The organism is Aestuariivirga sp. (assembly GCF_041738905.1).
Classification (GTDB): Bacteria; Pseudomonadota; Alphaproteobacteria; order Rhizobiales; family Aestuariivirgaceae; genus Aestuariivirga.
Genome location: NZ_JBGSOZ010000036.1, coordinates 1 through 53182, shown reverse-complemented (window position 1 = coordinate 53182; position 53182 = coordinate 1). Strand labels below are relative to the sequence as shown.

Genomic DNA, 53182 nt, shown 5'->3' with positions numbered 1-53182 from the left:
GGTACTGCTTGCCGTCACCCTGTCGCGGCGCGGACTTTTCACATTGGACGAACGTTCGCGGCGGCGACTTCCGCGCATCGTGATGTCCAGCCTCCTGATGGGGGCCCTGCTTCTCAGTGGGGCATGGGTGCTGCAGGCGAATTACGTTCAGGGTGCGGGGTTCATGGCAGCGGCCTGGGGCCTGCTACTGCTCGTCACAGGAGGCGCTTTGAGCTATTTTGTCATTGCGCACGTATCCGGGGCCATGCGACTTGGCGAGATCAAGTCGATGCTGAAACGATAGGTCTTTGCCGCTAGAGTTGGCCCCATGACTGACAAGACACCAGAACAGGACGTCGCCTTCGGTTTCCGCCGGGTGGGCGAAGGCGAAAAGCAGGGACTCGTCAACGAGGTCTTTTCCAAGGTCGCGGAACGCTATGACCAGATGAACGACCTGATGTCGGCTGGCCTGCACCGGCTGTGGAAGGACGACTTCGTGGCGATGCTGAACCCGCCACGCGGACAGGCGCCGTTTCATCATCTCGATGTCGCGGGCGGAACGGGCGACGTGGCATTCCGGATCGTGCGTGCAGGCGGACCCAATGTGCGCGTCACCGTCGCCGACATTTCGCCAGATATGGTGGGCGAGGGCCGCAAGCGGGCGGAGGCCGATGGCCTTCTCGGGCGCTGTTCGTTCAGTGTCGGTAATGCCGAGGCGCTGGCGTTTCCAGACAAGAGTTTCGACGGCTATACCATCGCCTTCGGCATCCGCAACGTGACCCACATCGACAAGGCACTGGCCGAGGCCTATCGCGTGCTGAAGCCGGGCGGGCGTTTTCTTTGCCTCGAATTCTCGCAGGTCGACATTCCGCTGCTCGACAAGTTTTATGATTCCTATTCCTTCACGGTGATACCCGCCGTTGGAAAGGTCGTCACAGGTGACGGTCAGCCCTACCGCTATCTCGTCGAATCGATCCGAACCTTTCCGAAGCAGGATGACTTCAAGGCCATGATCGAGGCGGCGGGCTTTGCGAACGTCAGCTACCGCAACCTGACGGGCGGGGTGGTGGCCATCCATTCCGGCTGGCGCATCTGATGTTCTCCAGCCTTCGGCACAGTTTCAATCTGCTGCGCGCAGGCCGTACGCTTGCGGCCTACGACGCCTTGCTGACGCCGGAACAGCTGAAACAGTTGCCCTGGTCGGCCCGTCTCGGCCTTTCGCTTGCGAAGTTTGGTGCCTCGAAACCCTCTGCTGGAACCAGGAACGCCGTGGCCGCAGCGCTTTCGAGCCTCGGTCCCAGCTACATCAAGCTCGGACAGTTCCTTGCCACGCGGCCGGACCTGGTAGGGCCAAAGCGAGCCTTCGACCTCAAATCCCTGCAGGATCGGCTACCGCCGTTTCCAATCGAGGTGGCGATAGAGACGATTCGCGAAAACCTCGGCTCGACTGTCGAAGAACTGTTCACCAGCTTCGGCCCCCCGGTTGCCGCCGCTTCCATTGCACAGGTACACAAGGCAACAAGTCCGGATGGCCGGACGCTTGCGGTAAAGGTGTTGAGGCCGGGCGTGGGCAAGCGCTTTGCCTCTGATCTCGGCAGTTTCTATTTCGCCGCCCGGCTCATGGAGAAGTTCAGCGCGGAGGGGCGGCGGCTTCGACTGATCGCCGCCGTTCACATGCTCGAGCAATCCATGAAGCAGGAACTCGACCTGCGCATGGAGGCATCGGCACTCTCCGAGATGGCGGAGAACACGAAGAACGACCCGGGATTCCGGGTGCCCAAAGTGGACTGGCAACGCACCGCCAGGGATGTATTGACCACCGAGTGGATCGACGGGACGCCTATTTCCGACATCGACAGTCTGCGGGCACAAGGCTTCGACCTGAAGGCGTTGGGTGATACTGTCATCCAGAGTTTTCTTCGGCATGCCATCCGCGACGGATTCTTCCATGCCGACATGCATCAGGGAAACCTGTTCGTCGATTTCGACGGCCGCCTCGTCGCCGTGGACTTCGGTATCGTGGGACGGCTTGGACCCAAGGAAAGCATGTTCCTTGCTGAAATCCTCTACGGCTTCATCACCCGTGATTACCTGCGGGTGAGCCAGGTCCATTTCGAGGCGGGTTATGTTCCCCGTGATCAAGACCCCGCCATCTTCGCGCAGGCGCTGCGGGCGATCGGCGAGCCCATCATGGACCTTTCGGCGACTGATATTTCCATGGCCCGCCTTCTCACCCAGCTTTTCGAGGTGACGGCGCAGTTCAACATGCAGACCCAGCCGCAGCTTCTGTTGCTGCAGAAGACAATGGTGGTTGTGGAAGGTGTCGCGCGGACCCTCAACCCCCAACTCAACATGTGGGTGACGGCCGAGCCAGTGGTCCGCGGTTGGATCGAGCGCAAGCTGGGCCCCGCCGGGCGCCTTGAGGATGCCACTGGCTCACTCGGGCGCATTCTTGCTGGCCTGCCTAACGTGCTCGAGGACGCACGGCGCGGGGCGGAGATGCTGTCCGAGATGGCCAATTCTGGCGGCATTCGTCTGGATGCCGAAACCACTGAGCAGTTGGCCAAGGCCCAGAACCGTCACCAGCGCTGGACCCGATTCTGGCTGGCAATCGCTTCCCTTGCGCTGGTGGTGATCGCCGTCAGGCTGGTGACCTGAGGAGCGTTGGCAGCGCGTGGCGTTTGCTGGCATAATGTCTCCATGACATCGCTCGACGGAAAAACGGTTCTTCTCATCGTCGGTGGCGGAATCGCCGCCTACAAGACCCACGAATTGATCCGACTGCTGAAGACCCGCGGCTGCAGTGTGCGGGTGATCATGACGCGCGCGGCGGAAGAGTTCGTGACCCCGCTGTCGCTGGCAAGCCTTTCGGGTGACAAGGTCTTCACGGCCCTGTTCAGCTTGACCGATGAGGTAGAAATGGGCCATATCCAGCTTTCGCGGGCGGCGGACCTGCTCGTGGTAGCGCCCGCCACGGCCGACCTCATGGCGAAGATGGCGCATGGGCTGGCAGACGACCTCGCTTCGACGGCACTGCTTGCCACCGACAAGAAGGTGCTCATCGCCCCAGCCATGAATGTCCGCATGTGGCGCCACTCGGCCACGCAGCGCAATCTGGCGACCTTGAGGCGCGACGGGATTGCCGTGGTAGGGCCGAATGATGGCGAGATGGCCTGCGGCGAATTCGGACCGGGCCGCATGGCGGAGCCCGCCGAAATCGTCGATGCCATTGCTGGTCTGCTCAAACCGCCGACGCTTCCACTTGCTGGCAAGAAGGTTCTGATCACCGCAGGCCCAACGCGAGAGCCGATCGATCCCGTGAGGTTCATCTCCAATCATTCCTCCGGCAAGCAAGGCTATGCCATTGCAAGAGCGGCAGTGGCACTCGGGGCTGAAACCATACTGGTCTCCGGCCCTACCTCGTTGCCGATTCCGCCGGGCGTGCAGATGATGCCGGTGGAGACTGCGACTGAAATGCTGGAGACGTGTGAAGGCGAATTGCCTGCCGACATTGCGATCTTTGCCGCGGCGGTGGCGGATTGGCGCATCGCGCAGCACTCGGATGAAAAGATCAAGAAGGGTAAAGGCAATCCACCCACTCTCTCGCTTACGGAAAATCCCGATATCCTGAAGACCGTTGCCACCCGAAAGGCGGATCGGCCGCAGATCGTCGTCGGGTTTGCAGCCGAAACCGGGAATGTCATCAAGCACGCAGCCGACAAGCTGACACGCAAGGGCTGCGATCTGATCGTCGCCAATGATGTCAGTGCCGAGAGCGGCGTGTTCGGCGGCGACCACAACAAGGTTCATCTCGTCTCGTCCTCAGGCATCGAGAGCTGGCCCGACATGAGCAAGGATGACGTGGCTCACAAACTCATGGAGCACCTGACCGTCATGCTGCTTTCTTCTCAGGAGGCAGCACGGTGACCGGCGTGAAGATCAGAAGGCTTCCCCATGGCGATGGCTTGCCTTTGCCGGCTTATGAGACGGCTGGCGCTGCTGGGATGGACCTGCGTGCGGCTGAAGCCACCACACTAAAGCCAGGTGCGCGCTTCCTGATGCCGACGGGCATCTCGATCGCCCTGCCCTCAGGCTTCGAGGCCCAGGTTCGGCCGCGGTCCGGTCTTGCGGTCAAGTATGGGGTGACGGTGCTCAATGCGCCGGGCACTGTCGATTGTGATTATCGGGGCGAGATAAAAGTGCCGCTGATCAATCATGGTGACGCCGATTTCGTCATCGCGCGCGGTGACCGCATCGCCCAGATGGTGATCGCGCAAGTGACGCAGATTGACTGGCAGGAAGTGACTGCGCTCGATGACACTTCGCGGGGTGCCGGTGGTTTCGGGTCCTCGGGAACGCGTTGATGGCATTCTCCTCCGATGAGATCGATCGCTATGCCCGCCATTTGGTGCTCCACGAAGTCGGCGGACCGGGCCAGAACAAACTGAAGCAGTCTAAGGTGCTGGTTGTCGGGGCAGGCGGGCTTGGCGCGCCTGTTCTATACTATCTTGCTGCCGCTGGCGTCGGCACCATCGGCATCATCGATCACGACACAGTCAGCGTGTCGAACTTGCAGAGGCAGATCGTGCACACGACCGCGCGCGTCGGAGTGTCCAAGACTTCGAGTGCAAGGGAGACATTGCAGGGTCTCAACCCTCATGTTCATGTTGTTGAGCATAATCACCGGCTCACAGCGGAGAACGCGCTCGAAATCGTGAGCGGCTACGATGTGGTCGCCGATGGATGCGATAACTTTCCCACGCGTTTTCTCGTGAGCGATGCATGCTTCTTTGCGAGGAAGGTTCTTGTCTCGGCAGCCGTTGGGCAGTTCGACGGCCAGATATCGACTTTCAAGCCGCACGAGACATCGCCTGAAGGTACGCCGTGGCCCACCTATCGCTGCCTCATGGGTGAGATTCCTCTGCGCGGACTTTTTCCAGCCTGCGAGGAGGCGGGCGTGCTCGGTGCGTTGCCGGGCATATTAGGGTCGATGCAGGCGATGGAGGTCATCAAGGAAGTTCTTGGCATCGGTGACAGCCTTGCAGGCCGCTTGCTGATGTATGACGCTCTCGCCACCCGCTTCTACGAAACGCGGTTGTCCTGGAACCCGGACAATCCGATCAATGGCCGCAACGCCACGATCACGTCACTCGTGGCCGAGAACTACCTCGACCGCTGAAGTGGCGCTTACGAATTGCCGTTTTTCAAGTCCTCGGGGCGCGGCATCGAGATAATGTTGTAGCCAGAATCCACATAGTGGATTTCACCCGTCACACCACCTGACAAGGGCGACAGGAGATAGAGCCCCGCTCCGCCGACTTCATCGAGTGTGACGGTGCGGCGCAGAGGTGCGTGGTCCTGCTGATAGCTGAACATGGCGCGCGCATCGCCAATGCCAGCGCCTGCCAGCGTCCGCATGGGTCCGGCCGAGATGGCATTCACGCGGATGCCTTGCGGCCCATAGTCAGCGGCGAGGTAGCGGACGGAGGATTCAAGTGCCGCCTTGGCAACGCCCATGACATTGTAGTTCGGCATCACCCGCACCGAACCACCGTATGTGAGGGTCACGAGAGACCCGCCATTGGGCATGAGCTCGGCCGCGCGGCGCGCGATCTCGGTGAAGGAGAAACACGAGATCACCATGGTACGGGTGAAGTTGTCGCGCGTGGTGTTGGCGTACTTGCCCTTCAGCTCGTTCTTGTCGGAGAAGGCAATGGCATGGACAACGAAATCGATGCTGCCCCACTTGGTCTTGAGTGCGTCGAACACCGCATCGACCGTCGATACGTCCTCAACATCGCAGGGAAGAAGAACATCGGAACCGACGGACTCCGCCAACGGCTTCACACGACGGCCAAAAGCCTCACCCTGATAGGTGAAGGCCAGCTCCGCACCATGGCGGTGCAATTGCTGCGCGATGCCCCAGGCAATGGAGTGGTCATTCGCCACGCCCATGATCAGTCCGCGGCGGCCTGCCATCAATTTTTCTGTCATGATCAGCCGTTGTACCGCTGGAAGACGAGGGTTGCATTGGTGCCGCCGAAGCCGAAGCTGTTCGACATCGCGACATCGACCTTGGCATTGTCGATGCGCTTGCGGACGATGGGAATGTCGGCGAATTCCGGGTCGATCTCTTCGATGTTCGCACTCTCGCAGATGAAGTTGTTCTTCATCATGAGGATCGAGTAGATCGCCTCCTGGACACCCACTGCGCCCAGCGAATGGCCCGTGAGAGACTTGGTGCCTGAAATCGGCGGAATGTCGTTGCCGAAGACGGCGCGGATCGCCTCGATTTCTTTCTTGTCTCCGATGGGCGTCGAGGTCGCATGCGGGTTAATGTAGCTGATCTTTTCCTTAACACCCGCCATGGCCTGCCGCATGCAGCGGATTGCGCCCTCGCCCGAGGGCTGCACCATGTCGTAGCCGTCGGAGGTTGCGCCATAGCCGACGATCTCAGCGTAGATCCTGGCGCCACGCGCCTTCGCATGTTCGAGTTCTTCCAGGACCACGGTGCCGGCACCGCCAGCAATCACGAAGCCATCGCGGTTCTTGTCATAGGCACGCGATGCCTTGTGGGGCGTGTCGTTATACTTCGACGACATGGCACCCATCGCGTCAAACAGGACAGAAAGCGTCCAGTCCAGTTCCTCGCCGCCGCCCGCAAACATGATGTCCTGCTTACCCCACTGGATCAGCTCGGCTGCATTGCCGATGCAGTGCGATGAGGTGGCACATGCCGACGAGATCGAATAATTCACGCCGCGGATGCCAAAGGGTGTCGCAAGCGTTGCGGAGTTGGTGCTCGACATGGCGGCGGGAACGGCAAAGGGCCCCACACGCTTGGGACCTTTCTCGCGGGTTGTGTCGGCGGCCTGCACGATCGTGCGGGTGGACGGGCCGCCAGAGCCCATGATGATACCTGTGCGGTCGTTCTTGACGTCGTTCTCTTCGAGCCCCGAGTCCACGATCGCCTGCTGCATGGCCGCAAAGTTCCAGGCGGCACCATCTCCCATGAAGCGCCGCACCCGGCGGTCGACACTTTCGAGATCGAAGTTCGGTGCTCCATGGACCTGGCAGCGGAATCCCAGCTTCTCGTAGGAGTCCGCCTTCACGATGCCTGACCGGGCATCATGGAGCGAGTTCAGGACTTCCTGAACGTTGTTTCCGATGCTCGACACGATGCCGAGACCAGTGACGACCACACGCCGCATATTGTTTCCTTTCTCAGGCTGTCGGCTGGAACAGGCCGACCTTCATGTCAGTGACCTGATAGACCGTTTCGCCGTCAGCCTTCATAATTCCGTTAGAAACCGCGAGCTTGAGCTTGCGCAGGATGAGCCGGGTAATCTCCACTTCGTAGGTTACCTTCTTCACGGCAGGTGTCACCATACCCGTCAGCTTGACCTCGCCCACACCGATCGCACGGCCCTTTCCAGATTCGCCCAGCCAGCCGAGGAAGAAACCCGTCATCTGCCACAGTGCATCCAGGCCAAGACAGCCCGGCATGACGGGATCGCCCTGAAAGTGACACGGAAAAAACCACAGATCGGGCTTGATATCGAACTCAGCAACGACTTTTCCAAGACCAGCCGCTCCGCCATCCTTGGAAATCTCCGTAATTCGGTCGAACATCAGCATGGGGGGCAGAGGCAATTGTGCATTTCCAGGGCCAAAAAGTTCGCCGCGGCCACAGGCCAGCAGGTCTTCGTACCCATAGTGCGATTTCTGTCCGTTCATTCTGCCTTCAAACCCCATCTCATCCAGGCAATTGCCGGTTCTGCCGTTCCTATCACATGGGAATCGGGGGTCCAAGTAGGCTTTCAGGCTGGATTCAAGGCGTGTCAGCGCGCCGCATTAGGGTCCAGATTGCTTTGTTTAAGGGGTTTCGCGTATAAGGATTTCCCATGATGTTGTTGCATGACAAAGATTTGGTTGAACGTCTGAGGCTGGCGGGTCTTCGCCCGACCCGGCAGAGATTGTCCTTGGCCGCCATCCTGTTCGGTAATGGAGACCGTCATGTGAGCGCCGAATCGCTTCATCAGGAAGCGGTGGCCGCGCGGATCAATGTCTCGATCGCCACGGTCTACAACACGCTGAACCAGTTCAAGGCTGCCGGACTCTTGCGCGAAGTGGCGTTTGAAGGTGACCGGACGTTCTTCGATACCAACACGTCCAATCACTTCCACTATTATCTGGAGGAAACTGGTGGGTTGGTCGACATCGGAACACAGAATCTCGAAGTGAAGGGCCTGCCGGAACTTCCGCCCGGCACCGAAATCGACCGGATCGACATCATCGTTCGCTTGCGCAAATCGATTCCTTGAACAATCACGCCGCTTTTGGCTGGCCCGAAAGCAATCCAGCCTCCCACCCAAGTATGGCCTGCTTGCGCGTGAGCCCCCAATGGTAACCACAGAGCCCGCCCGACTTTCCCAGTACCCGGTGACAGGGCACCACAAACGAGATGGGATTCTTTCCCACGGCGGTGCCAACGGCCCGTGATGCTCTCGCATTGCCGATGTGAGAGGCAATGTCGGAATAGGTCGTTGCCCGGCCCATCGGGATCTTCAGAAGGGTCTGCCAGACCCGGGTTTCGAAATCCGATCCAATGAATACGATACGCAGGGGCTGTTCGGCTTGCCAACGTGTTTGATCAAATATTCTGGAGACGATCGGTGCGGTCACGGAAGCGTCGTTGACATATTCCGCGTCCGGCCAGCGCCGCCTCATGTCCTCGAAAGTCGCCTGTTCCTGTCCGGGATCGGCAAAAGCCAGTCCGCAGATGCCATACTCCGTCATCATCACAAGAACTTTGCCAAACGGACAGTCATGAAAAGCATGGCGGATGGTAAGGCCTTTGCCCTTGGCCTTGTATAGTCCAGGCGACATGCCTTCATGGGTGACGAAAAGGTCATGGAGCCGGCCCGGTCCCGACAGCCCTACTTCGTAGGCCGTGTCCAGGACACTGGCAGAGTCCCTCAACAGGTTGCGGGCGTGATCGATTGTAAGCGCCTGGACGAAGGCCTTCGGACTGAGCCCGGCCCAGCGTGTGAATAGCCGCTGCAGATGAGCTGCACTCAAGCCGTTCCGTTCCGCCAGGAGTTCGAGGGAGGGTTGCTCCCGCCAGTGCTCCCGCAGGAATTCGAGGTTTTGCCGCACGACCTCATAGTCGCGGGCCGCTTCGGTCATTGTGGATGTCTCGATCATGGCCTGAAGCTAATCGCTTCCAATACCGTTTCCCACCCGAAACCTGATCAGATACGCGGTATGGCCAGCGCCGCCTGAAGGGCAGTGGCGAGTGACTTCCGCTCTTCAGGCGCCAGGAAATCTCCTATGTCGACGCGCGTTTGTCCCGAGATCAAAGACAATCGTCCGATCAGCTCGCGCTCGCGGTCCTCTTCAAGTTCAACTCGCACCCAGCGGCGAACGAATCGTTGCTGTTCAGGCTCTCTCCTTGCTTGCAGGCGGTCGAGAACCAGTTCGCTCTCGGTAATGCTGATCCGCTCTAGCCGGCGGGCATCGGCGAAATTGGCCTTGAAGGCCCACCAGATGAGCGCGACGTCCAAGCCGGCAAACCCGGCAACCGGCCAGGCCCCGATGGCCATGAACAGTCCGCCGACGGCCAGATTGACGGCGGCGACGAGAACCATCACCGTCACGAACCCCTGTTTCGTGAGGCTCCGGTGGGGCGTCAGCGTTGCCTGCCAGGTTTTAGTATTGCCTCTGTCCATCGTGTTGCTCTACCCCTTAAGCGGCAAGGGAACATTGAATTCATGGCCAAAGCAAGCCGCCTCAAACCGCAAGAGATCGAGGAAATGTTCCGCCGGTTTCAGACCTCTAATCCTGAACCCAGGGGTGAGCTCCACTTCGTCAATCACTTTACACTCCTCGTTGCAGTCGTACTTTCGGCCCAGGCCACCGACGAAGGCGTCAACCGCGCGACGAAGCTCCTCTTTGCCATCGCCGACACTCCGGAAAGGATGGTTGCATTGGGTGAAGATACGGTCAGGGACTACATCAAGACCATCGGCCTGTTCCGCGGAAAGGCAAAGAACGTGATCGCCTTGTCGCAACAACTGATCGACAAGCACGGCGGCAAGGTGCCCGACGACCGCGAAGCGCTCGAGGCACTACCGGGCGTGGGACGGAAGACCGCCAATGTGGTGCTGAACATTGCCTTTGGACATCCGACGATTGCGGTAGATACCCATTTGTTCCGATTGGGAAATCGTACGGGCCTGGCGCCAGGAAAGACTCCTATCGAGGTCGAGGCCGGATTGCTCAAGACCGTGCCGAAAGCCTATACGCGTCACGCCCATCATTGGCTGATCCTGCACGGCCGGTATATCTGCAAGGCACGCAAGCCCGAGTGCTACCGCTGCCTCATTTCCGATCTCTGCCGGTTCATACCGAAGACGCCCGAACCGATTTGAACAGATGCGTGAAGTAGGATGTCGCATAAAGCGGCACCGCGAGATTGACGAAGGGCACCAGAGACAGGACAGCCGGCAGAAGCCCAGCCATGAAGATGGCAGGCCCGTTGTCCCTCCGCATGATTCGGGCCTCCTCGGCCGTCATGTGCCGCATAGCGACCATTTCGAAATATTCACGGCTGAGCAGATAGGCATTGGCCGCGACGAGGGCCACCGCCCCGATTCCAAAGAATACGACCGGCAAGACAGCGAGATTGACCAGCAGCACGACGAAAAAGAACTGAATGGCGGTCAGAATGGCCTTGCCAGCCGGAAGCGGCACGCCGCGCGGATCGCGCGGGTAGTGCTTGACCTCCACCTTCTCTGCGATACCGTCGAGAAACAGCCCTGCGAAGGCGGCCGCGACCGGAGCCATCAGGAAGAAGAAGGCCACAAGAAGTGCCGCGCCTGTGCCAAGTGCGAGTACCCAATCGGCCCATGGCCAGGAAAACTGTGTGAGTGTCGTCAGTATGACTTCAACGGCGATCAGCACAGCAATGAACAGGCCAATGGTCAGCCCGAGCGCCTTGAGCAGTACGGAGCGGAATTCAGGCGACAGCAGATCGCCCAGAGCCTTGAAGGCAGAGGTAAACATGGATGTCAGGTAATGAGGAATGCTTGCCAGCGCAAGAGAGCTTCGCTAGGGCGGAGGACAAGACAGCTGGAGAGCGGTTCATGAGCGGTTCCGAGTTTGATGTCCTCTGCATCGGCAATGCAATTGTCGACGTGATCGCACGGGTTGACGATACCTTTGTCGCCCGGCATGGACTGGTTAAGGGATCGATGAACCTGATCGATGAGGCCCGGGCAGAGCTGCTCTATGGCGACATGGGACAAGCCATCGAGATTTCGGGCGGTTCGGCCGGCAATACCGCTGCGGGCGTTGCCTCACTCGGCGGGAAAGCCGCCTATTTCGGCAAGGTGAAGGCAGATCAGCTCGGCGCCATCTTCCGGCATGACATGCGCGCGCAGGGCGTGAGTTTCGACACGCTGGCGGCAAGCGATGGTCCCGCCACCGCACGCTCTTTCATCCTGGTGACGCCCGATAGCGAGCGGACCATGAACACCTATCTCGGCGCCTGCGTGAATTTCACGACGGCGGACGTGGCGGAGAAGGTCGTGCAGAGTGCACAGGTCACCTACATGGAAGGCTATCTCTGGGATCGCCCGGAGGCCAAGGAAGCCTTCAAGCTTGCGGCAAGAATTGCGCGCGCCGCAGGCCGGAAGACGTCCATCACGCTATCAGATTCCTTCTGTGTCGAACGGCATCGAGAGAGCTTTCTTGATCTTATCCGCAATGACATCGATATCGTCTTCGCCAACGAATCCGAGATCAAGTCGCTCTACAAGACACAGAATTTCGATGGCGCGCTGCAAGCCATCGCCAAGGATTGTCCTATCGCGGTTCTCACGCGTTCGTCTGCCGGTTGCGTGGTGGTCAGAGGTTCAGACATTCACTCGGCACCGGCCTACCCCGTCAACAAGGTTGTGGATGTGACGGGCGCAGGCGACCTCTTTGCGGCGGGATTCCTCCACGGGTACACCCATGGCAAGACGCTGCCCGAATGCGCGCAGATCGGTGCAGTTGCCGCAGCCGAAGTCATCTCCCATGTCGGGGCGAGGCCAGAAATCAACCTTCAATCCCACGCCAAGGCGCTGGGAATTCTATAGTTTCCTCAGAAAGACGCTGCGGATGAAATGATCCGCTCCCTTGCGCAGGACGAGGTCTGCCCGCGGCCTCGTTGGGAGCACGTTTTCGCGCAGGTTCACAAAATTGATGGTTTCCCAGATGCGGGTGGCCGTCTCTCGCGATTCGCCGTCGGTGAGCGTTGAGTAGCGGTGGAAGTAGGACTTGGGATTTCTGAACGCGCTGTCGCGAAGCGTCAGGAAGCGTTCGATGTACCAATTCCGGAGGTCGCCCACATCCGCATCGATATAGATCGAGAAATCGAAGAAATCCGAGGTGTTTGGAATACCGCGGCCATCCCTTGGGGGGCGGCCTGTCTGCAACACGTTCAATCCTTCGACGATAAGAATGTCGGGCTGGTCGACGACCGCGCGTTCATCCTTCAGCACATCGTAGGTCAGATGAGAGTACAGGGGGGCGGTCACATTCCGTTTTCCTGCCTTGATGTCGGACAGGAAGCGCAGAATGGCGGGCAGGTCATAACTCTCCGGGAAACCCTTGCGCGTCATCAGCCCTTCGCGCTCAAGGATGGCATTGGGCAGCAGAAAACCGTCGGTCGTCACCAGGTCGACCTTCGGGTGCTTCGGCCATCTGGCGAGGAGACGCTGCAGGATACGGGCGGTGGTGCTCTTTCCGACCGCGACGCTCCCGGCCATACCGATCACGTAAGGCACCTTGCGCTCACTCAGGTGCAGGAAATTGTTGGTGGCGCGGAACAGCCCCTGGGTGGCAGCCACATAAAGGTTCAAAAGACGGGACAGCGGGAGATAGATGGTCTCGACTTCTGCAAGATCAATGCGATCATTGAGGCCGCGGAGTTCATCGAGATCCTGCTGGTTGAGCGTCATCGGCGTATCGGCGCGAAGCGCCGACCATTCATCGCGCGAGAAGCGGCGGAACGGTGAGACTTCCTTGACCAGTTCTTCCATGATCAGTCCTTGGGCCTTGAGGCCTTCTCGGCAATACCGCTCACGCCTTCGCGCTTTGCCAGTTCCGCCATGACATCGACAAGCCTTACGTCCGCGGCCTCAAGCAGAACTAGCAGGTGATAGAGCAGGTCCGCCGATTCCGACGCCAGATGCTGCGGGTTACCCTTGACAGAAGCGAGAGCCGTTTCCAGCGCTTCCTCGCCCAGTTTCTTGGCGCACTTCTCTACGCCCTGCGAAAGCAGTTTGGCAGTGTACGACGTGTCCGGTGACGCGCCCTTGCGGCTTGCCACCACGTCCGCAAGGCTGCCCAGAACTTCGAGCCGATGATCAGACATGACGTTCCCCTCCGCCTTTCACTAGCACAGGCGCATGGGGATGCCATTGGCCGAAAGGTGGCGCTTGGCTTCCGCGATGGAGTAGGTTCCAAAATGAAAGATCGATGCGGCGAGGACGGCGGCCGCATGGCCTTCCCGGATACCGTCGACCAGATGATCGAGGGTTCCAACGCCCCCTGAAGCAATAACAGGCACAGTGACGGCATCGGCGATGGCACGCGTCAATTCGATATCGAAACCTCGGCCAGTGCCGTCGCGGTCCATGGACGTCAGGAGGATTTCGCCTGCGCCAAGCGCCACGACCTCCTTTGCGAAGCTGACAGCATCGATGCCGGTCGGCTTGCGGCCGCCATGGGTGAAGATTTCCCATGTGCCTTGCCCTGTTGACTTAGCGTCGATGGCAACGACCACACACTGCGCCCCGAATTTCTCGGCGGCCTGACGGACGAAATCACGGTTGGCAACAGCAGCGGAGTTGATCGACACCTTGTCGGCGCCAGCCAGAAGCAGCTTGCGGATATCGTCAAGCGCGCGGACGCCGCCTCCGACAGTCAGCGGCATGAAACAGGCTTCCGCCGTGCGCTGGACTACATCGAAAATAATACCGCGGTTCTCGTGCGTCGCCGTAATATCGAGAAAGCAGAGCTCGTCGGCGCCTGCCGCATCATAGGCCTTGGCGATCTCGACCGGATCTCCGGCATCGCGGAGATCGACGAAGTTCACGCCCTTGACGACGCGGCCATCCTTGACATCAAGACAGGGAATGAGGCGGGCCTTCAGCATGGCGCGGCCTCTTCGAACAGACGAAGCGCCGTTGGAACGTTGATACGGCCATCATAAAGGGCACGCCCCGATATTGCGCCTTCAAGTATGCGGCAGTCGGGTTGGGTCAGCCGATGAATGTCATCCATCGAGGCAAGGCCGCCGCTCGCTATGACAGGTATGTCTACTGCATTGGCGAGCTCGAGTGTCGATTCGATATTGAGTCCCTTCAAAATGCCGTCGCGATCAATATCAGTAAAAATGATGGCTGAGACACCCACATCAGCGAAGCGGTTGGCCAGTTCAATCGCGGTCAGATCCGAGGTTTCAGCCCAGCCCTCAACCGCCACCCGCCCCGACTTCGCATCGATTCCTACCGCAACGCGGCCAGGAAAAAGCTTGCAGGCTTCGCGGACAAGCTCCGGATTTCTCAACGCGACCGTGCCGAGTATGACCCGCCGGATGCCTTTCGCGAGCCAAGACTCGACCTGATCCAGACTGCGGATGCCGCCGCCGAGTTGCACTGGAATGGAAACGGATTTCAGAATCGACTCGACAGCAGCCTCGTTGACTGGACGTCCTGCAAAAGCGCCGTTGAGGTCAACAAGATGCAGCCAGGAAAAACCCTGTGACTGGAAGGTTGCAGCCTGCGCTCCGGGATCATTGTTGAAGACAGTGGCCTGCTCCATATCTCCCAACTTGAGGCGCACGCATTGGCCGTCTTTCAGATCGATGGCTGGAAACAGGATCACGGGCGCCACCTTAGAAAATTGGAAATGAGGGACAGACCGAGGGTCTGGCTCTTTTCAGGATGAAATTGCGTCCCCGCCATGTTGTCGCGCCCAACCATGGCTGTCACAGCCATGCCATGGTCCGTCGTCGCAATCACGTCCGCCCGACTCCTGGCTTCCAGGTGAAACGAGTGGACGAAATAGGCGTGGAGTCCATTCTCGCCCAGTTTGATACCTTGGAGCAGCGCATGCGGCTGCAGCACATCGAGTGTATTCCACCCCATATGCGGAATCTTGAATGAAGGATCGCGTGGTGTGATTGGCTTCACGTCTCCTGGAATCCAGCCAAAGCCTTCGGTCACGTCATGCTCCAGCCCGCGTGTCGCCATGAGCTGCATGCCGACACAGATTCCGAGGAACGGCTTGGCGCGGATGATGACTTCCGATTCGAGCGTTTCCCACATGCCGGGAACGGCTTTCAGCCCCTCGCAGCAATCCTTGAAGGCCCCGACACCCGGCAGCACAATCCGGTCAGCCTTGCGAAGCGCTTCCGGGTCCGCCGTTACGAGAATTGGGGCATTGAGCCCGCTGTCATGCGAGGCCCGCTCGAAGGCCTTGGCGGCGGAATGCAGATTGCCGGAGCCATAGTCGATGATTGCAACGCTCATGGCCGTCTCAAACGTTGCCGAAGATGCCAAGGGTGTCGTGCGGCTGAGGCCGGTAGGTCGTCAGGACCGGAGCAGGCTGCACCGCCTGGCGCCGCTGGGAGAAATAATCCAGCTCTGCCGCCTCAAGGCTGGAAGCTTCCACGAGCCCGGCCTTGCGAAAGCCGGCACGCTCCAGTGACATGACCTTCAGCCTGCGGGCCTCGAATCCGAAGATGAGGGCGAGGCCGAATTCGGTTGCTGCCATGCTTGCCTCATTCAGTCCAAAGGCGCTGACGGAGACACTGAGTGCGACAAGGATGGCGAAGATGATGGCCGCCACGATCCACATGCGGTTCCAAAGCGCCCAGATCACGGTCAGCACCAGTGCTGCGCCCGAGAAGCCTTCCTTGACGAAAGCAACCCGGTCGACCCGGCCATCTGGCGCTTCGAGAACAGTGTAAAGCGCCATCAGCCCGCCAGCGATCCCTTGGTGGAGGGAATCCTGTCCTTTTGCCGGGGATCGATTTCCAGGGCTTCACGAAGGGCGCGCGCCAGTGCCTTGAAACACGACTCGGCGATGTGATGATTGTTGTCGGCGTAGAGCGTCTCGACATGCAGCGTCACGCCGGCATTCATGGCGAAGGCCTGAAACCACTCACGCACCAGTTCGGTGTCGAACGTCCCGATCTTCGGCGCGGTAAAATCCACCTTCCAGATGAGAAAGGGCCTGCCTGAAATGTCAATCGCAGCGCGGGTCAGCGTGCCATCCATCGGAAGATGCAGGCTTGCGTAGCGCCGGATTCCCTTGCGGTCGCCAAGCGCCTTGGCCACGGCCTGACCGATGGCGATGCCTGAATCCTCGACCGTGTGATGGTCATCGATGTGGAGGTCACCGTCGGCGCGGAGCGTGATGTCGATCAGCGAATGCCGGGACAATTGCTCCAGCATGTGATCGAGAAACCCGACGCCTGTCTTGACGTCAAACACACCCGTTCCATCGAGATCGACGGAAACGGAGAGCCGGGTTTCATTGGTCTTGCGATCGATCGAGGCCTTGCGCATCGAGGGGCTTCCGAAAGGTGAATGCCGCCGCCTCTTAGCAGATGCAAAAGGAAATGGCCAAGGGTGGCTTTTCTTTGAGCGCCGGGCGGCCTACATCTCAGCCATTGGCAGGAAAGGACTTTGCGTGGCAGAGGTTCAGACATGGCACGGGACGACCATTCTTTCGGTTCGCAAGAACGGCAAGGTGGTGATCGCCGGCGACGGACAGGTGAGCCTCGGCCAGACCATCATCAAGGGCAATGCCCGCAAGGTGAGGCCTCTGGGGGGCGGTCAGGTGATCGGCGGTTTCGCAGGCGCCACCGCCGATGCCATGACGCTGTTCGAGCGCCTTGAGGCCAAGCTGGAGCAGTATCCCAGCCAATTGACCCGCGCCTGCGTGGACATGGCAAAGGATTGGCGGACCGACCGCTATCTGCGGCGGCTCGAAGCGATGATGATCGTTGCGGATCGGTCAGTCACACTTGTGCTGACCGGCACAGGCGACGTTCTCGAACCTGAGAAGGGCATCATCGCCATTGGCTCAGGTGGCAATTATGCGCTGGCAGCGGCCAGAGCACTGGCCGACACCGACCTCGACGCGGAAGCGATCGCGCGGAAGGCCATGGGCATAGCTGCGGAAATCTGCGTCTACACCAACAACAACCTGACTGTAGAAAGCCTCGCATGACCGACTTCTCCCCACGCGAGATTGTATCCGAACTCGACCGCCACATCGTGGGCCAGACAGACGCCAAGCGCGCGGTCGCGATCGCGCTCCGCAACCGCTGGCGGCGCAAACAGCTCGAAGGGTCGCTCCGTGAAGAGGTGATGCCCAAGAACATCCTCATGATCGGCCCTACCGGCGTGGGAAAGACCGAAATTGCACGGAGGCTCGCAAAGCTGGCGAATGCGCCCTTCCTGAAGGTGGAAGCGACCAAGTTCACGGAAGTCGGCTATGTCGGCCGCGATGTGGACCAGATCGTACGTGATCTCGTCGAGTCCGGCATCGCGATGGTGAAGACGGCGCGGCGCAAGGATGTCGAAGCGCAGGCACAGCTCAATGCCGAGCGCCGCGTGGTCGAGGCCCTGGTCGGTGCGAACGCCTCGGAATCGACGCGCGAGGCATTTCGTAAAAAGCTGCGCTCGGGCGAGATGGACGACAAGGAAATTGAGATTCAGGTGGCGGATACCGGCGGAGCGGGAAGTTTCGAGATTCCGGGTATGGCCGGTTCGTCGGCGAGCGTCATCAATCTGTCCGACATGCTGGGCAAGGCCTTTGGCGGTCGGACCAAGTCGCGGCGCATGAGCGTGAAGGCCAGCCATGACGTGCTTATGGCGGAAGAATCGGACAAGCTTCTGGATCAGGACCAGATCGTTCAGGAGGCGATCGATGCCGTTCAGGAGAATGGCATTGTCTTCCTCGACGAAATCGACAAGATCTGCGCGCGCTCCGAGCGCCAAGGTGCCGACGTCAGCCGCGAGGGTGTGCAGCGCGACCTTCTGCCCTTGATCGAGGGTACGACTGTTTCGACCAAACACGGCGCTGTAAAGACCGACCACATCCTGTTTATCGCGTCGGGTGCCTTTCACATTGCCAAGCCTTCCGATCTTTTGCCGGAACTGCAGGGCCGGCTTCCGATCCGCGTCGAACTGAAGGCGCTCGACCGTGACGATTTGCAGCGCATTCTGACCGAACCGGAAGCCAGTCTCATCCGGCAGTACCGGGCCCTGCTTGCGACAGAGGGCGTCACGCTGGATTTCACCGAGGACGGCATCGCAGCTATCGCGGGAATTGCCGCCGACACCAATGCAAGCATCGAAAACATCGGGGCACGGCGCCTTCAGACAGTGATGGAACGGCTGCTGGACGAAGTGAGCTTTCTGGCACCCGACCGCTCAGGCGAAACGGTGGTGATCGACAAGTCCTACGTCGATTCCCATGTCGGCAATCTTGCGCGGAATGCCGATCTGTCGAAGTTCATCCTTTAGGTTTTTGCCTGCGACGGTTGAGTACCGCCACAAGTTCATCCAGCGTTGCAGCGTCCAGTTTGCCAATGTCATCGGCCAGCCGGTTCGCCAGCTCGGTCGCCCGCGGACTGAGACCAGCGGTATCGATGGTGATGCGGGGGTGGGAAATGCGGGCAAGCCTCACGACCTCCTCGGCATCGTCCCAGATGATGTTGAAGTAGGTCAGGATACGCTGGATCAGATGCCAGCCCGGACGGCCGCGCTTGCCATGCTCAAGAGCGGACAGATAGGCGGAAGAGACCCCGATCGCCTCGGCCATGTCCTTCAAGGTAACGCCACGCTCCATCCGGAGCTTGCGCATCCTGTCGCCGAAAGGCGTCATCGGTCGTCCCTGATCCGCCTGACGCGGACATAAAAGGCGCCGCCGCCGCCATGCTTGGGGTGGGCAGGCTGATACCCCGACACCACGCTGCGGAATTCCGATTCATGAAACCAGTCCGGAACCAGCCGACGAAGCCGACCGGCACGCTCGGGCGAATGAAAATGATCCGATCCGTGCAGGGTATGGCGCGAGTAGGGCGAGTCGCCCTTACCCGTGATCACCAGAACAGTACGCGATCCCATAGCCTGCGCTTCGCGGAGAAACTGCAGCAGATGAATGCGGGCCATTTCGATGCCGCTGCCGTGAAGGTCGAGGCGGCGTTCGATCTCCACCTGGCCACGGGTGAGTTTCTGTGTGGTGCGGCGGTCAAGGCCAGTGATCTGCGGCGGCGACTTGTGAAGCGGCGAAGGGACATGGACGTGCGGTGCAGAAACGTGCGGCGTTTGCGGAACCGGAGTTTGCCTCTTCTTGTCGACAGGAGTCATACCTGTGGACAGGGGAGAGGCCGCTCTCGAGGCGCGGTGACGCAATGGCTTGATGGTTTTGGCCGTTTCGAACCAGAGGTCGAAATCCGGAGGCTTCCTGCTCACGGCAGAAGTCCGAGGTCTTTGGCGACACTCGTGGGAAGCAGCACCGTCATGGTGCCGGGGCTCTTCATGTGACCCGCGCTGACCGCCGCCTTTTCTCCAAACCCCCAGAACACATCGCCGCGGGCAAGCCCGGTGATGGCGCTGCCTGTGTCCTGTGCGATGAGCAGATGCCGGAAGTTTCGAAGGATGGTGCCATCGCCTTCAGGAACGGACGTATCAAGCCATACCGGCGTACCAAAAGCCCATTGCGACCGGTCAATGGCCAGGCTCCGCATGGGAGTGAGTTGTACGTGTTGTGCGCCAAGCGCCCCCAGTTCCTGATTTTCAAGCTCAACTTCCCGGAAGAAGATGAAGGACCGGTTTTCCCACATCAGTTCACGGGCAGCCGCCGGGTTGTCCACCATCCATGCGCGCAAGGCTTGCATCGACATGTCCTCGCGCCTGATGACGCCACGCTCGACCAGCAGCGCACCAATTCCCGTGTAGGGCAGTCCCGATTTTGCACTGTAGGACAGACGGATGATCGAGCCATCCTCAAGCCGCACACGGCCAGAACCCTGGACATGAATGAAAAAGGCATCGGCCCAGTCCCTCAGCCAGACAAGCTCAAGCCCCTGTGCGTCGAGACGGCCCTGCTCGATCTCCTTGCGGCTGAAGTAGGGCTGGGGCTTACCGTCGACGCGGCGGCCATAGGCCAGTCCTGACTCACGCTGTTCTTCCTCCGAGAATGAAACGAGGTCGGCGGGCTTCCGGTAGATCGGAACGCGATAGGTTTCGCTTCGCTCACGGGCGCCAGCTGCCTCAGGTTCGAAATAACCCGTGAAGAGACCGGCTGGCCTGGACTGATCGATCACTCTGAAAGGCTGAAAGCGGGCCTCGAAGAAACGCCGCGCATCGCGGGCCTCGAAAGCCTCCTGGCACAGAATCTTCCACGCTTCTCGCGTTCCGGCAAACCTGACAGGCCGAGCAAAGCCCGCTCCAGTATCAAGGATTTCGCGGCACGACAGCCGGAAGGCATCCAGGGCTGCATCGTGGTTGTCGATACTCCAGCCTGCAAGGTCTTGAAAGGAAACGGGTTCGAGCGTTGGTTCTGATTCAGTGGACATGGCAGCCGATACTGACAGGAGAAGCCAGAGAGCGGCAATCCATGGTATCAAGCTGGTGCCTGCGTCGCCACCAGCTTCCAGTTCGGGTCGCGCGAGGTCACGTCGCGTTCAAAGGTCCACACATCGGTGACTTCCCGGATATGCATGGGATCACCCTCCACGAGGTCACCCGACTTCGAGTATGTCGCGGTTATCAGTTCACTGACGAAGCGCAGGGTGATGCTGGCCCTGGAGCCAACAAGGCTGGCCTGCTCGATCTTGGCCTTGTCGATACCTACAAAGCGGGATTCCACACGCTGGCCCGCCGCCTCGCGATCATCGATTGCCCCCGCAAATCCCTCGAATACATCCCTGGAAAGAAGGTTCTTCAGAGCAGCCTTGTCGCCCTTTGCAAAGCTATCGATGATCATCTCGTAGGCCATCTTCGCGCCTTCAACGAAGGTACGCGGGGTGAAGGCGGGGTCGGCTGAGGCGAGGTTTTCCAATGCAGCCGCAAGTTCGGAATCTGGCTCGGCAAAGCCCTTCCAGACGGGTTCCGCAGGTTCGCGCTCTTCATTTTGCTGTGGCGCAGGATTCGCGTTCTGGGGAAAGCGTATGACTGTCCCGGGTGGATCGGATGTCTTGTCGACGTCCTGGCGTTTTGCCTGAAAGGGATCGATCGGCGGCTTTTCCGTTCCGGTACGTGTGCCCAGCACCGACTTCAGCCGCCAGAAGACGACCAGGGCGACGGCAAGAAGAAGAATATTCAGTGGATCAAAGGTCATAGCGTGTTCCAGACAGGAAAGCCGTTTCAGATGGGCCACCCCCGAAAGTTGGCGCCGCGGACAGTTGGCTCCTATATATAGAAGGGGACCCACGGGTCCAAGACCAAAGGATGCTGTTTTCCTTCATGCTGCGTTTTCTGCCTTTCCTGTTCCTCGTCGGCGTGGCCCTTGAGATTGCTTCGATCATCTGGATCGGCGGCCTCGTCGGCGTGCTCCCCACCTTGCTGCTCCTGTTTGCAGGCGGCATGATCGGGATTGGTCTGTTCCGGTCGGCCGGTGCCAATATGCTCCAGACACTCCGATCACCTATTCAGCAGGTGTCCTTGCAACAGGGCCTTGCCGGCAAAACGATGTTGCGCGTGGCGTCCGGCTTTCTCTTCATCATTCCGGGTTTCTTCAGCGACATCGTCGCGCTATTCCTTCTGCTTCCTCCCGTACGAAATTTTCTCATCTCCAAATTCAAGGTCGAAACATTCCCGGCTGAGATGTCAGCTTCCCGGCGATACGATACCGTAATCGAGGCGGAAGCCATCGAAATCACAGGCGAAACGGAAGCACCGCGAACTAAAGGCAGAGACCGGCAATGACATGCCGTGCCGTTCTGCCGACTTGCGAGCGCAATGACGTCATGTTAGCCAAGGCACATCATTTCCTGTGAGGCTAGTACAAGATGTCCAAGACCCCTGTTTCCGATAATGTGAAGGATGAGCCCAGCGAGGCCAATGGCAATGGGGCCGTACCTTCCGCCTCCGGCGTCGCCGAGCAAGCCGGAGAAGCCGCCCCAAAGGTTCAACCCTCGCTTCGCATTCTGGGACAGTACCTCAAGGATCTGAGTTTTGAGAATCCAAACGCGCCGCAGACATTGGCGCCGCAGCAGGCGCAGCCGGACATCAACATCTCCGTGAATGTGAACGCACGCAACATTGCGCCGACCGACTTCGAAGTGGAATTGCATCTCGATGCCAAGGCTACCGTTCAGGAGAAGGTGATTTTTGCCGCCGAACTCGTTTACGCCGGGACGTTCCGGCTGGAGAACTTCCCGCAGCAGATGATGCACCCTGCGGTTCTCATCGAATGCCCGCGCCTGCTGTTTCCCTTCGCACGGCAGATTCTGGCCGAAGCGACACGCAATGGCGGATTTCCGCCGCTCATGCTTGACCCGATCGACTTCGCGTCGATGTATCAGAAGCGCCTGCAGCAGCAAACTGTCGGAAAGGCCTAGTTCAGCGCCTGCTTCCAGAGAGCCTCGTCGCCCAGTGCAGCAACAAATGCTGCGTGGGCTTCGCGTTCTTGGTCCGTTAGCCGAGAGGCGAGCGGAAACGGGCGTTCGCGGCTCGCCTGGCGCTGGTCAACCGCGACCGTCTTCTTCTGGATCCTCGACTCCAGGATGAGAGCGGTCTGCCGGCCTCCAATGAGTTCGAGATAGACCTCCGCCAGGAGTTCGGAATCCAGAAGGGCGCCGTGCTTGGTCCGCTTGCTGTTGTCAATGCCATAGCGCCGGCACAAGGCATCGAGACTGTTTGCGGAGCCTGGGTGTTTCTGACGGGCGAGATGTAGCGTGTCGATCACCCGTTCCGGCGGGATGGAGGGGAGGCGGAGAAAGCCCAGCTCTGCATTCAGAAAGCCAATGTCGAAGCTTGCGTTGTGAATGACGAGAACAGACTCGCCAATAAACTCGAGGAAGTCTTTGGCAATCGAGGCGAAAATCGGCTTGTCGGCCAGAAAAGCCACGGAAAGTCCATGAACGGCTTGTGCCTCGGCAGGCATGTCCCGTTCCGGATTGATATAGACGTGAAATGATTGTCCGGTTGGCAGGTGGTTCAGGAGTTCGACTGCGCCAATTTCAACGATGCGGTCCCCGGTCCTGGGATCGAGGCCCGTGGTTTCAGTATCAAGAATGATTTCTCTGACCATGTCCGGATTGATTCTTCCTCAGATCTTCGATGATGGCTTCAACCTGGCGGCGGGCGTCGTCAAGGCTCACTGACGTATCGATGACATAGTCGGCGCGGCTGCGCTTTTCCACGTCTGGCAGTTGCTTCGAAAGAATGTAGTCGAGTTTCTCCACTGTCATGTGCGGGCGCTTGAGTGCGCGCTCCCGCTGCAGGTCAGGCGGCGCGGAGACCACGATGATGCGGTCCACTTCTTTGTCCCGGCCGGTTTCAAACAGCAATGGAATGTCGAGAATGGCAATATCGGCGCCACGTTGAGCCATATCAGACAGAAATCGTTCCTGCCGCACCCGGATGAGGGGATGTACTGCCTTCTCGATCTCGTGGAGAAGGCCAGGCCGTTCAAGAACCTTTGCGGCAAGCCGTTTGCGATCGACGGCTTCGTCGATGATGGCGGACGGTTCGAGCCTGCCGATTTCCTTTGCCGCTTCGCCACCCTTGCCATAGAGCTCATGAACGGCACCGTCGCTGTCGAAGACCGGAATATCAAGGTTGGCGAACATCTTCGCCGTTTCGGTCTTGCCCATCGCGATTGAGCCCGTCAGACCGACAACAATCATTTTCCGTACTCCGGATCGATGTCTCGCGCGACCAGATCGTGGAGTTCTGTGGTCACGCTTGGTCTTGTGCCGAACCACAGTTCGAATCCACGAACGGCCTGATGGAGAAGCATCCCGAGGCCTTCAACCACCCTATTGCCGCGCCGCGCTGCATCATTCAACAGTGCTGTGCGAAGAGGTGTGTAGACGATATCGGTGACAACGGCCTTGCTATCGAGTCGATGCAAGTCGATATCGAGCTCCGGCTGGCCCTTCATGCCAAGCGATGTCGTGTTGACGAGCAGATCACAATCATCGAGCAACTCGCTTCGCAACGACCAGTCTGCGGACGTCACTCTTGCCCCAAATCGTTCGCAGAGCGCGCTTGATTTGCCTGCCGATCTGTTGATCACCACGATCTCTGCGGCGCCATTCGTCAGCAGCGCATTCACGATCGCAAGCGCGGCACCGCCAGCGCCCAGGACAATCGCGCGTGATCCCTTGATTTCCAGTTCTGGAGCACCGGCTTTCAGGCTATTGATGAAACCCTCTCCATCCGTATTGGTGCCGAGGATCGCGCCGTCCCGCACATAGACCGTGTTGACGGCGCCCAACAGTCTGGTCGCTTCATCGGCCGGTTTGACAAGCCCGAAGGTCGTCTCCTTGTGTGGCAGCGTGACATTGCAGCCCGCATAGCCATTCTGCACAAGAGATCCCAGAAACGCTGCAAGGCGCTCGGGTTCGACGGGCTCCCTCGTATAGGCCCCTTCTATTCCGTGCTTCTGAAGCCAGTAGCCATGAATGATGGGAGAGCGCGAGTGAGAGATGGGCCAGCCAATGACGCATGCCTTGATCAAGATCGTATCTCTCCGCTCGTCCTGAGGTATTGAAAAAGCGGCAGAAGCGGCAGCCCCAGAATGGTGAAATAGTCGCCCGCAATCGAATCGAAGAGTTGAAGGCCGATGCCTTCGATCTTGTAGCCCCCGACGGACGACGTACAGTCAGTGCCTATCGTTTTTAGATACCCTTCAAGGAAGGTATCGCTGAAGGTCCTCATCGTGAGGCTGGCTGTTTCCGTGACCTGCCACACGCATGCCCCATGTCTTGCACAGACAACACTTGAGATAAGCTGATGGGTATGACCGCGAAGCTCTCCAAGCTGGCGCCGGCAGTCATCGCTATCATATGGTTTCGAGTAAACTCTGTTGCCCAATGCCAGGACCTGGTCCGCGCCGACCACGCAGGTGTCTGGGAAGCGGGCCGAAACATCCTCTGCCTTTGCCTTGGCGAGATTCAGTGATGTTTCTGCAGGTGACCATTCCGGGTGTTCCGCCACGAGTTGACGTTCATCGACTTGCGGTGACCGGGATGTGAAGGTCAGGCCCGCATTTGAAAGAATAGTTTGCCGCGTTCGGCTCGTCGATGCCAGGATGATCATTCTATCTTTCCTGCCGCTTGCTTTCCGCAAGCATGTTCAAGATCGTCGCTGCTGTTTCCTCGACCGAACGCCGGGTGACATCGATCATCGGCCAATCATGCGTCGAACAGAGGTTTTTCATGATCATCAACTCATCCGTGATCAGGCGTGGATCAGCATAGTCGGTGGAACGGGATTCCTTCAGCGACAGCAGTCTGTGGCGGCGGATCTGGGCAATGCGCTCCGCACTCGCGATGAGGCCCACAATGAGCGGCCCGCTCACGGTCGAGAGTTTGTCTGGAACGGGAATTCCTGGAACAATAGGAATATTCGCGGTTCTGACGCCCCGCTGTGCGAGATAGATCGATGTTGGTGTCTTGGAAGTCCTGCTCACGCCTAGAATGACGACATCGGATTTCTCAAGATCATCCGTGTTCTGCCCGTCATCATGGGCCATTGTGAAGTTCAGTGCGTCGATGCGGCGGAAATAGTCGGAGTTCAGGGCGTGCTGGCCCGCAACCTGAGGCCTCGATGATGCGTTAAGATATTGGGACAGCGTCGCGATGATGGGATCGAGGATGGAAAGGCAGGGCACGCCCAACGCATCGCACTGCTGTTCGAGATGTTTCCGGATGTCGGGATTGATAAGAGTGAAGAGTACAATGCCGGGCTGCTCTTCAATCTCCCTCAGGGCGCGGTTGAGCTGCGATGGAGTCCTGACAAGCGCATAGATATGCGCGATGGGGCGGAAGTCGGAATACTGGGCGGCTGCGGCCTTCGCGACAGTGTTCAGGGTCTCTCCCGTCGCGTCCGAGACGAGATGAAGATGAAAATACCGCTGTGGGCTGACCTGGGGCATGGCTGTGGATGAAATGTGGATGGGTTTCCGCTGATCAGTGACCCCACCGTTTCCTTTTGTTTGTCCTCAGGGGTATTCCACAGCTTGGCCCAGGCGGCAACGAAAGGCTGGATGCTGTGGACAAGGCCTCGAGCGCCACACCAGCATCAACAGTCGTCAACGCAAAATGGAACCCGTTAACGTTTTGTTAGGACATGTTAATTTTTGGTTAACGGCAGTTGCATCAATTTAAGTGCCGAAGGTTGTTCTTGACCTGTGGACGATCATTGGATTGGGTTGTATCCCGCTTCTAGGGTCCCAAACAAAAGATACAAGAAGACATAGAATGATAGATATTAGGAGGGATGGCCAGTCATCCCGCAGCGCGTTGCTCGATGTTCTCATGCGAAAGCCTGCCGAGCGCCGGCCGATGTGGTTCATGCGGCAGGCAGGACGGTATTTGCCGGAGTACAGGGCCGTTCGTGAGAAGGCCGGGTCCTTTCTCGATCTTTGTTACAACCCGGAGCTCGCCTCCGAGGTGACCATTCAACCGCTCCGGCGTTACGATCTCGATGCGGCCATTCTCTTTGCCGATATTCTGGTGGTTCCACACGCGATGGGGCTGCCGTTGAGGTTCGAGGAAGGGGAGGGTCCGATCCTCCAGCCGGTCAGAAGTCTTGAAGATCTCGCGAAGCTGAAGCCGCTGGTGTCATCTCATGAAGTCAGGCAAGTCTGCCGCACGGTTGCCTGGACGCGTTCTCAGCTTCCTGCGGATCGAGCGCTCATCGGGTTTTGCGGGGCGCCGTGGACTGTTGCGAGTTACATGATCGGGGGCGGCAGTTCCGACCGGGTGATTGCAAAAGTTGCAGCCTATCAACGCCAGCCATGGTTTGTCGCGTTGATGGACCGGCTGGTTGTGGAATCCGTCGACTATCTCTGCGCCCAGGCTGATGCTGGGGCCCAGGCTGTTCAGATTTTCGATTCCTGGGCTGGGGATCTCGGCGGCAGTGAACTGGATGAGTTTGTTTTGAAGCCGATCCAGGCCATCATTGATGGCGTGAAGGAGCGGCATCGCGATCTGCCGATCATCGTCTTTGCCCGCGGTATTGGCAGTCGACAGAAAAAGGCCGCTGAACTCAATGGGGCGAATGCGATTGGCATCGAAACCGAGCTCGAACTGACTGAATTGCCGTCGGATGTGGTGGTTCAGGGAAATCTTGACCCTGTAGCGTTGCTGGCGGGGGCCGATGTGGCTGCCGCGGAAGCCCGCAGGATTTGCGCCTCGGTGCAGAGAAACCGCCACATCTTCAATCTGGGGCATGGAATTCGCCTGGGTACCGATCCGGCCGTCGTTGGGGCCGTCGTGGAGGCTGTCAGGCGATTCGATGACTGATCCGTATAGCTGGATCAAGATCCTCCATATTCTGGCGGTCATTTCCTGGATGGCCGGACTGTTCTATCTCCCGCGACTGTTTGTCTATCATGCCGAGCGGGGACAGACGGCTGGCCTTGCGGAGACGTTCAAGATCATGGAACGCAGGTTGCTGAAAGCGATCATGCGGCCAGCTGCACTTGTTACCGGTGTCACCGGGATTCTGCTGATCTGGCAAGGCAGCTGGTATGGTCCAGTTCCGGTATGGCTCTGGCTCAAGCTTGTTCTGGTGATTGGAATGTTCTTGTTTCATGGGTTATTGGAACGTCATGTGGCGGCGTTCAGGGATGATCGTGAAGGGCATTCGGGCAGATATTTCCGGGTTGCCAACGAGGTGCCCACCCTGCTTCTGATTTTCATCGTCATTCTGGTGGTCGCGAAGCCGTTCTGAGTTTGTTGTTGGCGCTGGGGCCTGAAGAGGCTATATAGGCACCGCTTCGCATCGCCACGGCTTGATGCGGTCCCGCCAATTCGTTCCCGCCGTCCGGCCGGAACTCCCCTTTGTGAAAAGATAATGACTGTTATTGCTGAGCTGAAAGAGATCAAGCTTCAGGACCTTAAGTTGAAGACGCCCGCGGAGCTGGTGTCGCTGGCTGAGGAGCTTGAGGTCGATAATGCGAGCGCTTTGCGCAAGCAGGAGCTTCTGTTTGCCATTTTGAAGAATCTTGCCATCCGGGATGTCGAGATCATCGGCGAAGGCGTCGTGGAGGTGCTTCAGGACGGCTTCGGATTCTTGCGGTCGCCTGATGCCAATTACTTGGCTGGCCCGGACGATATCTACATCAGTCCGAGTCAGATCCGGAAGTTTACCTTGCGGACGGGTGATACCGTCGAAGGGCAAATTCGGAGCCCGAAGGACGGTGAGCGCTACTTCGCTCTGGTGAAGGTCAACAAGATCAACTTCGAGGATCCCGAAAAAACCCGCCACAAGGTTCACTTCGACAACCTGACACCGCTCTATCCGGACGAACGCCTGGAGATGGAAATTGGTGATCCGACGAAAAAGGACTACTCGTCCCGGGTCATCGATATTGTTTCTCCGCTTGGCAAGGGCCAGCGCGGGTTGATCGTTGCTCCGCCGCGGACCGGCAAGACCGTTCTGCTCCAGAACATTGCGCATGCAATCACGGCCAACCATCCGGAATGCTATCTGATCGTGCTGCTGATTGACGAGCGTCCGGAAGAAGTGACCGACATGCAGCGGTCCGTGAAGGGGGAGGTCATCAGCTCCACGTTTGACGAGCCCGCCTCGCGGCATGTTCAAGTTGCGGAGATGGTCATCGAGAAGGCGAAACGGCTGGTGGAACATGGCCGAGACGTCGTGATCCTGCTCGATTCGATCACGCGACTGGGCCGCGCCTATAACACTGTTGTTCCCTCCTCTGGCAAGGTTCTGACCGGGGGTGTCGATGCAAACGCCTTGCAACGCCCGAAGCGTTTCTTCGGTGCAGCCCGCAACATTGAAGAAGGCGGCTCTCTTACGATCATCGCGACCGCTCTCATCGATACCGGCAGCCGGATGGACGAAGTGATCTTCGAGGAGTTCAAGGGAACGGGCAACTCCGAAATCATTCTGGACCGCAAGGTTGCCGACAAGCGTGTCTTCCCGGCCATCGACATCCTGAGATCCGGCACCCGCAAGGAAGAGCTGCTAGTGAAGCCGGAACTCTTGAAAAAGACCTATGTGCTTCGCCGGATTCTCAACCCCATGGGAACCGTCGATGCGATCGAGTTCCTTCTGGACAAGCTCCGGCAGACAAAGGGCAACAGCGATTTCTTCGATTCAATGAATGCCTGAGGAAGCTGGTCCGATTCGGTCCCGTGATGAACGCGACTGACACGATCTATGCGCTGTCTACTCCGCCGGGGCGGGGAGCCATTGCAATCATCAGGATTTCCGGACCGCAGACCAGCGTCATTCTTGAAAGTCTTGCTGGATCGACCGGAGTACCGAGGCGGTTCCAGGTTCGGAAGCTTGTCGATCCATCAACCTCGGATACCCTCGATCAGGCGGTCGTCATCTGGCTGCCCGCACCCTCGACCTTCACTGGGGAGGATTGTGCCGAGCTTCAGCTCCATGCCAGCCCGGCCGTGTTGAGGGCGCTCTTCCTGGTTCTGTCGCGATTTGAAGAGGTTCGGCTGGCGGAACCGGGAGAGTTTACCCGGAGAGCGGTCCGAAACGGCAGGATGGACCTCGTCGAAGCCGAAGGGCTGGGCGATCTTCTGGCTGCCGAGACGGCTCTGCAGCGTCGGCAAGCCATGTCGCAGATGCTCGGTAGGGCCAGCTCGATTTTCGATTCGTGGCGGGAACGATTGCTCCAGATCCGTGCGGATATCGAGGCCGTCGTTGATTTCGTGGAAGAGGAAGGCGTGGCTGAGGCCGCAAGTGCTTATATAAATGAGCAAATCGGCGACTTGCTAACCGTACTTGAAGGGGAATTCAATCGTAGCCGCTCCGCGGAGGTCGTGAGGGACGGGCTGCGGATCGTCCTGGCGGGTTTGCCGAATACCGGGAAATCAAGCTTGCTCAATGCCATCGCCAAGCGTGAGGCAGCGATTGTCTCTTCTGTTCCGGGGACAACACGCGACGTGATAGAGGTTTTTCTTGATCTGGACGGTCTTCCGGTGATTTTGGCCGATACGGCAGGCCTCAGGGATGCTGGCGCCGACACTGTGGAAGCCGAGGGAATTCGTAGAACTCACGAGCGCTTGACTGAAGCCGATCTCGTTGTCTGGGTGATGTCGCCGGATGTACCCGGTAGTGCAGAGTCTGACGTGTCGGTCGTTCCGGATCTGGTGGTGCAGTCCAAGAGTGATCTTGCCGGGCCTCAATCGGGACTCCTGCGAAACGATGACGGCGTTCCCGTTATCGTGTTGTCCGTGAAAACAGGTGAAGGCCTGACTGATTTGACATCCCGTCTTGCTTCCATGGGCAGGAAAGCCCTCGTTGACCAGGAATCGGCTGTTGTTGTGGGGCAAAGGCAACGTGAGGCCGTAGCGGAATCGATTCGGTTCCTCAATGAGGCAGCCGCACAGTCGAGTGACTCATTGGAACTCAAGGCAGAGGGCATCAGGCGCGCGGCAGATGCCATAGCCCGCCTGACGGGCCGCACCGAAGTCGAGGAATGGCTTGGTGCCATTTTCAGCCGGTTCTGTATCGGAAAGTAGTCTTGTGTTTCACGTGAAACGCTCCGTCTTTTGACCTCCGGGCTGTGATCAACTACATAGACCGCATGACCAGATTTACAGACGTGATAGTGGTTGGTGGCGGACACGCAGGTGCGGAGGCAGCCGCCGCATCCGCCCGTTTGGGCGCACGAACCATTCTCCTGACCAACAATGCCGCCACCATCGGTGAAATGTCATGCAACCCGGCTATCGGAGGACTCGGCAAGGGTCACCTCGTTCGCGAGATCGATGCTCTTGATGGATTGATGGGGCGGGTCTCGGATTCTGCGGGAATTCAGTTCAGACTTCTCAACAGGTCCAAGGGCCCTGCTGTCAGAGGTCCCCGTGCTCAGGCAGATCGAAAACTGTATCGGCATGCAATGCAGGACGAGATTTCATCCCAGAGAGAACTTTCTATCATCGAGGGCTCCGCTGTCGGACTCGCCATCAAGGATGGAGTGGTTTGCGGTGTCCTTTGTGAAGATGGAAGCACTCATCTCTGTGGTTCAGTGGTTCTCACCACAGGCACATTCCTGAACGGTTTGATCCACATCGGTGATCGCCGAATTCCTGCAGGACGTCATGGCGAACCGCCCGCTCTCGGGTTCTCGCAACAACTCAGAGCGGCGGGACTCCAGCTTGGACGGCTCAAGACCGGCACGCCGGCCCGTCTTGATGGAAAGTCCATTTCCTGGGAGAGGTTGGAGGAACAGAAGGGAGACCCTGAACCATCGCCCTTTTCCTTCCTCACATCCTCGATCACGACGCCGCAGGTGTCCTGCTTCATAACCCACACCACGCGCGCCGGGCATGGGATCATCGCAAACAATATTCATCGGTCACCCGTGTATTCGGGTCAGATCGACGGTGTAGGGCCGCGCTATTGCCCATCGATCGAAGACAAGGTGTCCCGTTTCCGGGACAAGGATACCCATCAGGTGTTCCTCGAACCTGAGGGTCTGGACGACGACACTGTATATCCAAACGGCATTTCTACATCTCTTCCCGAAGACGTACAGGACGCCTTTCTCCGATCCATACCCGGTCTTGAGAATGTGGTCGTGAGACGGTGGGGATACGCGATCGAGTATGACTATGTCGACCCGCGCGAACTCAGCTTGAGCCTGGAAGTGAAGTCACTCCCGGGGCTCTTTCTGGCCGGGCAAATCAATGGAACGACCGGCTATGAGGAGGCGGCAGCCCAGGGACTCGTAGCCGGGCTGAATGCTGCCAGAAGGTCCGGCGGTCAGGAGCCCGTCATCCTGAACCGGGCCGACGCATATATTGGCGTGATGATCGATGATCTTGTGACCAAGGGTGTTTCAGAGCCCTACCGCATGTTTACGTCTCGAGCCGAGTACAGGTTGTCATTGCGTGCCGACAATGCCGATCTTCGGCTCACTCCGAAGGGTATCGATCTCGGACTTGTCGGCAACCGGCGGCGTACTGCTTTCTCTCAACGCCAGACGCGAATCAGGGAGGGCCTTTCGCTGGCGGGTCAACTCGGTCTTACCTCAGGCGAGGCCTCAAAGAGGGGGCTGAAGGTCAATCAAGACGGCCTTCGCCGCAGTGCTCTGGATCTCATAGGGATGCCGGATGTGGATTGGGCCGGTGTCTGCGCCCTGTGGCCCGAGCTCCAGTCACTGAAACCGGATGTTGTCGAGGCGCTGGAGGCGGAAGCTCTCTATGCTGGTTACATCAAGCGTCAGGACAGCGAAGTTGAGGTGTTGCGCAAAGAGGATGCCCTCGCGATCCCTGCAGCGCTCGACTATGCCGCCATGCCCAGCCTGTCCGCCGAGCTTCGGCAAAAACTCCAGAAAGTCCGGCCGGCCACCCTTGGACAGGCCTCGCGCATGGACGGTATGACACCAGCGGCTTTGGCCGTCATTCTGGGGCACATCAAGCGCCGTGATCGTCAGAGTGCTGCGTGACAACTGCCCCACAGGATCCAGCCCTGCTTCTTGGCCGCCTCGGTGTTTCACGTGAATCACTCGACCGGCTGAAGACCTTTGTCGACCTCCTGCTGCAATGGCAAAAGCATATCAACCTGATTGGACCCTCCACCATCGATACTGTGTGGTGGAGGCATATTCTGGACTCTGTTCAACTGCTCCCGCTTCTGCCTCCAGCCACACGATCGATTGCCGAGCTGGGATCGGGCGCGGGTATCCCGGGACTGATTCTGGCCATTGCGGGCAATTTCGAGGTCCATCTCTACGAGTCCAACGGAAAGAAAGCTGCGTTTCTGAGAGAGGCGATCCGAAAACTCGGACTTTCGGGTCATGTTCACAGCGTTCGCCTTGAATCGCTCGTCAATGCGCACGATCTCCCGGATGTGCAGTGTGTGGTCGCGAGGGCCTTGGCTCCTCTTCCACTGCTTCTTGACTACGCGAGTCCCTTTCTCACAAAGGGAGCGATAGGTCTATTCCACAAGGGACAAGATGTGGACATTGAATTGACCGATGCTACCAAGTATTGGAAACTGCAGTTCTTGAAACATCCAAGCCTGTGCGATTCGCGCGGTGTCATACTCGAAATCAAAGAGGCCACCCGTGTCTGATCCCGTCACCTCAACCCTTTCGCATCCCGCAATGCCGCGGATTCTCGCCGTCGCCAACCAGAAGGGTGGCGTCGGAAAGACGACAACGGCCATCAATCTGGGAACGGCACTCGCGGCCGTTGGCGAGACGGTGCTCATCGTTGACCTTGATCCACAAGGTAACGCCAGCACGGGCCTGGGGATCCATCGTCGGACCCACCAGCGCTCCACGTATCACGTGCTGATGGGAGAAGCCGGCCTCAAGGATGTCATCGTGGAGTCCGGTATTCCCCGGCTTCATTGTGCGCCTTCAACCATGGATCTGCTGGGCGCCGAGCTGGAGCTGGCCAGTATTGACCGCAAGACCTACCGGCTGGCCGATGCCATTGCAGTTTTATGCAAGCAGGGCGACCCCAGCCGGACCTACTCTTATGTTCTGGTCGATTGCCCTCCGTCGCTGAACCTTCTGACGATCAATTCGCTCTCGGCCGCCGATGCGATCCTGGTCCCACTTCAATGCGAGTTCTTTGCGCTAGAAGGCCTGAGCCAGCTCATCAAGACTGTGGAACGCGTGAAGACGAGCCTCAATCCGCGCCTCACCATTCAGGGCGTCGTCCTGACCATGTTCGACCGGCGGAACAATCTTTCGGAACAGGTGGCCGAAGACGTCAGGAGCGTACTGGGAGACAAGGTCTACCAGACGGTCATACCGCGCAACGTCCGCATTTCCGAAGCCCCGTCTCATGGAAAGCCGGTCTTGCTGTACGATAATTCCTGCGTGGGTTCGCAGGCTTACATCCGGCTGGCCTCTGAAGTGATCCGGCGCGAGCGGGAATTGCGGGCGGCCTGAACGATTCGCTCCCGGAACAAATTGAAGAACGCGTTTGTGTGAATAGCATAGAGTAGTACGAGACATGGACATGATGCAGCCTCCGAAGAAGCGATTGGGACGTGGCCTTGCCGCCCTCATTGGCGACGACACCAGCGAAGAGGCCGTGGTTCAGGATGCCCGCTCGCTCCGGCACATGCCCATCGAACTGTTGCGGGCAAGCCCCAACAATCCTCGCAAGCACTTCGCCGAGGCTGACCTTGAAGACCTCTCGCGGTCAATTCGTGAAAAGGGACTGCTTCAGCCCATCGTCGTCCGGCCTTTGCCTCAGGGCGAATATGAAATCGTTGCTGGCGAGCGGCGCTGGCGCGCTGCACAGCGCGCAGCCATACATGACGTGCCGGTTCTCATCCGTGAACTGACCGACGGCGAGGCGCTGGAAATTGCGCTGATCGAAAATATCCAGCGGTCGGACCTCAATCCTCTCGAAGAGGCCCGAGCCTATGGACTGCTGCTGGAGCAGTTCAACTATACACAGCAGCAGCTGGCTGACTCGATCGGCAAGAGCCGCAGCCATATTGCAAATACGTTGCGGCTTCTGAACCTGCCCGACTCGGTACGCCAGCAGATTGAAGATGGTCAACTGACAGCTGGCCACGCCCGGGCGCTTGTGGCAACCGATTCGCCTGCGGAACTTGCGGATCAGATCATCAAGCTTGGGCTTTCGGTTCGCGAAGCGGAAGGTCTCGCTCGCGATGCGTCACCAGTCAAGAAAACCAAGGTCAAACCCGAGAAGGACGCCGACACCAAGGCGCTCGAGAGAGCGGTATCCGAAGCCATCGGGCTCAAGGTTGAGATCGCCCACAAGGGTGATGCCGGCGGCAGCCTCGTAATCAGCTATAAGACCCTTGAACAGCTGGAAGATATCTGCCGCCGCCTTCAGGCCCTTTGAGTCGGCTCTCAGTGCCGAAAGTGCCTGAAGCCGGTGAAGACCATGGCAAGGCCCGCGTCATCTGCCGCCCGGATGACGTCGTCATCCTTGAGTGACCCACCCGGCTGAATGACAGCGGTAGCGCCAGCCTCGGCCGCCTGAAGCAGGCCATCCGGGAATGGAAAGAATGCGTCCGACGCAACGACCGAACCCCTGATCGAGGGTTCGGCCAAGCCGGCATTCCTCGAGATGTCCTGATTCTTGTGAGCCGCGATCCGGGCGGAATCGACCCGAGACATCTGGCCAGCCCCGATCCCGACGGTCGTGCCACCCTTGGCATAGACGATTGCATTGGACTTCACATGCTTTGCCACGCGGAACGCGAACCGGAGGTCATTGAGCTCTTGTTCGGTCGGGGCGCGTTTCGTGACAACCTTCAATGCCATGTGGTCGACAGTCGCCGTGTCCCGAGTCTGAACCAGCAGCCCCCCTCCGACAGATCGCACTGAAAGACCACCTTGCGCTCCCAGGCCAGTCTCCAACAGGAGAAGCCTCAGGTTCTTCTTCCTGGCAACAATGTCCAGAGCTGCCTCATCCGCGGACGGCGCCACAATGACTTCCGTGAAAAGCTCGGTAATCTCTTCAGCCGTCGCAGCATCCAGATTCCGGTTCACGGCAATGATTCCCCCGAAGGCGCTGACCGGGTCACAACTCAATGCCTTGCGATAGGCACTCCGAAGATCTGCTCCCAGAGCCACACCGCAAGGATTGGCGTGTTTCACGATCACACAGGCCGCATCTGAGCCCGCATCGAATTCCGCCAGGCATTCGATCGCCGCATCTGTGTCATTGATGTTGTTGTAGGAAAGTTCCTTGCCCTGAACTTGCCGGGCAGCAGTGATGCCGAACCGGCGGCCGGGCGCAGCATAGAGAGCAGCCGACTGATGTGGGTTCTCGCCATACCGCAGTTTCTGCAGCAATTGCCCGCCAGTGGCGAAGTATGGCCCCAAGGCATCGCCCGACTGGTTGCCGAACCACAGGCTGATCGCCGCATCGTAACTCGCGGTCCGCGAAAACGCCTTCGCTGCCAATCGCCTACGGCTTTCCAGGGATGTTCGATTCGCCTGTGAAACAAGCTCTTCACCAACTGCGCCATAATCCACGGGATCGACGATCACTGTCACGTCCTGGTGGTTCTTGGCCGCTGCGCGGATCATCGCAGGTCCCCCCACATCGATGTTCTCGATGGTGTCGTCCCAACCCGCACCCCTGGCGACAGTCGCCTCGAAGGGATAGAGGTTCACGACAAGCAATCCGATCGGCGCAATCTGGTGTGTAGCCATCGCTTCCCTATGTTTCGGGTCGGACAGCACGCCCAGCAGGCCGCCATGAATCATCGGGTGAAGTGTCTTGACGCGGCCGTCCATGATTTCGGGAAAGCCGGTAACATCAGCCACTTCCGTAACGGGTAAACCAGCTGCCTTGAGCGATTTGGCTGTTCCGCCTGTCGAGATCAGCTCAATTCCCAAAGTTACAAGATTGCCGGCAAACTCCAGAAGCCCAGTCTTGTCGGAGACGGAAAGCAATGCGCGCCGAATTGGTTCAGACATCATGTCCTCTTTGGGCCGTTTCGGGTCCGCATAGCACGTCCGGCGTCTGGTACAACCGTCATGTCCGGCGGCGAAGGGCCACTGCAAAGAAACCGTCGAGGCCTTCCGATGCCCCGATCTTCATGAAGGGTAGTGTCCTGATCCAGCCTTCCGGCATCACGAACTCCGACGGAAGGCCCGGAACGAGAGGCTCAACAATTTCGAAACCGGGCTGTGCCGCCAGGAACTTCTCGACCTGCTGCTCACCTTCCTCCGGCTCAAGCGAGCAGGTGCAAAATACCAGCAAACCGCCTGGTGCGACACGAGCACTCGCACAGGACAGCAATTCAGCCTGAAGCTTTGCAAGCTGCAGGATCTGAGGCTCAGTCTTCAGGTAAGCCAGTTCCGGATGGCGGCGGATCGTACCTGTTGCAGAGCAGGGCGCATCCAGCAACACGGCATCGAACAGCTTGGTCATGCCGAGCGCGCGCACGTCGGCTTCCACGATCTCCGCGGTCATACCGGTTCGCGCCAGGTTTTCGCGCAGGCGTGACAGCCGTTGCGGCGAGGAATCAACGGCTGTCACCGAGGCACCCGCAGCTATCAACTGCATGGTCTTGCCGCCGGGAGCTGCGCAAAGATCGAGAACCTCACGTCCCCTGACATCTCCGAGGAGGCGCACAGGCAGCGCGGCGGCGGCATCCTGCACCCACCATTCGCCCTCGGAAAAACCCGGGAGTTCCGTAACACCAGCGTGATCTGCACTCAGCCGGACCGATCCCGTCGGCAAGGGCATACCGCCGATCCGGGTGGCCCACTCCTCGGGATCAGTCTTTACCGAAATATCGAGGAAGGGTTCGTTTCGATGGGCCTTGTCAATCTCGCGGGCATAGCCGGCCCCATAATTCTGGCTCCATCTCCACCAGAGCCATCCGGGCGTGTTGAGGGGAGGGCCCTTGGAGCTCTCCAGATCGGCCTTGCCTTGCGCGGCGATCTTCCGAAGGACGGCGTTCACCAACCCCGAGAAGTGAGTGGCATTGCGGTCGGTGCGGGCGGACCTGACCGCCTGATCGATCGCAGCGTGGACCGGTACTCCAAGAAAGAGAAGTTCGGCAATTCCGACCCACAAGATGAAATTCGCAGGTCCCGATTTCCGGGGAAGTGGTTTCGCGAGATGAGATTTGAGAACCCATTCAATCTCGCCACGATGACGAAAGATGGTGAGCAGAAGGACATGAAGAAAGGAACGGTCCCGGGACTCGAGTTGCCCGATCCCGGAGGCTGTGCGCAGGCTTTCCTCGATCGTCAATCCATCGCGGACAATGCGTTCCACCAGACTGGCCGCCAGCTGGCGGACCTCCAGGCCCTTCGGCGCAGTAGCGACAGCGCTCAACCCCACGGTCCGGATCGCCCTTCGTTCATCTGTCCCCATGGTCCGCGTGGGCGGGCCACCTGGCCCATCTCATGGGATATCTTCTGAAGGGCCTCGATCCGATTGCGCGGATCGGGATGCGTGGAGAACAGGCCGTCCATCCTCTGGCCTGACAGCGGGTTGATGATGAACATGTGAGCGGTGGCCGGATTGGCCTCGGCGGTCGGGTTCTCGATCTGATGGGCAGCACCTGAAATCTTGGCCAGCGCGGAAGCCAGCGCCAGCGGCTGGCCCGAGATTTCCGCACCGCCGCGGTCAGCGCCATATTCGCGCGTCCGGCTGATCGCCATCTGTACCAGCATTGCAGCAAGCGGCGCCAGGATGACCATCAATATGACGCCAATGAACCCCAGCGGGTTGTTTCGGTCCCGGCTACCACCAAAGAAAATGCCGAAATTGGCCAGCATCGAAATGGCGCCGGCAATGGTCGCCGTAACCGTCATGACGAGCGTGTCGCGGTTCTTCACATGCGCAAGTTCGTGCGCCATGACGCCTGCGATCTCATCCCGGTCGAGCAATTGAAGTAGCCCGGTCGTCGCGGCGACAGCGGCGTTTTCCGGGTTCCGGCCCGTCGCAAAGGCATTGGGCTGGGGATTATCCATGACGTAGACCTTGGGCATGGGAAGTCCGGCGTTCTTCGACAGCTCCTCGATCATCGCGTAGAACTCCGGGGCAGACTGCCGGTCAACCTGGCGGGCGCCATGCATCCGCAACACCATCTTGTCGGCATTCCAGTAGGCAAAGACATTCATGCCAGCGGCAATGACGAAGGCGATCAGCATGCCTTGCTCGCGGCCGAGCAGATAACCCACCGCGAGAAACAGCCCCATCATGGCTGCCATCAGCAGTCCGGTGCGCATGGTATTCATCAAGCGAACTCCTCCTTGCCAAGCTGTTGCCTGCCGCCCCATATGATAGCAATGACGGACGACCACAAGATCATCGAACCGGACAAGCTCACTCCCGAAGCCCGGCGTGCCCTTGCCGAGGCGGAGGAGCGCCGCAAGTCTGCGGCCCCTCCAGAGCTCCCGAAGGAAATCAACGGCCGGCAAGGCCCCGAGCCCACGCGCTTCGGCGACTGGGAAAACAAGGGTATCACCAGCGATTTCTGATCAGTCAAAGCCAAGCCTCCTCCTGATGTCGGCAGGCGTGACGCCGCCGTTTCTCAAGTGGCGCAGAGCCGTACTCTTCAGGCTCTTAGACAGCTTCTGACCACTCTCATCGGTTATCAGCGGATGATGCGTATAGTTTGGCGTCGGTAGTTCGAGCAGGCGCTGCAACACCTTGTGCATGGATGTCGCTGCTTCCATGTCCTTGCCACGAACGATATGGGTGACCTTCTGCAAGGCATCGTCGGTCACGACCGCGATATGATAGCTCGATCCCACATGCCGCTTCGCGATGACGGCATCTCCCCAGACAGAGGCTTCCTGATCCCCAAGCCGGGCCATGTTCAGTCGCCAGCCGTGAACGGCGCCATCAGAAATCCGCTTCTCCGCCAATTCCCGCGGCAATGCCCGGCAGGTGCCGCCATAATGTGGCTGCCCATCGGGATCGAAACTCTGCAATGCGTGCGCCGCCGCAATTTTCCTCGAACAGAAGCAGGGATAGAGAGCCCCCACCGACCATAGCGCCATGAGATTGGCCACATAGTCATCGAAGTGCTCGCTCTGTATCCGCACCGGCTGTTCCCAGCGCAGGCCAAGCCACTCGAGGTCCTCGAAGATCATGGCCGTGAACTCGGGCTTGCATCGCGTTTCGTCGGTGTCCTCGATGCGAACCAGAAAGCGGCCGCCGGACTCCCTGGCCATCCGGTCGTTCAGCAGGGCCGAGTAGGCGTGGCCCAGGTGAAGCAGGCCGTTGGGGCTGGGCGCGAAACGGAAGACCTGTTGGTTCATGGCCTGCTCTTGCGATCAATCGTCCAAAAGGTAAATAGAGCCATGGTGCGCATTTCCACAGTGGAGGAGCTTCAGAAAGCCGTCGATCATCTTGTCCGGATCGAACCGAAGTTTCGGGCCATCGTGCTGCGTCATGGCCTTCCTTCCCTTCGGCATAGCGAGCCCGGATTGGCGAGCCTCCTGAGGATTGTCACCGATCAGCTCATCTCGCTGAAAGCTGGTGAAGCCATCTGGAAACGATTGGCTGCACATCTGGCGCCGTTCGAACCGGACGCGATCATTGCATGCGGTTACGATCAGCTGAAGGCTTTGGGCCTGTCCGGAGCCAAGGCCCGATGTTTCCTGGCGGCAGCAGAGGGCTACGCGTCCGGCCAGATCGACAACGACGTGCTGGCACGGCTCAGTGCAGACGAAGCGGCGGAACACCTCATGGCCATCCGCGGCGTAGGGCCATGGACCGCCGACATCTACCTCCTCTCGGCTCTCCAGGTTGCCGACGCCTGGCCTGCGGCTGACCTTGCGCTACAGGTGGCGGCGCAGGAACTTCTCCATTTGCCGGTTCGACCCAGCAGCAAGGACATGATCGCCATGGCCTCAGGATGGCGGCCCTACCGTGCCGCCGCCGCCCGGCTCCTGTGGAGTCATTACCGCGGACTGAAGCAGATGCCGCAGGCGCCTATCTAAGGACTTCACAGGACCGTCACACCAGATATAGTAATGTTCTGGGAATCGAACCCGTGAGGTGAGCGTGCAATTCGCGCCGGTTGCGCCGGAAGCCTGCCCTGCCCTGGTTCTCAACGCGGACTTCCGCCCGTTGAGCTACTATCCCTTGTCGCTGTGGAGCTGGCAGGACACCATCAAGGCGGTCTTCCTCGACCGTGTAAACATCGTGTCCGAGTATGATCGGGTGGTGAGAAGCCCGACCTTCGAATTCCGACTGCCGAGCGTCGTTTCTCTCAAGACCTATGTGAAGCCCTCGCGAACACCGGCCTTCACGCGGTTCAATGTCTTTCTCCGCGACCGATTCACCTGCCAGTATTGCGGCGGACACGATGATCTCACCTTTGACCACGTCACGCCCCGCTCGAAGGGCGGGCAGACCACATGGGAGAACGTCGTCGCGGCCTGTTCACCCTGCAACCTGCTGAAGGGAGGGTACATGCCTCAGCAGATCAACATGTTCCCGGCTCAAAGGCCAATCAGGCCAACGGTGAGCCAGCTACATCGCAATGGCCGCCTGTTCCCGCCGAACTACCTCCACGAGAGCTGGCAGGACTACCTTTACTGGGATACCGAACTCGATCCCTGAGCGCGGACCCCAGCCACCGCGACAATCGCCAGCCCCAACGAGATCACCGCGTTCCACCCGGCCAGAGAAAGGCCGAGAATCCGTATGGCGGCCTTGTCGCACATCACCGCAGGAGTCGAGAGATCGGGCAGGCCGCCGGTCAACTGTCCCGTGCCGGTGCAGGTGGTCGGCCCCGGCCACCAGCCCCATTCGACACCTGAATGAAAGATCCCGAAGACCATGCTGCCCAGCCAGACGAGTGCCAGCCCGGCGAGGCCATACCGGGCAAGCGACGGCGAAGATGGCGAGATCAGCGCCACCGCCAGGGCCAGCGGAATGGCGACGTAATAGGCCCACCGTTGCTTGAGACAGAGATCACAAGGCGCGTAGCCCGCAAACTCGAAGATCCAGGCTCCCGCGATCGTCGCAGCGGCAACAGCCAGGATCAGAAGAGCCGCACGCTGCGGGGTGATGCTTTTCAACATGACGTGATGGCTCCCGAGACGCCGGAATACTTGATCAACAGATAGAGCGCGATGAGTATGGCCGCTGCAAGGGCAGCGATGAGGCCAAGGCGTTTCTCGATGAAGTCCTGGATTGGCTCGCCATAGCGGCGGAGCGCCCAAGCCAGCGCAAAGAAACGCGCGCCCCGCGCGATGACGCAGGAAACGACAAAGAAGATGAAGCTGATCTGTGCGACGCCCGCCAGGATGGTGACCACCTTGATCGGAGGAAGATGCGAAAGGCCCGAGGTGACCAGCAGCATCATCAGGGTGTCTTCGCCCGTGCACTGGCGAAGATGTTCGAAATCGTCGAGCTTTCCGTAGAAGCTCAGGACGGGTTTGGCGAAGGCTTCATAGGCCAGCGCTCCCAGAAAATATCCGGCAATGCCGCCCAGCGTCGAAGCGACCGTTGCCACCAGGGCAAAGCGGTAGGCCCGGGCCGGCCGGGCCAGCGCCATGGGAAGGAAGAGCACATCCGCCGGCACGAGAAAGACCGAACTCTCGATGAAGGCAATCACAGCCAGCCAGACTTCGGCTGTCTTTCGCCCCGCCAGCGACAGGGTCCAGTCATAAAGCTTTCTGAGCATCAGCAATCAATCCGTGTCGGACCGGGCGGTCCGCAATTTCTTGGTCTGGGAGCGTTTCGATTTCGATTCAAGGCGGCGTGTCTTGGAAGCCTTGGTGGGCCGCGTCGCGATCCGGCGTTTCGGACGATGAGAAGCCTTCCGCAGCATTTCGACGAGCTTCTGGAGAGCAATGTCGCGGTTGCGTTCCTGGGAACGGGTTTCCTGCGAGGTGATGACGAGCACCCCATCCAGCGTCAGCTGGCGGCCCGCGACTGTTCGAAGGCGGATCTTCAGGTCTTCAGGCAGGAAGGCCTTGGCCACGTCAAAGCGCAATTCGGCTGCGGTCGAGACCTTGTTGACGTTCTGTCCGCCCGGCCCCGATGCCCGGACGAAGTTCCAGACGATGTCGCCCTCGTCAATTGCCAGTGAATCGGTAATCCGGATCATGCAACGCCTTGTCGCCCTTTACGGTTGACGGCGCAAGAGAGGGCAATTAAGCGGTTTGGACAAGGGCCTCTGTGGCGGAATGGTAGACGCGGCAGACTCAAAATCTGTTGCTCGCAAGGGCGTGGGGGTTCGAGTCCCTCCAGGGGCACCAGCAGGCCTGGACGACTTGCCGCAGATTGGGCCAAATCGTGTGTTCACACAGCTTGGCCGTTCTTTGACAACAGGGAGACGTGGCAGCTTGCCAGTTCTTTGCCGTTTCATCGTGGCGCTTGCCATGCTCCTGGGCGCAACCCATTCGATCGCGGCCGCCGCAGGACCATCACTCCTGTTTGACCCTGCGACCGGAGAAGTACTCTCCCAGGACCGGGCGGGCGAGCCCTGGTATCCGGCTTCCATCACCAAGCTGATGACCGCCTATGTCGTCTTCGGAAAGCTGCACGCCGGCACAATGAAACTGGAGCAGAAGCTGCCGGTATCCGAGCTGGCGCATGCGCAGCCTCCCAGCAAGATCGGTATTCCGGTCTCTGGCACGGTGTCGACCGACTTCGCCCTTCAGGCGCTGCTGGTTTATTCGGCCAACGACATTGCCTATGTTCTCGCCGAGGCCGCCTCGGGAAGCGTCCAAAACTTTGCGGACGAAATGAATGCGCAGGCCCGGAAGCTGGGAATGACCGGCAGCCATTTCGTCAATCCCAATGGGCTGTTCGATCCTCGTCACATCACCACGGCCCGCGACATGGGCCTATTGGTCGCAGCCTTGCTGAAGGACTATCCCGAACATCAACACTACTTCTCGCAGGACTTTCTGGCCGTCGGAAAGCGGAAGCTGTCGAACCGGAACTCGCTTCTCCGGCAGATGCCGGAAGCCGATGGCATGAAGACCGGCTTCGTCTGCAATTCGGGTTTCAACCTGGCAGCCACCGCGACGCAAGAGGGCCGGAAGCTCGCCGCCATCATCTTCGGCGCCAACAGCGGAAAGCATCGCGCCGACCTCGCTGAAATGCTTCTGGTCGACGGGTTTTCCCGGCCGGCCGCGCCGCGCCCCAAGATCGCCGACATCGCCAACATGAAGACCGGCGCCATCGTGCCCGCCGACATGACCAAGACGGTGTGCAAGCAGAAGCCAATCGCCATCGCCCGCTCGAAGGATCTCGGTGGCTGGGGCGTTTCCTTCGGCAATTATGAGTCTTCGGCAACCGCCGACATGGCGCTGCGCGGACGACTGCTCAGTCCCGACGGCATGCAGCTGCCGGGAACGCCCGGCATCATCCGCATGCCCGGCAAGGGTGGATATGCTGCCGCGATGTGGAATCTGGACCAGCAGAAGAGTCTTGCCGCATGTGCAAGCTACCGAGCTGCAAACGCACCATGCGAGGTCATAACGCCTGATACTTTCGCCCAGATCGCAGCCCTCGTACCTGACCCGCCTCCGGTTACCTCATCGACGGCTGCCCAGGGATCGGACGTCAGCAAGCTGAAGAAGAAATCTACCCGAAAGAAGAAAAAGAAGAAAAACTGAGTCCAGATGATCAATCGTACCGGGCTCGGAATCGCATGCGCGCTGGGTGCTGCCGCGCTCTACGGACTCGTTCCGAATTTTACCCGCGGGGCTTTCGTGAATGGCGTTCCCTCCATGGAGAGCACGCTGTTCCGGACCTACGTGATCGCCATCATCTTTGCCATGGTCGCAGTCGTCCAGGGTAAAAGGTTCGCCATTCCCCGCGCAGCCTGGCCGAGCTTTGCCGGTCAGTCGCTTGCGACGATCTTCGTCTCGATCGGCTACCTCGTTTCAGTGCAGTTCATTCCCGTAGGGCTGGCTGTCATCATCTTCTATCTCTTTCCTGTCCTCGTCATGCTGGCTGCACCGCTTGTCGAGGGGAGAAATCCAGGATTGCCGCGTATTCTCATCTCGATCGTTGCCTTCGCCGGACTCGCGATCGTCATAGGCCCCAGTTTCGACAGTCTCGACATCCGGGGAATTCTCCTTGCGGCACTGGCTGCCATTGGGGCCGCACTGCAGTTCTTTTCCGGCCGCGCGATCTCGCGCTACCTGACGCCCAGCGTGTTCGGAAGCCTTGTTCATATCGCCATCCTGCCGCCCATGCTGGCCATCGCGCTGTACACAGGGGGAGGGACAATTCAGATATTTCCGGGCGGAACAGCCACCTCCGCGGGTCTCGCCTTCATGGCCGGGCTGGGAGCGGTCTACGTCTTTGGATACATGGGGCAGATGCTCTCGCTCCGCTTTGCCCCTGCCTCGACCGTCGCTCCCTTCTACAATCTCGAACCCGTCGTGACGACCGGGATCGCTGCCGCCTTCCTTGGCGAGCGGCTGCAGGCCAATCAATATGCCGGTGGAGGACTGGTGCTTGCCGCTCTCGTCGCCTCAAGCCTCATCGGAAGATGGAAAAGATAGCTGCCATGGCCGAAACTCCAATTCCTGTCGCGATCCTCACTGGCTTCCTCGGTGCCGGGAAGACAACCCTGCTCAATTTCCTGCTGAAGGACCCCTTCCTCGCCAACGCCGCCGTCATCATCAACGAATTCGGTGACGTGGGGATCGATCATCTGCTGGTCGAGCGGGCTGATGAGAATGTCATCGAGATGGCATCAGGCTGCCTGTGCTGCACCATCCGCGGCGATCTTATCGACACGATACATGACTTGCTGGCCAGGCGTGGACGTGGCGAGATCAAGCGCTTTGACCGCATCGTGATCGAAACCACGGGCCTCGCCGATCCCGCTCCTGTCTTGCATGCGGTGATGAGCGAGCCGGGCCTGCTCGCGGCCTGCCGCCTTGAGGGCGTCATCACGGTCGTCGATGCCTTCAACGGCATGGCAACTCTCGATGCGCATATGGAAGCCGTGAAGCAGGTGGCGGTGGCGGACCGTATCGTGCTCACCAAAGTCGATCTGCTCGAAGGCCGCGAAGGCGAGGACATGCTGTTCGCCATCATCGGGCGGCTGAGAAAACTCAATCCGGCGGCGCGGCTCTTGACCACGCATCGCAACGAGGCGACTGCCGAGCGGTTGTTCACCATGGGCCTGTTCGATCCCACGAAGAAGACGCCGGACGTTCAGGCGTGGCTGGCAACAGAAGCGTATCAGACGGGCGAAAAGCGCGGACGGCGGCACCGGCATCACGGGCATGCCCACGATCATGACCATCACCATGACGATGTCTCACGCCATGACGATCACATCCACTCGTTCAGTTTCACCGAAAACAACGCCATCAGCCCGCAGGGACTTGAACTCTTCATGGAACTGCTGAAGTCATACCACGGCGCCAACATGCTGCGGATGAAGGGAATCGTGAAAGTGTCGGACGATCCGGCGCGCCCTGTGGTCCTGCACGGTGTCCAGCACGTATTTCATCCACCAGTCAGGCTGGAGGCCTGGCCGGATGGAGACGAGCGGACCCGCCTCGTCTTCATCGTCAAGGATATCGAGAAGTCGATGATCGAGGGGCTGTTCCGTGCGTTTACCGACCAGATCACTGGCGGGGCCGATGCCTTCACCGACAAGACACTTTCTCTCAACAGGTAATGCCATGGCACTGAAACTCTACGGACTGTCGAAATGCTCCACCTGCCAGAAGGCCATCGACTGGCTGGAAGAGCGCAAGATTGCCCACAGTTTTTCCGACGTGAAGGACAATCCCATCACCAAGGAGCAGGTGGCCAAATGGTCCAGGGCGCTCGGCGGCTGGGAAAAGATGATCAATCGCGCGGGTTACACCTGGCGCGGTTTGCCGGCCGAGAAGACCGCCGATCTGACCGAAGCCAAGGCGGTTTCGCTGGCGGTCGAAAATCCGTCGCTTGTCCGCAGGCCCCTGATCGAACACAAGGATGGCAGCGTGACCGTGGGCTTCTCGAAGAAGATCCAGGAGTTGCTGGGCTGAACTAAGAACCCATTTGTCACTGAAATGGCCAGGCAATGCCCGGCCATACTTGTCATCAGGAGCCGATCAACCACGGACCAGTGGCCTCGTCATGCAGGTGGGGCCGCCCTCGCCCTTGCGGCAGATGTCGTAGCCCTTGATGACCTCGACCTTCACGCCTGCCGCCCTCATGCGGCGTTCGGTTTCGGGGTTCCCTTCCACCATCATGGCGTGACGGGGGCCAAGCGCCAGAACGTTGCAGCCCATGGTGTCGAATTCCTCTGCCGGAACCTCCACAAACTTGATGCCGCGCGACTCGAGGAACTCGACCTGACGGGCCGCCATCAGGGGCGGATAAACAACTGCCAGATTATGGTCGAGCGGGCTGAGACAAGACATCAGGTGGAAGACATCCGAGCGGCCCTTGTAGTGCGGCATGTCGAACCAGAGGATTTCAACGTCCTCGCCCGCAAGTTCACCCAACTGGCGAACACCCTCGAGATTGGTGCGGTAGCCTATGCCGGCCAGAAGTGTGTATCGGTCGATCCAGACGAGGTCGCCACCCTCGACCTTGCCCTCGCCGGTGATCTCTCCGGCGATAGGGAAACCCAATGCTTCCAGCGCCGCGCCGTTGACAGAGGATTCCTTGCGGCGCTGCGGCTTGCCCATGCGGGGCTTCACCAGTCCGCGCGGCGTGACGATCAGTGCGTCATGGGTATAGATAGAATCGAGTGTTAGTCCATCACCCGCGGGCAGCTTGATGACCTCGGCACCCGCTGATTTCAAGATATCCTCAACGACGGAATATTCCACTCTTGCGTTCTCCAGATCGGGCCTGGAATGAAAATTCAAGTCCTTCCATTCGGCATCAATCTTGGCATCGCTGGAAAAAGCCGTTGCCACGTCGCGCACAGCGACCTTCTTCAATTGACCCCAGTTGTTGAACGCCCCGAAATCGAAAGTCATTTCCGTCTGATCCTGAATGTGAGGGTCCCGGCTTCCGTCGTCTGGTCCAGAAGCGTATGGCCCTGCTCGTTGCAAAAGTGAGGCATGTCTATGGCCGACATGGGGTCGGTGGCAATGATCTTCAGCACATGGCCGGATGCCATCGCCGCAAGCCGCTTCCGCGCCTTCAGCACGGGGAGCGGGCAGAGGAGGCCGGACACATCGAGGGTGATTTCGGAGTGATTTTCGGACATGACCGGGGTAGTGAATACCATCGCTTCCGCCGGAGTCATACCCATGCCCGACCTCCTCACCAAGCTTCCGTTTCAGGGAACGGTCGAGTGCCTGCTGCTAAATCCTGACAGAAAGTCCGGGCTTGAGAAACAGATGGTGCAGGAGTCACGACTTCTGTTTTCCGGCATTGAAGGAGATTGCCATGGCGGGTTGACTCGGAAATCCGACAGCCGGATGCTGAAGCAGTTCAAACGAGGGACGCTGGTGAGGAACGCGCGCCAGCTTTCCATCCTCTCCACCGAGGAGCTTGCCGAGGTGGCAAACGCCATGGGCATACTGCACGTCAAGCCCGATTGGGTGGGTGCCAATCTGGTCACACGCGGCATTCCCGACCTGACCTTGCTGCCGCCGTCGACAAGGCTGCAATTTCCTTCAGGCGCCATGATCGTGGTCGATATCGAGAACCTGCCGTGCCGCTATCCGGCAGATATTATCGAGAAACATCACCCGGAACAGACGGCAGGATTCGTGAAGGCGGCGAAGCACAAGCGCGGTGTGGTGGGCTGGGTCGAGGCGGAGGGCACTATTCGTAAAGGCGACGCCATCACGATCTGGGTCCCGCCACTGCGGCCCTACCCTCACGCATGAAGATCGCCGGGGTCATCGTGGCGGGCGGGCGCTCCTCACGTATGGGATTCGAGAAGGCATTTGCCCTGCTTAAAGGAAGAACGATCCTGTCTCATGTCTCGTCCCGGATCGCCACCCAGGTCACAGCACTTGTCATCAACGCGAACGGCGATGCGAGCCGCTTCAAGGAACTGGGGTTTACGGTCATACCTGACCGACTGACCGATATTGACACTCCGCTTGCCGGAATTCATGCCGCCATAGCCTTCGCCAGAGAGCATGGTTTCGACGCGGCACTGACCGTTCCTTCGGACACGCCGTTCATGCCGCGGGACCTTGTTCCTCGTCTTCAGGCGGAAAAATCGCTACCCGCAATCGCAGCCTCAGGCGACCAGCGTCATTTCCTGACGGGCCTTTGGCCACACAACCTGCTGGAACGGCTGGAGATTGCAATTGAACAGGATCGCATATTCAGGGTGAAGGACTGGGCCCTCACAAGCGGTAGTGCCGCCGCCACATGGGACGTTGACCCGTTCGATCCCTTTTTCAACGTCAACACCCCGATAGACCTTGCCGAGGCCGAGCGTATTGCGGCAGAGTTCGCGCCATGAACAAGGTCATCGGCGTTGCCGGATTCAAAAATGCCGGAAAGACCACGCTGGTTGAAAGGCTGGTGACGGAACTGACGCGGCGCGGCCATCGCATATCAACCGTGAAACACGCGCATCACTCCTTCGACATCGATCACGAAGGACGCGACAGCTTTCGCCACCGCAAGGCTGGAGCAGGAGAAGTGGCGGTCGTATCGCGGCACCGCTGGGCCATCATCCACGAATTGCGGGACGAGGTTGAACCCACCCTCGACGAAATCCTTTCCAAACTCGCGCCTTGTGACCTGGTGATCGTCGAAGGTTACAAGCGCGATAGCCATGACAAGATCGAAGTGCGCAACATTGCGCTCGACCATCCGAAACTGGCGGGTGATGATCCGACCATCGTTGCCATTGCGTCCAATGGACCCGTGCCGGATGCTCCGGTGCGGCTGTTCGACCGCGATGATGTCTCGGCGCTTGCTAGTTTCATAGAGAAACACATGAGGCTCACATGACGCCACAGGAAATCGTTTCCTTCTGGGAACAGGCCGGAGAAGCGAGCTGGTTCGTCAAGGATGCGGCCTTCGATGGAGCCTTGAGAGTTCGTTTCGGCGATGCACTGCGAGAGGCCCGCGACGGCGCTTATGATCATTGGGGTGAAACGCCGGAACGAGCGCTCGGGCTGGTCCTGCTTCTCGACCAGGTCTCGCGCAACATCCACCGCGGCAATCAACTGGCCTTCGCGGCTGATTCAAGGGCACTCCGGCTGGCGAAGGACTGGATCGGCAAGGGCTATCACCAGAAGCTCGTGCCGCCCCGCGCGCGCTGGCTGATCATGCCCTTCGAGCATGCGGAAGACATCGACGCCCAGCGCCGGGGAGTTGCCCTGTTTCAAACCATGGGTCTTTCGGAGATGGCGCATTGGGCCAGAGTCCACCTCGACATCATCGCCAGATTCGGGCGCTTCCCGCATCGTAATCCGGTTCTTGGCCGGCCCTCCACGCCGCAAGAACTGGCCTTCCTGAAGTCAGGCGGTTTTGCGGGGTAGTGTCGGATTCCGTCCTGTCCCGGTCGTTCCACCTCACGCGTGTTGAATTTCGCTCACTATTGTGCCGAGAATTCGGTTTCCGGCCTCAGAGGGACATTTCATGAAAACACATGCGCGCGTGGTCGTCATTGGCGGTGGCGTGGTTGGCGTCGGCACGCTCTATCATCTGGCCAAGAAGGGCTGGAGCGACGTGGTGCTCATCGAGCGCAAGGAACTGACATCTGGATCCACCTGGCATGCCGCGGGCTTGCTGCCCCTCTTTAATATGTCCTATTCGGTCGGCCAGATTCACAAGTATTCGGTGAAGCTCTACGGGGAGCTCGAAGCCGAAACCGGGCAGCATGCAGGCTTCAGCAAGGTGTCCAACATCCGCCTCGCCCGAACGCCTGACCGCTGGGACGAGTTCATGTACTACGCCGGCATCGCGGAAACGATCGGCGTGAAGGTCAATATCCTCACCCCTGAGCAGGTGAAGGAAATCTGGCCGCTCTGCGAGACCGACGGCATCATCGGCGCAATCCAGCATCCGGATGATGGCTATATCCAGCCAGCTGACCTGACACAGGCAATGGCGAAGGGCGCGCGGACGCGGGGAGCTGAAATCTACCGCAATACGGTCGTCACCGGCATCGAGCAGAAGCCCAATGGCGAGTGGATCGTCAAGACCGACAAGGGCGATATCACCTGCGAACACGTCGTCTCGGCATCTGGAAACTTTGCGCGCAAGACCGGCGCCATGGTGGGCCTCGACATTCCGGTCATTCCCGTCGAGCACCAGTACATCGTCACCGAGCCGCATCCGCTGATCAAGGAACGCCAGGCCAAGGGCCTGCCTGAAATGGGAGTGCTGCGCGAGGCGGATTCGAGCTGGTATATGCGCGAGGAAAACGGCGGGCTGCTGCTCGGGCCTTATGAGCACGGCGCACCTTGCTGCTACATGGATGGCCCTTCGGACCAGAGCGAATACGAACTCTTCCAGGAAGACCTCGACCGGCTGGCGCCCCACATCGAAACAGCAATTGCACGCGTGCCGGCCTTCGGCGAAGTGGGTATCAAGAAGGTCTATAACGGAGCCATTGCCTATACGCCGGATGGCTCGCCCATCATTGGACCGGCATGGGACAGACAAAATTTTTGGCTGAACGAGGGCCATTCCTTTGGTGTTACCGCAGCAGGCGGAGCGGGCTGGCAGCTTGCCGAATGGATCGTCGAGGGCGAGCCCTCGATCGACATGATGGGCGTCGATCCTCGCCGTTTCGGCCCCTATGCCACACGCGGGTACCTCAAGGCCAAAAACGAAGAAGCCTATGCCAATGTCTTCACGCCACATTATCCGGATGAAGAGCGTTCCGCCGCGCGACCCCTGAAGCGTACGCCGGTTTATGACCGCATGAAGGATCTGGGTGCGGTGTTCGGCTCGGTCTACGGCTGGGAACGTCCGGGCTGGTTCGCGCCCAAGGACTATGCGCTGACGAAGGACGAATTGAAGAGCCCCGATGTCCTCACCAACCACAATTATGCTCCGCCTACGGATGATGGCCGTATCGTGGAAAAGTGGTCGTTCCGCCGCTCGAACTATTTCAAGTTCGTTGGCGAGGAATGCCGCAACGTGATGGAAAACGTCGCGGTGCAGGACATGTCGGCCTTCGCCAAGATGGAGGTCTCCGGCCCCGGCGCGCGGGAGTGGCTCGAATCGATTCTTGCCAACAAGATCCCGAAGAAGATGGGCCGTGTCGCGCTCTGCCACATGCTGACGCCTCGCGGTGGTGTGCGCGCCGAGTTCACCGTCTATGAATGGGCGCCCGGCCGGTTCTATCTTGTCTCCGCTGGTGCCTATGAGCGGCACGACCATGACTATCTGCGGAAGCTTGCGCCCACCGATGGCTCGGTGCGGCTCAACGCCATCACAACGCGTTTTGGCGTTCTGGTGCTCGCTGGCCCCAACTCGCGCAAGGTGCTGCAGAAGCTCACCGATGCCGATCTCTCGAACGAAGCCTTCCCATGGCTGTCGGGCAAGGAGATCAGCGTCGGCACCACGACGGCCCATGCGCTTCGCGTGAACTTCGTCGGCGAACTCGGCTGGGAATTCCATCACCCGATCGAGCAGCAGATCGCGTTGTTCGACCACTTGATGGAGGCGGGCAAGGAATTCGGTATTCGCCCCTATGGCATCAAGGCCATGGGTGCGCTGTCGATCGAGAAGAGCTACCGCCTCGTGCCGCGCGAACTTTCGATCGAGTACTCAGCTTATGAATCGGGCCTCGACCGGTTCGTGCATCCGAACAAAGGCCAGTTCATCGGCCGAGATGCCCTGGTGGAAGCCAAACAGAAGGGCCTCAACTGGAATTTCGTGACCATGGAAGTTCATGGCGTGACGGATGGCGATTCGGATGCGCGCGGGTCTGAGCCGCTCTATGCGAAGGGAACGCTTGTTGGGCGTGCCACCAATGGCGGCTTCGGCTTCCGGGTGAACAAGTCTCTGGCGCTGGGCATGGTGAAGCCGGAGTGCTCAGCGATCGGAACGGAACTCGAGATCAAGATCCTCGGCAAGCTGTTCAAGGCAACCGTGATCCCCGAGAGTCCCTATGATCCGGACAACAAGGCGCTCCGTGCCTGATCAATGCAACTCATTGTGGTCGGGCTTGTCCCGGCCATCTTGTGTTCTGAATCGATGAAGATGCCCGGCACTGCGGCCGGGCATGACGACATTATAGAGTCAGGCAAGAACGAAGACGTTGCCACCTTCAACCGTCACCGGAAACGTGCGGGCCTTGACATCCGGATCGACGAGCGAGGCACCTGATCTGATGTCGAACTCCCAGCCGTGCCATGCGCAGCGGACGATCTCGTTGTCGCGGCAGGAAATGAATTTTCCACCGCCATCCCATGCGGTCGTTCCGCACTGCGGGCCTTCGCAGAGCGGAGCGCCCTTATGCGGGCAGACATTCAAGTAGCCATCCGTCGTAGGCCGCCGGCTTTGCAGTCGGCGAGTTGGCGGGACTCAACGCTTCAGAAGCATGGGGTTGTCTTTGTGGATTTTGATCAGCTCCGCGAGGGTCTCGATTCCAAAGTCGGTGAACGCCATCACGCC

At 59.3% G+C, this 53182-nt stretch carries 65 protein-coding genes and 1 tRNA gene (1 of these 66 cut by a window edge); 34 read left to right on the top strand and 32 right to left on the bottom strand.

What is annotated here, in order from left to right:
- The 6 genes in view from murJ to ACEW8Q_RS02900 are tightly spaced (at most 42 nt apart) and all read left to right on the top strand, a layout consistent with a single transcriptional unit that may run on beyond the window.
- A protein-coding gene (murJ, locus tag ACEW8Q_RS02925) for a murein biosynthesis integral membrane protein MurJ (RefSeq protein WP_373502552.1) crosses the window boundary here: on the top strand, window positions 1–283 show its 3' portion. The gene continues 1274 nt to the left of window position 1, outside the view; only the last 283 of its 1557 coding nucleotides appear in the window; its start codon lies off the left edge, out of view; it ends in the stop codon at window positions 281–283.
- 24 nt (window positions 284–307) lie between these two features.
- Window positions 308–1075, top strand: a complete 768-nt coding sequence (gene ubiE, locus ACEW8Q_RS02920; protein WP_373502551.1) for a bifunctional demethylmenaquinone methyltransferase/2-methoxy-6-polyprenyl-1,4-benzoquinol methylase UbiE — start codon at window positions 308–310, stop codon at window positions 1073–1075.
- Complete coding sequence (gene ubiB / locus ACEW8Q_RS02915; RefSeq protein ID WP_373502550.1) at window positions 1075–2637, top strand: 2-polyprenylphenol 6-hydroxylase; 1563 nt, start codon at window positions 1075–1077, stop codon at window positions 2635–2637. The genes ubiE and ubiB overlap by 1 nt, the downstream gene beginning before the upstream one ends.
- Before the next feature lie 42 nt (window positions 2638–2679).
- Window positions 2680–3906: a bifunctional phosphopantothenoylcysteine decarboxylase/phosphopantothenate--cysteine ligase CoaBC gene (gene coaBC / locus ACEW8Q_RS02910; RefSeq protein WP_373502549.1), complete on the top strand. Its 1227-nt coding sequence runs from the start codon at window positions 2680–2682 to the stop codon at window positions 3904–3906.
- Window positions 3903–4343: a dUTP diphosphatase gene (gene dut, locus ACEW8Q_RS02905; protein WP_373502548.1), complete on the top strand. Its 441-nt coding sequence runs from the start codon at window positions 3903–3905 to the stop codon at window positions 4341–4343. The genes coaBC and dut overlap by 4 nt, the downstream gene beginning before the upstream one ends.
- Window positions 4343–5158 carry a ThiF family adenylyltransferase gene (locus ACEW8Q_RS02900; protein WP_373502547.1) on the top strand — a complete coding sequence of 272 codons (816 nt, stop codon included), beginning with the start codon at window positions 4343–4345 and terminating at the stop codon, window positions 5156–5158. The genes dut and ACEW8Q_RS02900 overlap by 1 nt, the downstream gene beginning before the upstream one ends.
- 8 nt (window positions 5159–5166) lie before the next feature.
- On the opposite strand, the gene fabI is transcribed toward ACEW8Q_RS02900, so the two are convergent.
- The 3 genes from fabI to fabA are packed head-to-tail and all read right to left on the bottom strand — an operon-like array spanning window position 5167 to window position 7716.
- Window positions 5167–5958, bottom strand: coding sequence for an enoyl-ACP reductase FabI (fabI, locus tag ACEW8Q_RS02895; RefSeq protein ID WP_373502546.1), 792 nt, complete (start codon window positions 5956–5958; stop codon window positions 5167–5169).
- Window positions 5959–5975: 17 nt separating this feature from the next.
- Window positions 5976–7190, bottom strand: a complete 1215-nt coding sequence (gene fabB, locus ACEW8Q_RS02890; protein ID WP_373502545.1) for a beta-ketoacyl-ACP synthase I — start codon at window positions 7188–7190, stop codon at window positions 5976–5978.
- Between the two features lie 13 nt (window positions 7191–7203).
- Window positions 7204–7716, bottom strand: coding sequence for a 3-hydroxyacyl-[acyl-carrier-protein] dehydratase FabA (gene fabA, locus ACEW8Q_RS02885; protein WP_373502544.1), 513 nt, complete (start codon window positions 7714–7716; stop codon window positions 7204–7206).
- 167 nt (window positions 7717–7883) lie between these two features.
- Here fabA and irrA point away from each other — a divergent pair, with 167 nt between their 5' ends.
- Window positions 7884–8303: an iron response transcriptional regulator IrrA gene (gene irrA / locus ACEW8Q_RS02880; protein ID WP_373502543.1), complete on the top strand. Its 420-nt coding sequence runs from the start codon at window positions 7884–7886 to the stop codon at window positions 8301–8303.
- A 4-nt stretch (window positions 8304–8307) separates the two neighbouring features.
- Here the strand turns inward: irrA and ACEW8Q_RS02875 are convergent, their stop codons facing one another.
- Together ACEW8Q_RS02875 and ACEW8Q_RS02870 are read right to left on the bottom strand one after the other, a co-directional pair.
- Window positions 8308–9168: a methylated-DNA--[protein]-cysteine S-methyltransferase gene (locus ACEW8Q_RS02875; protein ID WP_373502542.1), complete on the bottom strand. Its 861-nt coding sequence runs from the start codon at window positions 9166–9168 to the stop codon at window positions 8308–8310.
- Between the two features lie 65 nt (window positions 9169–9233).
- Window positions 9234–9629, bottom strand: coding sequence for a DUF2244 domain-containing protein (locus ACEW8Q_RS02870; RefSeq protein ID WP_373502541.1), 396 nt, complete (start codon window positions 9627–9629; stop codon window positions 9234–9236).
- Window positions 9630–9752: 123 nt separating this feature from the next.
- On the opposite strand from ACEW8Q_RS02870, the gene nth reads away from it, so the two are divergent.
- Window positions 9753–10412: an endonuclease III gene (gene nth / locus ACEW8Q_RS02865; protein ID WP_373502540.1), complete on the top strand. Its 660-nt coding sequence runs from the start codon at window positions 9753–9755 to the stop codon at window positions 10410–10412.
- Here the strand turns inward: nth and ACEW8Q_RS02860 are convergent.
- A complete protein-coding gene (locus tag ACEW8Q_RS02860; RefSeq protein WP_373502539.1) occupies window positions 10384–11046 on the bottom strand; it encodes an EI24 domain-containing protein in 663 nt (220 codons plus the stop codon). The genes nth and ACEW8Q_RS02860 overlap by 29 nt on opposite strands.
- Window positions 11047–11126: 80 nt before the next feature.
- Between ACEW8Q_RS02860 and ACEW8Q_RS02855 the strand changes: the two genes are divergently transcribed.
- A complete protein-coding gene (locus ACEW8Q_RS02855) occupies window positions 11127–12122 on the top strand; it encodes an adenosine kinase (protein WP_373502538.1) in 996 nt (331 codons plus the stop codon).
- Here ACEW8Q_RS02855 and coaA read toward each other — a convergent pair.
- Genes coaA through hisB form a run of 7 tightly spaced genes read right to left on the bottom strand, consistent with a single transcriptional unit; the run spans window position 12117 to window position 16604 of the window.
- Window positions 12117–13067 carry a type I pantothenate kinase gene (gene coaA, locus ACEW8Q_RS02850; RefSeq protein ID WP_373502537.1) on the bottom strand — a complete coding sequence of 317 codons (951 nt, stop codon included), beginning with the start codon at window positions 13065–13067 and terminating at the stop codon, window positions 12117–12119. The two genes, ACEW8Q_RS02855 and coaA, sit on opposite strands and share 6 nt — an antisense overlap.
- A gap of 2 nt (window positions 13068–13069) precedes the next feature.
- A complete protein-coding gene (locus tag ACEW8Q_RS02845) occupies window positions 13070–13402 on the bottom strand; it encodes a phosphoribosyl-ATP diphosphatase (RefSeq protein ID WP_373502536.1) in 333 nt (110 codons plus the stop codon).
- Window positions 13403–13423: 21 nt separating this feature from the next.
- Window positions 13424–14185, bottom strand: coding sequence for an imidazole glycerol phosphate synthase subunit HisF (hisF, locus tag ACEW8Q_RS02840; RefSeq protein ID WP_373502535.1), 762 nt, complete (start codon window positions 14183–14185; stop codon window positions 13424–13426).
- A complete protein-coding gene (hisA, locus tag ACEW8Q_RS02835) occupies window positions 14179–14916 on the bottom strand; it encodes a 1-(5-phosphoribosyl)-5-[(5-phosphoribosylamino)methylideneamino]imidazole-4-carboxamide isomerase (protein WP_373502534.1) in 738 nt (245 codons plus the stop codon). Before hisA ends, hisF begins: the two co-directional genes overlap by 7 nt.
- Complete coding sequence (gene hisH, locus ACEW8Q_RS02830) at window positions 14913–15563, bottom strand: imidazole glycerol phosphate synthase subunit HisH (RefSeq protein WP_373502533.1); 651 nt, start codon at window positions 15561–15563, stop codon at window positions 14913–14915. Before hisH ends, hisA begins: the two co-directional genes overlap by 4 nt.
- Window positions 15564–15570: 7 nt before the next feature.
- Entirely contained in the window at window positions 15571–16011 is a 441-nt protein-coding gene (locus tag ACEW8Q_RS02825; protein ID WP_373502532.1) for a DUF2628 domain-containing protein, read from the bottom strand.
- Window positions 16011–16604, bottom strand: coding sequence for an imidazoleglycerol-phosphate dehydratase HisB (gene hisB, locus ACEW8Q_RS02820; RefSeq protein WP_373502531.1), 594 nt, complete (start codon window positions 16602–16604; stop codon window positions 16011–16013). Before hisB ends, ACEW8Q_RS02825 begins: the two co-directional genes overlap by 1 nt.
- A 124-nt stretch (window positions 16605–16728) precedes the next feature.
- Here hisB and hslV point away from each other — a divergent pair, with 124 nt between their 5' ends.
- Both hslV and hslU read left to right on the top strand, forming a co-directional pair.
- Window positions 16729–17271, top strand: coding sequence for an ATP-dependent protease subunit HslV (hslV, locus tag ACEW8Q_RS02815; RefSeq protein WP_373502530.1), 543 nt, complete (start codon window positions 16729–16731; stop codon window positions 17269–17271).
- The gene (gene hslU / locus ACEW8Q_RS02810; RefSeq protein ID WP_373502529.1) at window positions 17268–18572 is read left to right on the top strand and encodes an ATP-dependent protease ATPase subunit HslU; all 1305 of its coding nucleotides are present in this window, start codon (window positions 17268–17270) and stop codon (window positions 18570–18572) included. The genes hslV and hslU overlap by 4 nt, the downstream gene beginning before the upstream one ends.
- Here the strand turns inward: hslU and ACEW8Q_RS02805 are convergent.
- From ACEW8Q_RS02805 to ACEW8Q_RS02790, 4 genes are read right to left on the bottom strand one after another with little or no spacing between them, the layout of a single operon-like run.
- A complete protein-coding gene (locus ACEW8Q_RS02805) occupies window positions 18562–18933 on the bottom strand; it encodes a helix-turn-helix domain-containing protein (protein ID WP_373502528.1) in 372 nt (123 codons plus the stop codon). The genes hslU and ACEW8Q_RS02805 overlap by 11 nt on opposite strands.
- Window positions 18930–19523: a Smr/MutS family protein gene (locus ACEW8Q_RS02800; protein WP_373502527.1), complete on the bottom strand. Its 594-nt coding sequence runs from the start codon at window positions 19521–19523 to the stop codon at window positions 18930–18932. The genes ACEW8Q_RS02805 and ACEW8Q_RS02800 overlap by 4 nt, the downstream gene beginning before the upstream one ends.
- Entirely contained in the window at window positions 19520–20629 is a 1110-nt protein-coding gene (locus ACEW8Q_RS02795) for a murein transglycosylase A (protein WP_373502526.1), read from the bottom strand. Before ACEW8Q_RS02795 ends, ACEW8Q_RS02800 begins: the two co-directional genes overlap by 4 nt.
- Window positions 20630–20676: 47 nt before the next feature.
- On the bottom strand, window positions 20677–21432 hold the full coding sequence (locus ACEW8Q_RS02790; protein ID WP_373502525.1) for a Tim44/TimA family putative adaptor protein: 756 nt from the start codon (window positions 21430–21432) through the stop codon (window positions 20677–20679).
- Between the two features lie 71 nt (window positions 21433–21503).
- Between ACEW8Q_RS02790 and ACEW8Q_RS02785 the strand changes: the two genes are divergently transcribed.
- Window positions 21504–21980: an FxsA family protein gene (locus tag ACEW8Q_RS02785; protein WP_373502524.1), complete on the top strand. Its 477-nt coding sequence runs from the start codon at window positions 21504–21506 to the stop codon at window positions 21978–21980.
- A gap of 83 nt (window positions 21981–22063) precedes the next feature.
- On the top strand, window positions 22064–22615 hold the full coding sequence (gene secB, locus ACEW8Q_RS02780) for a protein-export chaperone SecB (RefSeq protein WP_373502523.1): 552 nt from the start codon (window positions 22064–22066) through the stop codon (window positions 22613–22615).
- Here secB and dnaQ read toward each other — a convergent pair.
- The 5 genes from dnaQ to ACEW8Q_RS02755 are packed head-to-tail and all read right to left on the bottom strand — an operon-like array spanning window position 22612 to window position 26160.
- Window positions 22612–23307 (bottom strand): DNA polymerase III subunit epsilon, encoded by a 696-nt coding sequence (gene dnaQ, locus ACEW8Q_RS02775; protein WP_373502522.1) that lies wholly within the window; start codon window positions 23305–23307, stop codon window positions 22612–22614. The two genes, secB and dnaQ, sit on opposite strands and share 4 nt — an antisense overlap.
- Window positions 23285–23905, bottom strand: coding sequence for a dephospho-CoA kinase (coaE, locus tag ACEW8Q_RS02770; protein WP_373502521.1), 621 nt, complete (start codon window positions 23903–23905; stop codon window positions 23285–23287). Before coaE ends, dnaQ begins: the two co-directional genes overlap by 23 nt.
- Window positions 23902–24741: a shikimate dehydrogenase gene (locus ACEW8Q_RS02765; protein ID WP_373502520.1), complete on the bottom strand. Its 840-nt coding sequence runs from the start codon at window positions 24739–24741 to the stop codon at window positions 23902–23904. The genes coaE and ACEW8Q_RS02765 overlap by 4 nt, the downstream gene beginning before the upstream one ends.
- Window positions 24738–25322: a Maf family nucleotide pyrophosphatase gene (locus ACEW8Q_RS02760; protein WP_373502519.1), complete on the bottom strand. Its 585-nt coding sequence runs from the start codon at window positions 25320–25322 to the stop codon at window positions 24738–24740. The genes ACEW8Q_RS02765 and ACEW8Q_RS02760 overlap by 4 nt, the downstream gene beginning before the upstream one ends.
- A 1-nt stretch (window position 25323) precedes the next feature.
- Complete coding sequence (locus tag ACEW8Q_RS02755) at window positions 25324–26160, bottom strand: pyruvate, water dikinase regulatory protein (protein ID WP_373502518.1); 837 nt, start codon at window positions 26158–26160, stop codon at window positions 25324–25326.
- Window positions 26161–26485: 325 nt separating this feature from the next.
- Here ACEW8Q_RS02755 and hemE point away from each other — a divergent pair, with 325 nt between their 5' ends.
- The 8 genes from hemE (at window position 26486) to ACEW8Q_RS02715 (ending at window position 35059) form a co-directional block, all read left to right on the top strand.
- Entirely contained in the window at window positions 26486–27532 is a 1047-nt protein-coding gene (gene hemE, locus ACEW8Q_RS02750) for a uroporphyrinogen decarboxylase (RefSeq protein ID WP_373502558.1), read from the top strand.
- A complete protein-coding gene (hemJ, locus tag ACEW8Q_RS02745; RefSeq protein ID WP_373502517.1) occupies window positions 27525–27962 on the top strand; it encodes a protoporphyrinogen oxidase HemJ in 438 nt (145 codons plus the stop codon). The genes hemE and hemJ overlap by 8 nt, the downstream gene beginning before the upstream one ends.
- A gap of 123 nt (window positions 27963–28085) precedes the next feature.
- A complete protein-coding gene (gene rho / locus ACEW8Q_RS02740) occupies window positions 28086–29369 on the top strand; it encodes a transcription termination factor Rho (protein ID WP_373502516.1) in 1284 nt (427 codons plus the stop codon).
- Window positions 29370–29395: 26 nt separating this feature from the next.
- Window positions 29396–30739 carry a tRNA uridine-5-carboxymethylaminomethyl(34) synthesis GTPase MnmE gene (gene mnmE, locus ACEW8Q_RS02735; RefSeq protein WP_373502515.1) on the top strand — a complete coding sequence of 448 codons (1344 nt, stop codon included), beginning with the start codon at window positions 29396–29398 and terminating at the stop codon, window positions 30737–30739.
- A gap of 65 nt (window positions 30740–30804) precedes the next feature.
- Entirely contained in the window at window positions 30805–32670 is a 1866-nt protein-coding gene (gene mnmG, locus ACEW8Q_RS02730) for a tRNA uridine-5-carboxymethylaminomethyl(34) synthesis enzyme MnmG (protein ID WP_373502514.1), read from the top strand.
- Complete coding sequence (rsmG, locus tag ACEW8Q_RS02725; RefSeq protein ID WP_373502513.1) at window positions 32667–33299, top strand: 16S rRNA (guanine(527)-N(7))-methyltransferase RsmG; 633 nt, start codon at window positions 32667–32669, stop codon at window positions 33297–33299. The genes mnmG and rsmG overlap by 4 nt, the downstream gene beginning before the upstream one ends.
- A gap of 31 nt (window positions 33300–33330) precedes the next feature.
- Window positions 33331–34128: a ParA family protein gene (locus ACEW8Q_RS02720; protein ID WP_373502557.1), complete on the top strand. Its 798-nt coding sequence runs from the start codon at window positions 33331–33333 to the stop codon at window positions 34126–34128.
- A 70-nt stretch (window positions 34129–34198) separates the two neighbouring features.
- A complete protein-coding gene (locus tag ACEW8Q_RS02715) occupies window positions 34199–35059 on the top strand; it encodes a ParB/RepB/Spo0J family partition protein (protein ID WP_373502512.1) in 861 nt (286 codons plus the stop codon).
- An 8-nt stretch (window positions 35060–35067) separates the two neighbouring features.
- Here ACEW8Q_RS02715 and purH read toward each other — a convergent pair whose 3' ends face one another.
- Genes purH through htpX form a run of 3 tightly spaced genes read right to left on the bottom strand, consistent with a single transcriptional unit; the run spans window position 35068 to window position 38928 of the window.
- The gene (purH, locus tag ACEW8Q_RS02710; RefSeq protein ID WP_373502511.1) at window positions 35068–36648 is read right to left on the bottom strand and encodes a bifunctional phosphoribosylaminoimidazolecarboxamide formyltransferase/IMP cyclohydrolase; all 1581 of its coding nucleotides are present in this window, start codon (window positions 36646–36648) and stop codon (window positions 35068–35070) included.
- A gap of 58 nt (window positions 36649–36706) precedes the next feature.
- Window positions 36707–38020: an RsmB/NOP family class I SAM-dependent RNA methyltransferase gene (locus tag ACEW8Q_RS02705; protein ID WP_373502510.1), complete on the bottom strand. Its 1314-nt coding sequence runs from the start codon at window positions 38018–38020 to the stop codon at window positions 36707–36709.
- Window positions 38017–38928, bottom strand: a complete 912-nt coding sequence (htpX, locus tag ACEW8Q_RS02700) for a zinc metalloprotease HtpX (protein ID WP_373502509.1) — start codon at window positions 38926–38928, stop codon at window positions 38017–38019. Before htpX ends, ACEW8Q_RS02705 begins: the two co-directional genes overlap by 4 nt.
- A 51-nt stretch (window positions 38929–38979) precedes the next feature.
- Here htpX and ACEW8Q_RS02695 point away from each other — a divergent pair, with 51 nt between their 5' ends.
- The gene (locus ACEW8Q_RS02695; RefSeq protein ID WP_373502508.1) at window positions 38980–39171 is read left to right on the top strand and encodes a DUF1674 domain-containing protein; all 192 of its coding nucleotides are present in this window, start codon (window positions 38980–38982) and stop codon (window positions 39169–39171) included.
- On the opposite strand, the gene gluQRS is transcribed toward ACEW8Q_RS02695, so the two are convergent.
- Window positions 39172–39957: a tRNA glutamyl-Q(34) synthetase GluQRS gene (gluQRS, locus tag ACEW8Q_RS02690; protein WP_373502507.1), complete on the bottom strand. Its 786-nt coding sequence runs from the start codon at window positions 39955–39957 to the stop codon at window positions 39172–39174.
- Window positions 39958–39999: 42 nt separating this feature from the next.
- Between gluQRS and ACEW8Q_RS02685 the strand changes: the two genes are divergently transcribed.
- Window positions 40000–40641, top strand: a complete 642-nt coding sequence (locus tag ACEW8Q_RS02685) for a DNA-3-methyladenine glycosylase (protein ID WP_373502506.1) — start codon at window positions 40000–40002, stop codon at window positions 40639–40641.
- 58 nt (window positions 40642–40699) lie between these two features.
- On the top strand, window positions 40700–41266 hold the full coding sequence (locus tag ACEW8Q_RS02680; protein WP_373502505.1) for an HNH endonuclease: 567 nt from the start codon (window positions 40700–40702) through the stop codon (window positions 41264–41266).
- Here the strand turns inward: ACEW8Q_RS02680 and ACEW8Q_RS02675 are convergent.
- The 3 genes from ACEW8Q_RS02675 to arfB are packed head-to-tail and all read right to left on the bottom strand — an operon-like array spanning window position 41239 to window position 42761.
- Window positions 41239–41730, bottom strand: a complete 492-nt coding sequence (locus ACEW8Q_RS02675; protein ID WP_373502504.1) for a disulfide bond formation protein B — start codon at window positions 41728–41730, stop codon at window positions 41239–41241. The genes ACEW8Q_RS02680 and ACEW8Q_RS02675 overlap by 28 nt on opposite strands.
- Window positions 41724–42335 carry a YqaA family protein gene (locus ACEW8Q_RS02670; protein WP_373502503.1) on the bottom strand — a complete coding sequence of 204 codons (612 nt, stop codon included), beginning with the start codon at window positions 42333–42335 and terminating at the stop codon, window positions 41724–41726. Before ACEW8Q_RS02670 ends, ACEW8Q_RS02675 begins: the two co-directional genes overlap by 7 nt.
- Window positions 42336–42341: 6 nt before the next feature.
- Window positions 42342–42761 (bottom strand): alternative ribosome rescue aminoacyl-tRNA hydrolase ArfB, encoded by a 420-nt coding sequence (gene arfB / locus ACEW8Q_RS02665; RefSeq protein WP_373502502.1) that lies wholly within the window; start codon window positions 42759–42761, stop codon window positions 42342–42344.
- Between the two features lie 65 nt (window positions 42762–42826).
- Between arfB and ACEW8Q_RS02660 the strand changes: the two genes are divergently transcribed.
- From ACEW8Q_RS02660 to ACEW8Q_RS02640, 5 genes are all read left to right on the top strand, one after another.
- Window positions 42827–42912 (top strand) — tRNA-Leu (locus ACEW8Q_RS02660).
- A gap of 87 nt (window positions 42913–42999) precedes the next feature.
- A complete protein-coding gene (locus tag ACEW8Q_RS02655; protein ID WP_373502501.1) occupies window positions 43000–44280 on the top strand; it encodes a D-alanyl-D-alanine carboxypeptidase family protein in 1281 nt (426 codons plus the stop codon).
- A 6-nt stretch (window positions 44281–44286) separates the two neighbouring features.
- Window positions 44287–45177 carry a DMT family transporter gene (locus tag ACEW8Q_RS02650; protein WP_373502500.1) on the top strand — a complete coding sequence of 297 codons (891 nt, stop codon included), beginning with the start codon at window positions 44287–44289 and terminating at the stop codon, window positions 45175–45177.
- 5 nt (window positions 45178–45182) lie between these two features.
- Complete coding sequence (locus tag ACEW8Q_RS02645; protein ID WP_373502499.1) at window positions 45183–46310, top strand: GTP-binding protein; 1128 nt, start codon at window positions 45183–45185, stop codon at window positions 46308–46310.
- A gap of 4 nt (window positions 46311–46314) precedes the next feature.
- A complete protein-coding gene (locus ACEW8Q_RS02640; protein WP_373502498.1) occupies window positions 46315–46665 on the top strand; it encodes a Spx/MgsR family RNA polymerase-binding regulatory protein in 351 nt (116 codons plus the stop codon).
- A 66-nt stretch (window positions 46666–46731) separates the two neighbouring features.
- On the opposite strand, the gene ACEW8Q_RS02635 is transcribed toward ACEW8Q_RS02640, so the two are convergent.
- Both ACEW8Q_RS02635 and ACEW8Q_RS02630 read right to left on the bottom strand, forming a co-directional pair.
- Window positions 46732–47610, bottom strand: a complete 879-nt coding sequence (locus tag ACEW8Q_RS02635) for a dimethylarginine dimethylaminohydrolase family protein (protein ID WP_373502497.1) — start codon at window positions 47608–47610, stop codon at window positions 46732–46734.
- Entirely contained in the window at window positions 47607–47843 is a 237-nt protein-coding gene (locus ACEW8Q_RS02630; protein ID WP_373502556.1) for a sulfurtransferase TusA family protein, read from the bottom strand. The genes ACEW8Q_RS02635 and ACEW8Q_RS02630 overlap by 4 nt, the downstream gene beginning before the upstream one ends.
- Window positions 47844–47886: 43 nt before the next feature.
- On the opposite strand from ACEW8Q_RS02630, the gene ACEW8Q_RS02625 reads away from it, so the two are divergent.
- The 5 genes from ACEW8Q_RS02625 (at window position 47887) to ACEW8Q_RS02605 (ending at window position 52708) form a co-directional block, all read left to right on the top strand.
- The gene (locus ACEW8Q_RS02625; RefSeq protein WP_373502496.1) at window positions 47887–48471 is read left to right on the top strand and encodes an MOSC domain-containing protein; all 585 of its coding nucleotides are present in this window, start codon (window positions 47887–47889) and stop codon (window positions 48469–48471) included.
- The gene (gene mobA, locus ACEW8Q_RS02620; protein ID WP_373502495.1) at window positions 48468–49061 is read left to right on the top strand and encodes a molybdenum cofactor guanylyltransferase; all 594 of its coding nucleotides are present in this window, start codon (window positions 48468–48470) and stop codon (window positions 49059–49061) included. The genes ACEW8Q_RS02625 and mobA overlap by 4 nt, the downstream gene beginning before the upstream one ends.
- On the top strand, window positions 49058–49558 hold the full coding sequence (gene mobB / locus ACEW8Q_RS02615; RefSeq protein WP_373502494.1) for a molybdopterin-guanine dinucleotide biosynthesis protein B: 501 nt from the start codon (window positions 49058–49060) through the stop codon (window positions 49556–49558). Before mobA ends, mobB begins: the two co-directional genes overlap by 4 nt.
- Window positions 49555–50091: a DUF924 family protein gene (locus tag ACEW8Q_RS02610; protein ID WP_373502493.1), complete on the top strand. Its 537-nt coding sequence runs from the start codon at window positions 49555–49557 to the stop codon at window positions 50089–50091. The genes mobB and ACEW8Q_RS02610 overlap by 4 nt, the downstream gene beginning before the upstream one ends.
- A 100-nt stretch (window positions 50092–50191) precedes the next feature.
- A complete protein-coding gene (locus tag ACEW8Q_RS02605; RefSeq protein ID WP_373502492.1) occupies window positions 50192–52708 on the top strand; it encodes an FAD-dependent oxidoreductase in 2517 nt (838 codons plus the stop codon).
- A gap of 99 nt (window positions 52709–52807) precedes the next feature.
- Here the strand turns inward: ACEW8Q_RS02605 and ACEW8Q_RS02600 are convergent, their stop codons facing one another.
- Window positions 52808–53041 (bottom strand): Rieske (2Fe-2S) protein, encoded by a 234-nt coding sequence (locus ACEW8Q_RS02600; RefSeq protein WP_373502491.1) that lies wholly within the window; start codon window positions 53039–53041, stop codon window positions 52808–52810.
- Window positions 53042–53182 lie beyond the last annotated feature (141 nt).

Excerpts from the sequence above, each read along its gene's own strand:
- ubiE (WP_373502551.1), top strand. The coding sequence starts at position 308 with ATGACTGACAAGACACCAGAACAGGACGTCGCCTTCGGTTTCCGCCGG.
- ubiB (WP_373502550.1), top strand. The coding sequence starts at position 1,075 with ATGTTCTCCAGCCTTCGGCACAGTTTCAATCTGCTGCGCGCAGGCCGT.
- coaBC (WP_373502549.1), top strand. The coding sequence starts at position 2,680 with ATGACATCGCTCGACGGAAAAACGGTTCTTCTCATCGTCGGTGGCGGA.
- ACEW8Q_RS02900 (WP_373502547.1), top strand. The coding sequence starts at position 4,343 with ATGGCATTCTCCTCCGATGAGATCGATCGCTATGCCCGCCATTTGGTG.
- fabI (WP_373502546.1), bottom strand. The coding sequence starts at position 5,958 with ATGGCAGGCCGCCGCGGACTGATCATGGGCGTGGCGAATGACCACTCC.
- fabB (WP_373502545.1), bottom strand. The coding sequence starts at position 7,190 with ATGCGGCGTGTGGTCGTCACTGGTCTCGGCATCGTGTCGAGCATCGGA.
- fabA (WP_373502544.1), bottom strand. The coding sequence starts at position 7,716 with ATGAACGGACAGAAATCGCACTATGGGTACGAAGACCTGCTGGCCTGT.
- irrA (WP_373502543.1), top strand. The coding sequence starts at position 7,884 with ATGATGTTGTTGCATGACAAAGATTTGGTTGAACGTCTGAGGCTGGCG.
- ACEW8Q_RS02875 (WP_373502542.1), bottom strand. The coding sequence starts at position 9,168 with ATGACCGAAGCGGCCCGCGACTATGAGGTCGTGCGGCAAAACCTCGAA.
- ACEW8Q_RS02870 (WP_373502541.1), bottom strand. The coding sequence starts at position 9,629 with ATGGTTCTCGTCGCCGCCGTCAATCTGGCCGTCGGCGGACTGTTCATG.
- nth (WP_373502540.1), top strand. The coding sequence starts at position 9,753 with ATGGCCAAAGCAAGCCGCCTCAAACCGCAAGAGATCGAGGAAATGTTC.
- ACEW8Q_RS02860 (WP_373502539.1), bottom strand. The coding sequence starts at position 11,046 with ATGTTTACCTCTGCCTTCAAGGCTCTGGGCGATCTGCTGTCGCCTGAA.
- ACEW8Q_RS02855 (WP_373502538.1), top strand. The coding sequence starts at position 11,127 with ATGAGCGGTTCCGAGTTTGATGTCCTCTGCATCGGCAATGCAATTGTC.
- coaA (WP_373502537.1), bottom strand. The coding sequence starts at position 13,067 with ATGGAAGAACTGGTCAAGGAAGTCTCACCGTTCCGCCGCTTCTCGCGC.
- ACEW8Q_RS02845 (WP_373502536.1), bottom strand. The coding sequence starts at position 13,402 with ATGTCTGATCATCGGCTCGAAGTTCTGGGCAGCCTTGCGGACGTGGTG.
- hisF (WP_373502535.1), bottom strand. The coding sequence starts at position 14,185 with ATGCTGAAGGCCCGCCTCATTCCCTGTCTTGATGTCAAGGATGGCCGC.
- hisH (WP_373502533.1), bottom strand. The coding sequence starts at position 15,563 with ATGAGCGTTGCAATCATCGACTATGGCTCCGGCAATCTGCATTCCGCC.
- ACEW8Q_RS02825 (WP_373502532.1), bottom strand. The coding sequence starts at position 16,011 with ATGGCGCTTTACACTGTTCTCGAAGCGCCAGATGGCCGGGTCGACCGG.
- hisB (WP_373502531.1), bottom strand. The coding sequence starts at position 16,604 with ATGCGCAAGGCCTCGATCGATCGCAAGACCAATGAAACCCGGCTCTCC.
- hslU (WP_373502529.1), top strand. The coding sequence starts at position 17,268 with ATGACCGACTTCTCCCCACGCGAGATTGTATCCGAACTCGACCGCCAC.
- ACEW8Q_RS02805 (WP_373502528.1), bottom strand. The coding sequence starts at position 18,933 with ATGACGCCTTTCGGCGACAGGATGCGCAAGCTCCGGATGGAGCGTGGC.
- ACEW8Q_RS02795 (WP_373502526.1), bottom strand. The coding sequence starts at position 20,629 with ATGTCCACTGAATCAGAACCAACGCTCGAACCCGTTTCCTTTCAAGAC.
- ACEW8Q_RS02785 (WP_373502524.1), top strand. The coding sequence starts at position 21,504 with ATGCTGTTTTCCTTCATGCTGCGTTTTCTGCCTTTCCTGTTCCTCGTC.
- secB (WP_373502523.1), top strand. The coding sequence starts at position 22,064 with ATGTCCAAGACCCCTGTTTCCGATAATGTGAAGGATGAGCCCAGCGAG.
- dnaQ (WP_373502522.1), bottom strand. The coding sequence starts at position 23,307 with ATGGTCAGAGAAATCATTCTTGATACTGAAACCACGGGCCTCGATCCC.
- coaE (WP_373502521.1), bottom strand. The coding sequence starts at position 23,905 with ATGATTGTTGTCGGTCTGACGGGCTCAATCGCGATGGGCAAGACCGAA.
- ACEW8Q_RS02760 (WP_373502519.1), bottom strand. The coding sequence starts at position 25,322 with ATGATCATCCTGGCATCGACGAGCCGAACGCGGCAAACTATTCTTTCA.
- ACEW8Q_RS02755 (WP_373502518.1), bottom strand. The coding sequence starts at position 26,160 with ATGCCCCAGGTCAGCCCACAGCGGTATTTTCATCTTCATCTCGTCTCG.
- hemE (WP_373502558.1), top strand. The coding sequence starts at position 26,486 with ATGATAGATATTAGGAGGGATGGCCAGTCATCCCGCAGCGCGTTGCTC.
- hemJ (WP_373502517.1), top strand. The coding sequence starts at position 27,525 with ATGACTGATCCGTATAGCTGGATCAAGATCCTCCATATTCTGGCGGTC.
- rho (WP_373502516.1), top strand. The coding sequence starts at position 28,086 with ATGACTGTTATTGCTGAGCTGAAAGAGATCAAGCTTCAGGACCTTAAG.
- mnmE (WP_373502515.1), top strand. The coding sequence starts at position 29,396 with ATGAACGCGACTGACACGATCTATGCGCTGTCTACTCCGCCGGGGCGG.
- mnmG (WP_373502514.1), top strand. The coding sequence starts at position 30,805 with ATGACCAGATTTACAGACGTGATAGTGGTTGGTGGCGGACACGCAGGT.
- ACEW8Q_RS02720 (WP_373502557.1), top strand. The coding sequence starts at position 33,331 with ATGCCGCGGATTCTCGCCGTCGCCAACCAGAAGGGTGGCGTCGGAAAG.
- ACEW8Q_RS02715 (WP_373502512.1), top strand. The coding sequence starts at position 34,199 with ATGATGCAGCCTCCGAAGAAGCGATTGGGACGTGGCCTTGCCGCCCTC.
- purH (WP_373502511.1), bottom strand. The coding sequence starts at position 36,648 with ATGTCTGAACCAATTCGGCGCGCATTGCTTTCCGTCTCCGACAAGACT.
- htpX (WP_373502509.1), bottom strand. The coding sequence starts at position 38,928 with ATGAATACCATGCGCACCGGACTGCTGATGGCAGCCATGATGGGGCTG.
- ACEW8Q_RS02695 (WP_373502508.1), top strand. The coding sequence starts at position 38,980 with ATGACGGACGACCACAAGATCATCGAACCGGACAAGCTCACTCCCGAA.
- gluQRS (WP_373502507.1), bottom strand. The coding sequence starts at position 39,957 with ATGAACCAACAGGTCTTCCGTTTCGCGCCCAGCCCCAACGGCCTGCTT.
- ACEW8Q_RS02685 (WP_373502506.1), top strand. The coding sequence starts at position 40,000 with ATGGTGCGCATTTCCACAGTGGAGGAGCTTCAGAAAGCCGTCGATCAT.
- ACEW8Q_RS02675 (WP_373502504.1), bottom strand. The coding sequence starts at position 41,730 with ATGTTGAAAAGCATCACCCCGCAGCGTGCGGCTCTTCTGATCCTGGCT.
- ACEW8Q_RS02670 (WP_373502503.1), bottom strand. The coding sequence starts at position 42,335 with ATGCTCAGAAAGCTTTATGACTGGACCCTGTCGCTGGCGGGGCGAAAG.
- arfB (WP_373502502.1), bottom strand. The coding sequence starts at position 42,761 with ATGATCCGGATTACCGATTCACTGGCAATTGACGAGGGCGACATCGTC.
- ACEW8Q_RS02650 (WP_373502500.1), top strand. The coding sequence starts at position 44,287 with ATGATCAATCGTACCGGGCTCGGAATCGCATGCGCGCTGGGTGCTGCC.
- ACEW8Q_RS02645 (WP_373502499.1), top strand. The coding sequence starts at position 45,183 with ATGGCCGAAACTCCAATTCCTGTCGCGATCCTCACTGGCTTCCTCGGT.
- ACEW8Q_RS02640 (WP_373502498.1), top strand. The coding sequence starts at position 46,315 with ATGGCACTGAAACTCTACGGACTGTCGAAATGCTCCACCTGCCAGAAG.
- ACEW8Q_RS02635 (WP_373502497.1), bottom strand. The coding sequence starts at position 47,610 with ATGACTTTCGATTTCGGGGCGTTCAACAACTGGGGTCAATTGAAGAAG.
- ACEW8Q_RS02630 (WP_373502556.1), bottom strand. The coding sequence starts at position 47,843 with ATGTCCGAAAATCACTCCGAAATCACCCTCGATGTGTCCGGCCTCCTC.
- ACEW8Q_RS02625 (WP_373502496.1), top strand. The coding sequence starts at position 47,887 with ATGCCCGACCTCCTCACCAAGCTTCCGTTTCAGGGAACGGTCGAGTGC.
- mobA (WP_373502495.1), top strand. The coding sequence starts at position 48,468 with ATGAAGATCGCCGGGGTCATCGTGGCGGGCGGGCGCTCCTCACGTATG.
- mobB (WP_373502494.1), top strand. The coding sequence starts at position 49,058 with ATGAACAAGGTCATCGGCGTTGCCGGATTCAAAAATGCCGGAAAGACC.
- ACEW8Q_RS02610 (WP_373502493.1), top strand. The coding sequence starts at position 49,555 with ATGACGCCACAGGAAATCGTTTCCTTCTGGGAACAGGCCGGAGAAGCG.
- ACEW8Q_RS02605 (WP_373502492.1), top strand. The coding sequence starts at position 50,192 with ATGAAAACACATGCGCGCGTGGTCGTCATTGGCGGTGGCGTGGTTGGC.